Annotated in this window: 51 protein-coding genes and 1 tRNA gene (1 of these 52 running past the window's edge); 37 read left to right on the top strand and 15 right to left on the bottom strand. The window is 37.5% G+C overall.

The window, feature by feature from the left end:
* Positions 1-1,377 carry the 5' portion of a hypothetical protein gene (locus tag AAA923_RS10975; protein WP_338217086.1) on the bottom strand. 27 nt of this gene lie to the left of the window's left edge, so 1,377 of the gene's 1,404 nt are visible here — the first part of the coding sequence; its start codon is at positions 1,375-1,377; its stop codon lies beyond the left edge, outside the window.
* Positions 1,378-2,111: 734 nt separating this feature from the next.
* Between AAA923_RS10975 and rbsD the strand changes: the two genes are divergently transcribed.
* Positions 2,112-2,507, top strand: a complete 396-nt coding sequence (gene rbsD, locus AAA923_RS10970) for a D-ribose pyranase (RefSeq protein WP_338217084.1) — start codon at positions 2,112-2,114, stop codon at positions 2,505-2,507.
* 12 nt (positions 2,508-2,519) lie between these two features.
* Positions 2,520-3,428 (top strand): ribokinase, encoded by a 909-nt coding sequence (gene rbsK / locus AAA923_RS10965; RefSeq protein WP_338217082.1) that lies wholly within the window; start codon positions 2,520-2,522, stop codon positions 3,426-3,428.
* On the opposite strand, the gene AAA923_RS10960 is transcribed toward rbsK, so the two are convergent.
* A complete protein-coding gene (locus AAA923_RS10960; protein ID WP_255312415.1) occupies positions 3,425-3,559 on the bottom strand; it encodes a hypothetical protein in 135 nt (44 codons plus the stop codon). The two genes, rbsK and AAA923_RS10960, sit on opposite strands and share 4 nt — an antisense overlap.
* A gap of 54 nt (positions 3,560-3,613) precedes the next feature.
* On the opposite strand from AAA923_RS10960, the gene AAA923_RS10955 reads away from it, so the two are divergent.
* From AAA923_RS10955 to AAA923_RS10875, 17 genes are all read left to right on the top strand, one after another.
* Positions 3,614-3,814 carry a cold-shock protein gene (locus AAA923_RS10955; RefSeq protein WP_041500642.1) on the top strand — a complete coding sequence of 67 codons (201 nt, stop codon included), beginning with the start codon at positions 3,614-3,616 and terminating at the stop codon, positions 3,812-3,814.
* A 417-nt stretch (positions 3,815-4,231) separates the two neighbouring features.
* Positions 4,232-4,954: an MFS transporter gene (locus AAA923_RS10950; protein ID WP_338217078.1), complete on the top strand. Its 723-nt coding sequence runs from the start codon at positions 4,232-4,234 to the stop codon at positions 4,952-4,954.
* Complete coding sequence (locus AAA923_RS10945) at positions 4,927-5,430, top strand: MFS transporter (RefSeq protein WP_338217076.1); 504 nt, start codon at positions 4,927-4,929, stop codon at positions 5,428-5,430. Before AAA923_RS10950 ends, AAA923_RS10945 begins: the two co-directional genes overlap by 28 nt.
* Positions 5,431-5,660: 230 nt before the next feature.
* The gene (locus tag AAA923_RS10940) at positions 5,661-6,308 is read left to right on the top strand and encodes a glycoside hydrolase family 73 protein (protein WP_435890176.1); all 648 of its coding nucleotides are present in this window, start codon (positions 5,661-5,663) and stop codon (positions 6,306-6,308) included.
* A 54-nt stretch (positions 6,309-6,362) separates the two neighbouring features.
* The gene (locus tag AAA923_RS10935) at positions 6,363-6,944 is read left to right on the top strand and encodes a xanthine phosphoribosyltransferase (protein WP_041500638.1); all 582 of its coding nucleotides are present in this window, start codon (positions 6,363-6,365) and stop codon (positions 6,942-6,944) included.
* A gap of 19 nt (positions 6,945-6,963) precedes the next feature.
* Positions 6,964-8,094 (top strand): ATP-grasp domain-containing protein, encoded by a 1,131-nt coding sequence (locus AAA923_RS10930; protein WP_338217074.1) that lies wholly within the window; start codon positions 6,964-6,966, stop codon positions 8,092-8,094.
* 3 nt (positions 8,095-8,097) lie between these two features.
* Positions 8,098-9,393, top strand: a complete 1,296-nt coding sequence (purB, locus tag AAA923_RS10925) for an adenylosuccinate lyase (RefSeq protein WP_338217072.1) — start codon at positions 8,098-8,100, stop codon at positions 9,391-9,393.
* Positions 9,394-10,187: 794 nt separating this feature from the next.
* Entirely contained in the window at positions 10,188-12,416 is a 2,229-nt protein-coding gene (gene pcrA / locus AAA923_RS10920) for a DNA helicase PcrA (RefSeq protein ID WP_338217104.1), read from the top strand.
* Between the two features lie 15 nt (positions 12,417-12,431).
* Complete coding sequence (gene ligA / locus AAA923_RS10915) at positions 12,432-14,450, top strand: NAD-dependent DNA ligase LigA (protein WP_338217070.1); 2,019 nt, start codon at positions 12,432-12,434, stop codon at positions 14,448-14,450.
* A 10-nt stretch (positions 14,451-14,460) separates the two neighbouring features.
* Positions 14,461-15,594 carry a CamS family sex pheromone protein gene (locus tag AAA923_RS10910; RefSeq protein ID WP_338217068.1) on the top strand — a complete coding sequence of 378 codons (1,134 nt, stop codon included), beginning with the start codon at positions 14,461-14,463 and terminating at the stop codon, positions 15,592-15,594.
* A gap of 13 nt (positions 15,595-15,607) precedes the next feature.
* Positions 15,608-15,907 (top strand): Asp-tRNA(Asn)/Glu-tRNA(Gln) amidotransferase subunit GatC, encoded by a 300-nt coding sequence (gene gatC, locus AAA923_RS10905; protein ID WP_041500630.1) that lies wholly within the window; start codon positions 15,608-15,610, stop codon positions 15,905-15,907.
* Positions 15,907-17,364 carry an Asp-tRNA(Asn)/Glu-tRNA(Gln) amidotransferase subunit GatA gene (gene gatA / locus AAA923_RS10900; protein WP_338217065.1) on the top strand — a complete coding sequence of 486 codons (1,458 nt, stop codon included), beginning with the start codon at positions 15,907-15,909 and terminating at the stop codon, positions 17,362-17,364. The genes gatC and gatA overlap by 1 nt, the downstream gene beginning before the upstream one ends.
* On the top strand, positions 17,364-18,794 hold the full coding sequence (gene gatB, locus AAA923_RS10895) for an Asp-tRNA(Asn)/Glu-tRNA(Gln) amidotransferase subunit GatB (protein WP_338217063.1): 1,431 nt from the start codon (positions 17,364-17,366) through the stop codon (positions 18,792-18,794). The genes gatA and gatB overlap by 1 nt, the downstream gene beginning before the upstream one ends.
* A 12-nt stretch (positions 18,795-18,806) precedes the next feature.
* Positions 18,807-19,835 carry a diacylglycerol kinase gene (locus tag AAA923_RS10890; protein WP_338217062.1) on the top strand — a complete coding sequence of 343 codons (1,029 nt, stop codon included), beginning with the start codon at positions 18,807-18,809 and terminating at the stop codon, positions 19,833-19,835.
* 59 nt (positions 19,836-19,894) lie between these two features.
* Complete coding sequence (gene rlmD, locus AAA923_RS10885) at positions 19,895-21,253, top strand: 23S rRNA (uracil(1939)-C(5))-methyltransferase RlmD (RefSeq protein WP_338217060.1); 1,359 nt, start codon at positions 19,895-19,897, stop codon at positions 21,251-21,253.
* Between the two features lie 559 nt (positions 21,254-21,812).
* Positions 21,813-22,004: a hypothetical protein gene (locus AAA923_RS10880; protein WP_041500621.1), complete on the top strand. Its 192-nt coding sequence runs from the start codon at positions 21,813-21,815 to the stop codon at positions 22,002-22,004.
* A 90-nt stretch (positions 22,005-22,094) separates the two neighbouring features.
* Positions 22,095-22,307 carry a helix-turn-helix domain-containing protein gene (locus AAA923_RS10875; protein WP_338217057.1) on the top strand — a complete coding sequence of 71 codons (213 nt, stop codon included), beginning with the start codon at positions 22,095-22,097 and terminating at the stop codon, positions 22,305-22,307.
* 98 nt (positions 22,308-22,405) lie between these two features.
* On the opposite strand, the gene AAA923_RS10870 is transcribed toward AAA923_RS10875, so the two are convergent.
* From AAA923_RS10870 to AAA923_RS10850, 5 genes are read right to left on the bottom strand one after another with little or no spacing between them, the layout of a single operon-like run.
* Entirely contained in the window at positions 22,406-23,152 is a 747-nt protein-coding gene (locus AAA923_RS10870) for a response regulator transcription factor (protein ID WP_338217056.1), read from the bottom strand.
* On the bottom strand, positions 23,153-24,499 hold the full coding sequence (locus AAA923_RS10865) for a sensor histidine kinase (protein WP_338217055.1): 1,347 nt from the start codon (positions 24,497-24,499) through the stop codon (positions 23,153-23,155).
* A 40-nt stretch (positions 24,500-24,539) separates the two neighbouring features.
* Complete coding sequence (locus AAA923_RS10860) at positions 24,540-25,430, bottom strand: alpha/beta hydrolase (protein ID WP_435890177.1); 891 nt, start codon at positions 25,428-25,430, stop codon at positions 24,540-24,542.
* A 5-nt stretch (positions 25,431-25,435) separates the two neighbouring features.
* Positions 25,436-26,788: a PTS transporter subunit EIIC gene (locus AAA923_RS10855; RefSeq protein WP_338217051.1), complete on the bottom strand. Its 1,353-nt coding sequence runs from the start codon at positions 26,786-26,788 to the stop codon at positions 25,436-25,438.
* Positions 26,789-26,833: 45 nt separating this feature from the next.
* Positions 26,834-28,174, bottom strand: coding sequence for an APC family permease (locus AAA923_RS10850; RefSeq protein WP_338217049.1), 1,341 nt, complete (start codon positions 28,172-28,174; stop codon positions 26,834-26,836).
* A 124-nt stretch (positions 28,175-28,298) separates the two neighbouring features.
* On the opposite strand from AAA923_RS10850, the gene AAA923_RS10845 reads away from it, so the two are divergent.
* The 5 genes from AAA923_RS10845 (at position 28,299) to AAA923_RS10825 (ending at position 31,629) form a co-directional block, all read left to right on the top strand.
* Complete coding sequence (locus tag AAA923_RS10845) at positions 28,299-29,294, top strand: Gfo/Idh/MocA family protein (protein WP_338217047.1); 996 nt, start codon at positions 28,299-28,301, stop codon at positions 29,292-29,294.
* Between the two features lies 1 nt (position 29,295).
* Complete coding sequence (locus AAA923_RS10840; RefSeq protein ID WP_338217045.1) at positions 29,296-30,522, top strand: DEAD/DEAH box helicase; 1,227 nt, start codon at positions 29,296-29,298, stop codon at positions 30,520-30,522.
* 47 nt (positions 30,523-30,569) lie between these two features.
* Positions 30,570-30,643 (top strand) — tRNA-Arg (locus AAA923_RS10835).
* Between the two features lie 293 nt (positions 30,644-30,936).
* Positions 30,937-31,071 (top strand): hypothetical protein, encoded by a 135-nt coding sequence (locus tag AAA923_RS10830; RefSeq protein WP_338217044.1) that lies wholly within the window; start codon positions 30,937-30,939, stop codon positions 31,069-31,071.
* 51 nt (positions 31,072-31,122) lie between these two features.
* Positions 31,123-31,629, top strand: coding sequence for an acyl-CoA thioesterase (locus AAA923_RS10825; RefSeq protein ID WP_338217043.1), 507 nt, complete (start codon positions 31,123-31,125; stop codon positions 31,627-31,629).
* 217 nt (positions 31,630-31,846) lie between these two features.
* Here AAA923_RS10825 and AAA923_RS10820 read toward each other — a convergent pair whose 3' ends face one another.
* Positions 31,847-32,278 carry a MarR family transcriptional regulator gene (locus AAA923_RS10820; RefSeq protein ID WP_338217042.1) on the bottom strand — a complete coding sequence of 144 codons (432 nt, stop codon included), beginning with the start codon at positions 32,276-32,278 and terminating at the stop codon, positions 31,847-31,849.
* 158 nt (positions 32,279-32,436) lie between these two features.
* On the opposite strand from AAA923_RS10820, the gene AAA923_RS10815 reads away from it, so the two are divergent.
* From AAA923_RS10815 to AAA923_RS10800, 4 genes are all read left to right on the top strand, one after another.
* Positions 32,437-32,886 carry a DUF3290 domain-containing protein gene (locus AAA923_RS10815; protein WP_338217040.1) on the top strand — a complete coding sequence of 150 codons (450 nt, stop codon included), beginning with the start codon at positions 32,437-32,439 and terminating at the stop codon, positions 32,884-32,886.
* A gap of 8 nt (positions 32,887-32,894) precedes the next feature.
* Positions 32,895-33,524, top strand: a complete 630-nt coding sequence (locus tag AAA923_RS10810; RefSeq protein ID WP_338217102.1) for a DUF421 domain-containing protein — start codon at positions 32,895-32,897, stop codon at positions 33,522-33,524.
* Positions 33,525-33,783: 259 nt separating this feature from the next.
* Complete coding sequence (locus AAA923_RS10805; RefSeq protein WP_338217038.1) at positions 33,784-35,244, top strand: multicopper oxidase family protein; 1,461 nt, start codon at positions 33,784-33,786, stop codon at positions 35,242-35,244.
* A 378-nt stretch (positions 35,245-35,622) separates the two neighbouring features.
* Positions 35,623-36,276 (top strand): YczE/YyaS/YitT family protein, encoded by a 654-nt coding sequence (locus tag AAA923_RS10800; RefSeq protein WP_338217036.1) that lies wholly within the window; start codon positions 35,623-35,625, stop codon positions 36,274-36,276.
* Positions 36,277-36,577: 301 nt separating this feature from the next.
* Here AAA923_RS10800 and AAA923_RS10795 read toward each other — a convergent pair whose 3' ends face one another.
* Complete coding sequence (locus AAA923_RS10795; protein ID WP_338217034.1) at positions 36,578-37,783, bottom strand: GGDEF domain-containing protein; 1,206 nt, start codon at positions 37,781-37,783, stop codon at positions 36,578-36,580.
* Positions 37,784-38,061: 278 nt separating this feature from the next.
* On the opposite strand from AAA923_RS10795, the gene AAA923_RS10790 reads away from it, so the two are divergent.
* On the top strand, positions 38,062-39,405 hold the full coding sequence (locus AAA923_RS10790) for an FAD-dependent oxidoreductase (protein WP_338217032.1): 1,344 nt from the start codon (positions 38,062-38,064) through the stop codon (positions 39,403-39,405).
* Positions 39,406-40,090: 685 nt separating this feature from the next.
* Here AAA923_RS10790 and AAA923_RS10785 read toward each other — a convergent pair.
* Both AAA923_RS10785 and AAA923_RS10780 read right to left on the bottom strand, forming a co-directional pair.
* Complete coding sequence (locus tag AAA923_RS10785; protein ID WP_338217030.1) at positions 40,091-40,774, bottom strand: EAL domain-containing protein; 684 nt, start codon at positions 40,772-40,774, stop codon at positions 40,091-40,093.
* 68 nt (positions 40,775-40,842) lie between these two features.
* Positions 40,843-41,277, bottom strand: coding sequence for a GNAT family N-acetyltransferase (locus AAA923_RS10780; protein WP_338217028.1), 435 nt, complete (start codon positions 41,275-41,277; stop codon positions 40,843-40,845).
* Positions 41,278-41,479: 202 nt separating this feature from the next.
* On the opposite strand from AAA923_RS10780, the gene AAA923_RS10775 reads away from it, so the two are divergent.
* Positions 41,480-42,826, top strand: coding sequence for an FAD-dependent oxidoreductase (locus tag AAA923_RS10775; protein ID WP_338217027.1), 1,347 nt, complete (start codon positions 41,480-41,482; stop codon positions 42,824-42,826).
* A gap of 1,264 nt (positions 42,827-44,090) precedes the next feature.
* Here AAA923_RS10775 and fba read toward each other — a convergent pair.
* On the bottom strand, positions 44,091-44,960 hold the full coding sequence (gene fba, locus AAA923_RS10770) for a class II fructose-1,6-bisphosphate aldolase (protein WP_338217026.1): 870 nt from the start codon (positions 44,958-44,960) through the stop codon (positions 44,091-44,093).
* Between the two features lie 1,007 nt (positions 44,961-45,967).
* Here fba and wecB point away from each other — a divergent pair.
* Positions 45,968-47,110 (top strand): non-hydrolyzing UDP-N-acetylglucosamine 2-epimerase, encoded by a 1,143-nt coding sequence (wecB, locus tag AAA923_RS10765; protein WP_338217024.1) that lies wholly within the window; start codon positions 45,968-45,970, stop codon positions 47,108-47,110.
* Between the two features lie 380 nt (positions 47,111-47,490).
* Here wecB and AAA923_RS10760 read toward each other — a convergent pair whose 3' ends face one another.
* Positions 47,491-47,949, bottom strand: a complete 459-nt coding sequence (locus AAA923_RS10760) for a GtrA family protein (RefSeq protein WP_338217022.1) — start codon at positions 47,947-47,949, stop codon at positions 47,491-47,493.
* 2 nt (positions 47,950-47,951) lie between these two features.
* Positions 47,952-48,407, bottom strand: a complete 456-nt coding sequence (locus AAA923_RS10755) for a flavodoxin (RefSeq protein ID WP_338217020.1) — start codon at positions 48,405-48,407, stop codon at positions 47,952-47,954.
* A gap of 729 nt (positions 48,408-49,136) precedes the next feature.
* Here AAA923_RS10755 and map point away from each other — a divergent pair.
* Genes map through galU form a run of 3 tightly spaced genes read left to right on the top strand, consistent with a single transcriptional unit; the run spans position 49,137 to position 51,814 of the window.
* Positions 49,137-49,931, top strand: coding sequence for a type I methionyl aminopeptidase (gene map, locus AAA923_RS10750; protein ID WP_041500392.1), 795 nt, complete (start codon positions 49,137-49,139; stop codon positions 49,929-49,931).
* A 15-nt stretch (positions 49,932-49,946) separates the two neighbouring features.
* Positions 49,947-50,906, top strand: coding sequence for a YihY/virulence factor BrkB family protein (locus AAA923_RS10745; RefSeq protein ID WP_338217018.1), 960 nt, complete (start codon positions 49,947-49,949; stop codon positions 50,904-50,906).
* Complete coding sequence (galU, locus tag AAA923_RS10740) at positions 50,906-51,814, top strand: UTP--glucose-1-phosphate uridylyltransferase GalU (RefSeq protein ID WP_338217016.1); 909 nt, start codon at positions 50,906-50,908, stop codon at positions 51,812-51,814. Before AAA923_RS10745 ends, galU begins: the two co-directional genes overlap by 1 nt.
* Positions 51,815-52,453: 639 nt before the next feature.
* On the opposite strand, the gene AAA923_RS10735 is transcribed toward galU, so the two are convergent.
* On the bottom strand, positions 52,454-52,738 hold the full coding sequence (locus AAA923_RS10735) for a hypothetical protein (RefSeq protein WP_338217014.1): 285 nt from the start codon (positions 52,736-52,738) through the stop codon (positions 52,454-52,456).
* A 93-nt stretch (positions 52,739-52,831) separates the two neighbouring features.
* On the opposite strand from AAA923_RS10735, the gene AAA923_RS10730 reads away from it, so the two are divergent.
* From AAA923_RS10730 to AAA923_RS10720, 3 genes are read left to right on the top strand one after another with little or no spacing between them, the layout of a single operon-like run.
* On the top strand, positions 52,832-53,986 hold the full coding sequence (locus AAA923_RS10730; RefSeq protein WP_338217013.1) for a thiolase family protein: 1,155 nt from the start codon (positions 52,832-52,834) through the stop codon (positions 53,984-53,986).
* Positions 53,983-55,224, top strand: coding sequence for a hydroxymethylglutaryl-CoA reductase, degradative (locus AAA923_RS10725; RefSeq protein WP_338217012.1), 1,242 nt, complete (start codon positions 53,983-53,985; stop codon positions 55,222-55,224). Before AAA923_RS10730 ends, AAA923_RS10725 begins: the two co-directional genes overlap by 4 nt.
* Positions 55,224-56,378: a hydroxymethylglutaryl-CoA synthase gene (locus AAA923_RS10720; RefSeq protein WP_338217010.1), complete on the top strand. Its 1,155-nt coding sequence runs from the start codon at positions 55,224-55,226 to the stop codon at positions 56,376-56,378. Before AAA923_RS10725 ends, AAA923_RS10720 begins: the two co-directional genes overlap by 1 nt.
* Positions 56,379-57,671 lie beyond the last annotated feature (1,293 nt).

Below are 57,671 nucleotides of genomic sequence, written 5' to 3'. Positions count from 1 at the left end.
TTTAACTTTTTTAAGAATTTGTTGGTCAAAGGCTCTCATGTAGTCATCATGAGTTTTGAATTTCTTACCCTTGAGTTTTCTTTCAGCATCGGTCCAGTCGTAATAGTTGATTGGTACCATGTTACGATCCTTGTTCTTAACGTAAAGTTCAGAGAAGTTAGCATCGTTTTGAATTTGTGCGGTCAACCAGATATGATTAGTATCTTTATATTGTAGGAAATATTGAGAATTACGTTGAACATTATTTTGATACATCGAATATTGAACTTGCATATTAAAAGTATTGCCATAGTTATGTGACATTGCATCAGTCTTGATACCAAGTCCAACGGCAATAACCATGAAGACTGGTAGGACAAATTTTTCGTAACCATCTAGCAGCATGTCGAAGTTGATGATGAAGATAGTGGCAAAAAACATGTAGGTTGCAAACATACATCTGGAACCGAATGGTGAAACGACGATGAATGGAGCAACAACAACGAAACCTGATAATAATAGTGAGAAGTTAGCAATTTTTTGCTTGGTATTTCTAACGCGTAATGTGTATAATACTACGGCCACTGTGAAAATCAAAACAGCCACAATCAACATGATCAAGTGTTTTGTTGAGAATTGTGTGAGCATGTAGTGAACCATCGTGTCAGAATTACTTGATCCTTTAAGTGAGCGATATGAGTCAGTCCCAAACAGGATTTTGATGTAGGCACCGTTGATAAACATTAGGAAAGCACCGATAAAATTACCAACTAAAATGAAGTTCAAAACTTTCTTAAATTCATTGCCAAAGTGTTTTCTTAAGAATAACCAAACGAGAATACTGTTAAAGACGTTCAAAATTGTTACATGTTCGGCAAAAAATTGAGCAAAGATAGCGGCAAAAAATATCAAGTAAGTACTAGTGCGATAATAATGAACATTTTTATTATCATAATTTTTTAAAACTAAGTAAAGCATGAATAATGGAAATACTAATGAAGGAACGTAGTTAGCAAATCCAGCGTGCCAACCTAAAATTTGTTTAAAGATAGCATTGGGAGTCAATAGGATGAAAATGGTTGCTAGGGATGCGGAGACCAAACCAATCGACTTGGGAGCTTTGATCTGTTCACGAATCTGTTGAATCAAGTAGACAATTGCTGTCATAAAAGTTCCGTATCCAAGAAAAGCAATTGGCTTGAATTTGGTCATCGTAATAACAAGCAAGTCACCAAGGTAGCGGCCGTCATATTTTAGGAAGATGCCTTGAGGGAAGTAATTACTACCGAAGTAAGTTCCCCAGTGCAGGTCATCACCTAACAGTGGCATCCACATGCCGACTAGGCCGAAGATGATAAATATAATGAAATAAAAACTAAGTTTTGCTGTACGTGTCATTTTTTGTCCTCTTTTAGGTATTGAAAAGTTGACCGTCTCCAGAGATGAGAATATTAACTCGCTATGCGGACCGGCTCGAGCCAAAAGGCGGTCTCGAACCTCGGTTTGAAGCCTTACCAAAGACCGGTAAGTCTCCAAACTCGCCCGGTTGTGTAAGAGCTAAAGCTCTAACACAACATCCACAGCGTGTTAATATTCTCATCTCTTCCGACTAATTTGCTTTCTAAATCAGTATAAACAATTTATGGATATTTTGATTAAATAAATTGTAATAATAATAAATACATTAATATTCGGATCTGAATTGGATTCTTCAATAAATAGTCTATTAACAGTCAACTTTTGGGTGGCTTAATAAAAATTTAGTTTAATTGAAACCATAAATTAGTCGTAGGTTGCTCAGTGATTTTTTGCCTGCTGTGGAGGTGGAGTTAGGACTTTAGTCCTTACTCCACAGGGCGACTTTGGAGACTTGCGGTTTGTGCAAGGCTTCAAAGCGAGGGGCGAGACCTTGGCTCGACCCGGTCCTCATAGCAGGCGAAAATCTCTGGCACCCTCCGGCGGCAAAAAAGTAAAAAATATGTATCTTTGTTTAAGGATATAATGAAGTTGCCAAGCAATCAATGAAAATATGTACTTGCTACTAGTATTACGAAATTGCTAAAATATATACTGATATAATTGTGCATGGTAGTATTATTGATGCAAACGATTACGGAAAAGGTGAAAAATTCATGAAAAAAACGAGAGTTATTAACTCAAATATATCACGGGTGATTGCCCAAATGGGACACTTCGATACAATCGGAATTGGCGATGCTGGGATGCCTGTTCCTGACGATACCGAAAAAATCGACTTAGCTGTTGAAGCAGGTTTGCCAAGTTTTATTCAAGTTTTGGATAATGTTTTGAGCGAGTTAGAAGTTCAAAAGGTCTACTTAGCTGAAGAAATTAAGGTCCAAAACCCTGAACAATTAGTTGCTGTTAAGAAATTAGTTGGCGATACACCAATTGAATTTATTCCCCATGAAGAAATGAAAAAAGATTTGAGTGATACTAAAGCATTCATTAGAACAGGTGAGGAAACACCATATTCAAATATTTTACTTGAAAGTGGAGTTGTCTTTTAGAGGAGCTTTAATATGAAAAAAATTGTCGTACTAGGTTCAATCAATGTAGATATTATTTTAAATATTGCTCGTTTACCTTTACCAGGTGAAACTATGGCAATGCATGACCGCTCAACTGCTGGTGGTGGTAAGGGTGCTAATCAAGCAATCGCAGCCGTTCGTGCCGGTGCAGAAACTTCTTTCATCGCAAAAATTGGTCAGGATCATTCAGCTGATTTTATGTTGGATACTTTCAAATTTGACGGTTTGAACATTGATCACGTTACACAAGATGACAAGGCCGGTACTGGTCAAGCCTATATTTTACTTGATGATAATGGTCAAAACAGCATTTTAATTTACGGTGGTGCTAATCAAACTATTACAACTGAAGATATCAGAAACGCTAAAGATGCGATTGCTGACGCTGACTGTTTGATTACTGAATTTGAAACACCACTTGAAGCATCAACTGAAGCATTTAAGATAGCTAAGGAAAATAATGTCCTAACTATTTTGAATCCCGCTCCAGCCAAGACTTATATTCCCGATGAATTATTGAAACTTACTGATATCATCGTTCCTAACGAAACAGAAGCCGAAGCAATCACCGGAGTCAAAGTCACAGATCAACCTTCAATGGTCGAAGCTGCAAACAAAATGCATACTATGGGTGTAAAAAATGTTATAATAACTGTTGGTGCTAATGGAGCGTTCTATTCAGTCAATGGAAAGAATGGCTTTGTTAATGCTTACAAAGTTAACACGGTTGATACTACAGCCGCTGGTGATACATTTATCGGTTATTTAGCTTCAAAGCTAAATCAAGATTTAGACAATATCGAAGAGGCAATGAAATTTGCTAGTAAAGCATCTTCCATTACGGTTCAAACGCAAGGTGCTCAGAATTCGATCCCACATTTAAAAGATGTTGAAATTTAAGTATTTGTAAAAGAAACTTTACGTTTAGCGGATTGAAATAATTGGTCAAGCATGTTAATATAGTAGTTGTATTTTTGAATGGTGAATGGTTCGAATGGTTTGAATGTTTCGTATTTTAGACTTTCTTCCATGATGTACCACGAAATAATGCACAAAAAATATTTTCTTATCAGGAGGAAAAGTTCATGGAAAACGGAACAGTTAAATGGTTTAACGCAGAAAAAGGTTATGGTTTTATTACTCGCGAAGATGGTAGTGATGTATTCGTACATTTCTCAGCTATCCAAGGCGACGGTTACAAGACTCTTGAAGAAGGCCAAGCAGTTACATTTGATATCGAAGATTCAGATCGTGGCCCACAAGCTTCAAACGTTAACAAAGCTTAATTAAAACTAAATTTTATAAAAGCTAACTCGCAGAGTTGGCTTTTTTTTTGCACCTTTTTTTCGAATTTACATTAACTTTACAAGAAATTTACTTTACTGGTTTATTGTATTTGTTGTGGCCGTCTCCGGTCGCCAGTGATTTTCATACGCTATGGGGACCGGTGCGAGCCAAGGTCTCGCGCCTCGATTTGAAGCCTTGCAAGTTCAGCAAGTCTCCAAATTCGCCCCGTGGAGTAAGGACTAAAGTCCTAACTCCACCTTCACAGCGTGTGAAATCACTTGCAACCGGAGACTAGTTTTTGGGGCGGATGGTTTTATATAACTTTTATTTCAGGTAAATTTAAGTATTTGGATAGAATAAAATGTTATTGGAATTTTATTTTATTCAAATACTTAAATAATTTCAGGAGTTACGCTATGCAAGAAAATTGGCGCAAGAATTTTAGGATTTTATGGTTTGGTAGTTTGATCACCGATATGGGCAATGCGATGACGTTGCCTTTTATTGTTTTGTTTATTGATACTCTAGGTCATTTCAATAAAGCCGAATTAAATTTACTTGGAGCTGCTGCCTTTTCATTAACATATTTGAGTAAGGCTATCGTTTCGCCATTTTGGGGGCGTTTGGCTGATTTAAAGGGTCGAAAGTTGATGTGTTTGCGCGCTTCAGGTGTCATGACTCTGACAATTCTGATGATTGGATTTTCGCCAAATGTTTGGTTTCTATTATTTTTTCGAGTCCTTCAAGGGGCCTTCTCCGGATATATCAATAATGCTAATGCTTTGATGTCAGTGTCAGCTCCTAAGAAAATCCAGGGTCGGGTAATGAGCAAATTAGTGACTGGTAGTATTACAGGAACACTGTTGGGTCCGTTAGTCGGAGGATTCTTAGCTACTTGGTTAGGATATCGAGGAGCTTTCTTTGTGACTAGTTTTTTGATGGCCATTGTTTTTCTAACTACTTTGCTTGGCGTTAAGGAAGAATTTACACCGATTACGAAAAATGAACTGCAGCCAGCACTTCCTTTGATGAAGAAAATCGGTTGGCCGTTCTTTATTGCCTTGTTTGGGTCGCTCTTAGCCGTTCAAGCAACAACCAATGCAATTCACCGATGCTCAGCTTACTTGTCCGAGAATTGAATTCTAGTGGGCAAAACGTGGTAATAATGACCGGAGTAGTTTCCGCAGCCCCCGGATTCGCCACAATTTTAATGGCAGGGGTCATTGGAATTCTGATAGATCGGCTTGGTGCCTTACGAAGTATGATAATATTTCTTATTTCCGCAATTGTATGTTTAGCCTTAACAAGTTTGGTTCAAAATATTTGGCAATTGATAATTTTGAGATTCATTTTAGGAATTTCCGATGCAGCATTAGTTCCATCAATACAAGTTTTAACTGTACAAAATGTACCGAAGCCAATTTTCGGACGAGTTTTCAGTTATAATCAATCGGCACAGTCGTTTGGCAACGTTTTGGGACCAATGATTGCTGCGTGGATTGCAATCGGTTTTGGCTACAAAAGTATTTTCCTTTTCTCTGCATTTTTGGAGTTGATGGCTTTAGGAACGTGGTTGTATTACTCGAAACAAAGGCAATTTGAATGCAATAATTGAAAACCTTGGTAATTGTTAAAATTCCATTTCAAATCACAAAAACTTCAAGTATATCGGCTATAATTGGAGATATTAACTAAAGTTTTGCCGTTTTATTTACGTGGATAAGAATATTTACCTGCTATGTGGACCGGTCCGAGCCAAAGAGCGGTCTCGAATCGTTCCGCACAGCAGGTGAAATACTTCTCTGCTCTGGAGACGGCAGATTAAACTTACAAAGGATAGATCAATTGCCACAAAAGAGGAGATACAAATCACGTCGGACTAGTTATCGACGCAAAAGTAACAAGAATAATCGGACAACTATTATCTTAATAGCGATTGTCGCAGTGTTTGTCATCAGCTTCTTTGGCTATCGCAGATATGCCCAGTATCAGAGTGAGACAAAGGTTGAAATGGTTCAACAAGACCACAGTCAATTCATTAAAAAAGTTTCGCCTTATGCAGTTGAATTGGGCAAGCAATATGGCGTTTTACCTAGTATCACGATTGCTCAAGCAATTTTGGAAAGCAACTGGGGTACTAGTTCACTCGCTAGTCAGTACAACAATTACTTTGGTATCAAGGGTGAAGACCCTGCCAATACGAAAGTTTTACAGACGAAAGAATACACCAATGGTCAGTGGATAACTATCAACGGACGTTTTCGCGTTTATTCGGATTTTCGTGAATCGATGAAGGACCATACAAAATTGCTAGTCAATGGTACGACCTGGAACTCGCAACAATACAGGCAAGTTATCCAATCGAAGAATTATATTGATGCGGCGGTAGCTTTACAAACTGACGGATATGCGACAGATCCTGGTTATACGAACAAAATTATTCGGGTTATTCAGAAATATAATCTGAAAAAATACGATGAGGGTATCAAGTAAAAATCAAAGTATGATAGACTCTAATTATTCTATGTAAATGTAGGGAGAACGGTAATGAAGGAATTAGAAGAAAGAATCAGAACGGATGGCCGAGTTTTAGGCAAGGACGTGCTTAAAGTCGATAGTTTTTTAAACCATCAAGTTGACCCAATGCTAATGGAGAGAATGGGTGAGGAATTCTACAAACACTTTAAAGATTCAGGTATCAACAAGATTTTGACAGTTGAATCTTCAGGTATTGCACCAGCTGTAATGACTGGTTTACAGTTCCAAGTACCAGTTGTGTTTGCTAGAAAGCACAAATCTGTAACATTGAGTGATGATCTTTATACATCAGAGGTTTACTCATTCACAAAGAAGACTTCTAATCACATCAGTATCGCCAAAAAATATTTATCCAGTGATGACAAAGTTTTGATCATTGATGATTTCTTAGCTAATGGACAAGCTGTTAACGGCTTGAATACGATTATTGAGGATGCTGGCGCAACTTTGGCTGGTATTGGAATCGTAATTGAAAAGTCCTTCCAAAAGGGTAGACAAATGATTGATAAATCAGGTATTCCAATCTGCTCACTAGCTAAAATCAAAGCTTTTGAAAATGGACAAGTAGTTTTCGATGAAGAAGAAGACTAGTAATTAAGAAGGTGGAATTATGACTTTTATTGCGCCCGGTAAGACATTAGGCATAATTGGTGGCGGTAGTGAAACATATATTTTTGAATTGGAAGCTAAGAGAATGGGCTTTAGAACCATGCTTTTAACCGATGAAGAAAAGGATATTGCGACACAGGCTGCTGACAGCTTTTTAGTCGGTCAGTTGGAAAACATCGAGAATCTAAGTGAATTGGGCCATAGAAGTGACCTTCTTTTGTATATGGACGAGAATTTTGACAGCAGTTTGTTAAAGGAATTGGCCAAGAGTTTTAACGTTGCTCAAGGTGCTGACCTGTTAACAATTGCTCAAGATCGTTATATCGAAAGAACCTTCTTGAATGATTTAAATATTAATGTGCCACCATTTTTTTCAATCGTAACGGTAGATGATATCAAACGAGCAGTCGAAGAAATTGGTTTCCCATGTATTTTAAAGCCGATTCAAAAGAACCAAACGATTTTGAAACGTCATATTCTTTATAACGATAACGATGTGGAACGTGTGAAGAAGTTACTTCAGGATGGGACTTATATTCTTGAAGCGTGGATTGAGACTAAGACTGAGTATTCAATTATGATCAGCAAGAGTAAGGATCAAAAAATCCATACTTTTCCAATGATCAAAGAGATTTATGATGGTACGCATCTAATGAGTTCTTTTATCTTTAAAAAGAATGATCCAGATGTGGAAGCAGAAATGCAGCGAGTTGCCTTGATGGTAGCTGAAAATATTAACTACGTGGGAATTTTTGGCATAGGTTTCATCCTATCTCAATCCGGGGTCTTGTACGTCAAACGAATCTTTCCAGGAATCAATTATTCAGCTAACGTTTATCAAGAGGCAACAGGTATTTCACAATTTGAATTACATATCAGAGCTATTTGTGACTGGCCAATTCCCGAGATTTTTCCAATGGTCAACGCGGCTACCTTGAAAATCATTGAAGGTAACTTGCCACAGAGTTTGGATTTACTCCAGGAAAAGGCCCAGTGGAAATTTAATTATTACACCGGATTTAAAGCTAAGGATCAAGCCGACCGGGATGTCGGTTATATTTCAATTTTCTCAGACGATGTCGAAGAATTAAAAAATGATATCCTAACAACTAATATTTGGAGAGTAGAATAATTCATGATTGATAGATATGTAACTGAACAGATGAAACCAATTTGGACAGACCAAAACAGATTTCAAGCTTGGCTCGAAGTAGAAATTGCGGCCGTTGAAGGATGGAGCAAAGAAGGAGAAATCCCTGCTGAAGATGCTAAGTTAATTGCTCAAAACGCTAAGTTTGATGTTTCGGAGATTGCTGAAATCGAAAAAGAAACTAAACATGACGTGGTTGCTTTCACAAGAGATGTTTCCAGATACTTGGGACCAGAAAAGAAGTGGGTCCACTTTGGATTAACATCAACTGATGTCGTTGATACAGCCTATGGATACTTGATGAAACAGGCTAATGATATTATTCGTGAAGATTTGAATGAATTTCTCAAAGTAGTCGGTGAGAAAGCTTTGAAGTACAAAGATACTGTTATGATCGGTAGAACTCACGGTGTTCACGCTGAACCTACAACTTTCGGACTAGTTTTAGCTAACTGGTATTCTGAAATTAAACGTGACATTGAACGTTTCGACCATGCTGCTAAGGGTGTTGAAGCTGGTAAAATCAGTGGTGCTGTTGGTAGTTATGCCAATGTTCCAACTGATGTGGAAAAATTTGTTTGTGATAAACTAGGCATCCGTGCCCAAGAAATTTCAACACAAGTTCTACCACGTGACTTACATGCCGAATACATTCAAACGATGGCATTGATTGCGACATCAATTGAACGTTTCGCACTCGAAGTTCGTCACTTACAAAGAACTGAAGTCCGTGAAGCTGAGGAGTTCTTCGCTGCTGGACAAAAAGGTTCATCAGCAATGCCTCACAAACGTAACCCAATCGGTTCAGAAAACGTAACCGGTTTGGCTCGTGTGATTAGAGGACATGCATTTACAGCCTTAGAAGACGTGCCATTGTGGCATGAACGAGACATTTCACACAGTTCTGCTGAAAGAATTATCATTCCAGATACAACTGAATTGTTGGATTACATCTTACGCAGATTTACTAAGATCACAAAAGATCTAACCGTATTCCCTGACAAGATGATTGAAGACATGAATTTGACACACGGATTGATTTTCTCACAACGTGTCTTGTTGAAGTTAGTTGAAGCTGGCTATTCACGTGAACAAGCTTATGACATCGTGCAACCATTTACTGCCAAAGCTTGGGATGAAAAGAAAGACTTCAGAACAATGCTTGAAAATGATACTAGAGTAACCGATAAGCTATCAGACAAAGATTTAGACGATGCATTCGATTATCACTGGCATTTACGTCACGTTGACGAAATATTTAAGCGTGTTGGTTTAGAGTAGGTTTTTGCACTGCCGCCGGAGGTTTCAAGGGAGTTGAGTCTGCTGTGAGGACCGGCTCGAGCCAAAGTGCGGTCTCGACCCTCGATTTTGAGCCTCGCATAGACCGCGAGTCTCAAAAGTCGTCCTAGTGTTGTAAGAACGGAAAAATTCCGTCCTAACAACACTTCTCACTGCTGACTCACTCCCTCGAACCCTCCGGCTAGGGTATTGGTTTGGCTTTGATTGGTATCCTGGTCGATTGGTAGTGTGCTTTTAATAATGATAATAAGAAAATCTCAACTGAATTTTTTCGGTTGAGATTTTTTAAGTGGGCAAAGATATTTAATTTTTTAAAATATTCAGAGTAATTGGATTTTGTTTCGTATTGTTTATTAAAGGCGTAAATTTAATTATTCGGTTATGAAGATGTATTGAAGAAAGTAACTGCCAAAGAATAATAGACTCAGAGTTAACTAAAACCCTAGACGGAGGTTGCCAATGATTTCACCAGCTATGGAAGTGGCGTTGTGGCTTTAGCCATTACACCACAGGGCGACTTTGGAGACTTGCCGAACTTGCAAGGCTTCAAAGCGAGATGCGAGACCTTGGCCCGCACCGGTCCTCATAGCAGGCGAAAATCATTGGCAACCGGAGTCGGCATATTAAAGTTAAATAAATATGGAAACATATGTTCAACTTTAGCGAGTTGTCTTTCGCTCTATGCAGAAAAATTTGCTACAATATAAACAGCTATTTTAGTTACAACTAAAACTTTTTACACAAAGATTTGAGGGATTTTAAAATTGGACGATACGATGCTAAAAGGTCTTAACCCTGAGCAACAAGACGCGGTTAAGGCAACAGAAGGACCACTTTTGATCATGGCCGGTGCCGGTTCAGGTAAAACAAGAGTTTTAACTCACCGTGTGGCTTACTTGATTGAAGAAAAAAATATCATGCCTTGGCATGTCTTAGCGATTACCTTTACTAATAAGGCTGCTAAGGAAATGAAGGAAAGAATCGGCAAGTTACTAAATGAGTCAGCAAATGATGTCTGGGTCTCAACTTTCCACTCTCTTTGTGTAAGAATTTTAAGAAGAGATTTCGATAAGATGGGTAAGCCTAAGACGTTCACAATTGCAGATCCTGGTGAGCAACGAACATTGATGAAGCAAATTTTGACAAAGATGAACTTGGATCCTAAGCGTTACGATCCGCGTGCTATTTTAGGTACAATCAGTAATGCTAAGAACGAATTGCAGACCCCAGCTGAATATGCCAAAGTTGCTGCTTCACCTTATGAACAAACAGTTGCCAGCGTTTATGACGTTTATGCCAAAGAAATGGAACGTAACAACTCGCTTGATTTTGACGATTTAATCATGCAAACCAGTGAATTGTTCGACCAGTGTCCTGACGTTTTGGAAAAGTATCAAGAAAAATTCCAATATATTCACGTTGATGAATATCAGGATACTAACGAGGCTCAATATAAGCTTGTTAAACAATTAGGTGCCAAGTACCGCAACGTCTGTGTTGTTGGTGATGCTGACCAGAGTATTTATGGTTGGCGTGGTGCTAATATTCAAAATATTATGAATTTTGAAAAAGATTATCCCGAAGCAACAACGATTAAATTGGAACAGAATTATCGTTCAACTAAGACAATTTTGAAGGCTGCCAATGAAGTTATCAACAACAATGGTAACCGCAAACCTAAGGATTTGTGGACTGATAATCAAGAAGGCGACAAGATTAAGTTTTATCGTGGTCAAAATGAATCAGACGAAGCTTTGTACGTCGTTGACCAAGTAAAAAATTTATTGCAAGAAGGCTTTAAATACGGTGACTTTGCGGTGCTTTATCGGACAAATGCTCAATCACGTACATTTGAAGAGAAACTCATGCAAGCCAATATGCCATACAAGATTATTGGTGGTCATAAGTTCTACGATCGTAAGGAAATTAGGGATATTTTAGCTTACTTGCGTTTGATTGCTAACCATGATGACTCAATGAGTTTTCAACGTGTTATCAACAGTCCCAAGCGTGGTATCGGTCCTGGTACGATTGAAAAGTTGCAAGCTTATGCGGATGAACACAGTTGGTCATTGCTAGAAGCTGCTGAAAACATTGAGCTTTCACCATTGGCTGCCCGTCCTCGTAAGACTATCGGTGGTTTTGCCAAAGTTATTGATAACTTAACTAAGTTGGCTGAAGACCAGTCAATGACAATTTTGATGGACCACTTGTTGGAAGATTCAGGTTATGTTGAAGATTTGAAACAACAAAATAACTTGGAATCACAAGCACGTGTGGAAAATATCGAAGAACTTTTGACTGTTACTACTCAATTTGACCAAGCATATGAACCAGACCCAGATGTTGACGAAACGCGTTTGACAACTTTCTTAACTGAATTGTCATTGGTCAGTGATCAAGATCAAATTGAAGAAGAACAACAAGAAATTACTTTGATGACATTGCACGCTGCTAAAGGTTTGGAATTCCCAGTTGTCTTCCTAGTTGGTATGGAAGAAGGAATTTTCCCACTCGGTCGTTCATTGCTCAAAGAAGATGACCTTGAAGAAGAGCGTCGTTTAGCATATGTTGGTATCACTCGTGCTGAAAAGCGCCTTTACTTAACAAATGCCGTTAGCCGAATGCTTTATGGTCGTCTCCAAAACAATGCTACTTCGCGTTTCGTTGAAGAAATTAAAGATGATGCCATTGAACGTGTTAACAGCAATGCTGGTAATATTGGTCGTCCAAGTGGCCGTAATTCATCATATAAGGACCGTCGACGTGTGGCTGCTACTACTGCAACTTTCCAATCACCAACTTTGAAAGCTAAAGGTGCGTCTGGTGCGGAGAAATTGCACTGGAATGTTGGTGATAAAGTTGAACATAAGAAGTGGGGCCAAGGTACAGTTGTCAAAGTTAATGGCGATGGTAATAACGCTGAATTAGACGTGGCTTTCAAGAGTGAAGGTATCAAACGTCTCTTAGCCGAATATGCCCCAATTAAAAAAGTTACTGATTAATCAAGAGGTGAAATCATGGCAGATTTAACAAAAGAACAAGCTAATCAAGAGTTAGCGAAGATTCGTCCTCAATTGAATGAATGGCGTGATGCTTACTATACTAAGGATGCACCCGTCGTTGAAGATAATGTTTATGACAAACTTTACAATCAATTATTAGCGCTAGAGCAGCAATATCCTGATTTGGTAACTTCAGATTCACCTTCGCAACAAGTTGGTGATGTCACATTACCAGATTTCAACAAAGTAACCCACGATATTCCAATGCTGTCGATGGGGGACGTTTTTTCTGAGGCTGAATTAGCTGAATTTAACGACCGAATTGAAAAAAATGTTGGACATGAGGTCGATTATAATGTTGAATTAAAAATTGATGGTTTATCACTGTCACTTATTTATGAAAATGGTATCTTAGTACAAGGCTCAACCCGTGGAAACGGAACGATTGGTGAAAATGTGACGGAGAATGTTAAGACTATCAAAGATATTCCCCAGAAACTCAGTCGTCCGTTGTCGTTTGAAGTCCGTGGCGAATGTTTCATGTCCAAGAAAGAATTTTTACGTTTGAATCAAGAACGTGAAAATGAAGGACAACAAGTTTTTGCCAATCCTAGAAATGCGGCTGCCGGTAGTTTACGTCAGTTGGATCCCAAGGTGACTGCTTCCAGAAAACTGGATACATTCATGTATACGATTGTTACTTTTGACGATTTGAACGTTTCAACACAACATGAAGCTTTGGAAACTTTGAAAGAATTAGGCTTTAATGTTAACCCAACAGCTGAAGTTACAACTGGTTTGAAGGGTGTTCAAGAATTCATCGAACGTTATGGTGAAATTCGTGATGACCTTGATTACGGTATTGATGGAGTTGTTCTCAAAGTTGATGATTTAGCCATTCAACGAGACCTTGGTAATACTGTCAAAGTACCTCGTTGGGAAATTGCCTATAAGTTTCCACCTGAACAAGCTGAGTCAGTGGTTCACGATATTGAATGGACGATTGGTCGCACGGGCGTCTTAACGCCGACAGCTGTGATGGATCCAGTGCAATTAGCAGGGACAACGGTATCTCGAGCAACTTTGCATAACGAAGATATGATTCGTCAAAAGGATATTCGCATTGGTGATACCGTACTCTTGCATAAAGCAGGCGATATCATTCCGGAAGTTTCTCAAGTTGTTTTGAGCAAACGTCCCAAGGATTCAGTGCCAGCTGAAATTCCAACGCATTGTCCATACTGTGATTCTGAGTTGATTCACTTAGAAGATGAAGTGGCTTTACGCTGCATTAATCCTAAGTGTCCTGCTCAAGTTAAAGAACAGTTGACTCACTTTGCTTCAAGAAATGCGATGAATATCGATGGCTTAGGTCCCAAGATTATTGAGCAACTATATACGAAGAAATTAGTGCAAGATGTCGCTGATATTTATAAATTGACGGCTGAGGATTTGGAAACTTTGGATGGATTCAAAGAAAAGTCTATCAACAACTTATTAACAGCAATTGATAACTCAAAGAGTAATTCTGTTGAAAGATTGCTGTTTGGTTTAGGAATTCGTCACGTCGGTGCTAAAGCTGGTCGAATTTTGGCTGAGAATTTTGGTAGCTTAGATAATTTGATGTCCGCTTCCAGAGAAGAAATCCTTGAAGTAAATACTATGGGTGAGATAATTGCTGATAGTATTGCAACTTATTTTGCAAATGATGATGTTAAAAAGCTTATTAATGAACTAAAATCAGTAAATATTAATATGAATTTTATCGGTAGTTCAAATTCTAATGAAACAAATAGTCATTTTACTGATAAAATAATTGTTATAACCGGAACATTACAAAATTATAAACGTTCACAATTGTCCGAGACGCTTGAAAATCTCGGTGCTAAAGTTACGGGTTCGGTTACGAAAAAGACTGACATCTTGATTGCCGGTGAAAAAGCTGGTAGTAAACTAACTAAAGCACAACAATTGGGAACACAGATTATTGATGAAGCAACATTGTCTGAATATTTAGATGATGCCAAAGAGTAGGAGAACAGTTTTGAAAAAATTCTTAAAAACTACATCGCTATTGCTGATGTGCTCGTTATTGTTGGCTGCCTGTGGGAATTTACAAGATTCCAGTTTGTCATCAGGTGGTGGCGATTCTTCCAAGAGTTCAGTTCAGACAACAACATCGTCTGATTCAAGCAGCTACGATGTTTTATTAAGTGATGGAAAATATAAAACTAGTCCTATTTCTGGACTTACTGCGGCTGACAATAGTAATCAGTTCAACAGTAGAAGTTTCGAAAGTGGACTTATGAGCTTGTCGAAGAAACAATTTTCAACGAATTCATATGTTTTCCAAGAGGGCCAAGTTTTGAGTGCAAGTACTGTCAATGATTGGTTAGCACGTAAATCTAGCAAGAATGAGTCAGGTTTGAATCCTGAATCTAACGGTTCAACTGATCCTGACAAACGTACTCCAATGTATTTCCAACAAATGCTTGAAGAAGATTATCTTCAAAAGCAAGATGGAAAATATAAATTGGCTGGGATGTCGATTGGTATTGCAATGAATAAGATCGATTACTATCAAAAGAAGCAATACGGTGCCACTTTCAAGTCAACGATTTCTACTGAAGAGCAAAAGGCTCAAGGTGAAAGAATTGCCAAAGAAGTTGTCCAACGCTTGCGTAAAGATAGTAAAGTCGGTAATATTCCAATTGTTGTTGGTTTATATTCAGTTGCTCCAGCAGATACTTTAGTTGGGGGAACTTATTTCCAATATTCATTGAGTAAGAGCGATGGTTTAGGTAATTGGAGTGATCTAGGTTATAAGAATCAAATGTTGCCAACTGTTAACGGCGATAGTGCTATCAGCAGTAGTGACTCCGATGCGTTTGCCAACTTTAAGCAACATATTCAAAATTACTTCCCTAATCTTTCGGGAGTTACTGCCCAAGCTCACTACGATGGAACAAGCCTCAAAGCAATGGATATTACAATCAATACTCAATTTGATGGGCTAGCTCAAGTAACTAGTTTTACTCAGTTCGTTCAGACAAGTGCCCAAAAGTATTTGCCATCAGGAGCTAACTTAGACATCAATATTCAAACAGTTGATGAACAACAAGCCGTTGTCACACGTACAAACGGTAAGTTCTATTCACACGTTTATAATGCAGATTAAAAAGGAGAAACAAATGATTTCAAAAGATGAAATTTTACACGTTGCCACTTTGGCTAATTTAAAATTCCAAGATAATGAAGTTGACAGTTTTGTTGACCAACTAGATAAAATTGTTGGTATGGAAAGCAAATTATCATCAGTTGATACAACTGGTGTTGAACCAACTTACAATATGGCTGACACCAACTCTGTCTTCCGTGAAGATAAAGGTATCCATACTGAAACTAGAGAACAAATGCTTGAAAATGTTCCCGAAGTTGAAGATAACCTTATCAAAGTTCCAACGATTGTTGACAAGGAGGACGCTGAATAGTGGATATCAAGAAAGAAACAATTGCTTCTTTGCACGAGAAGTTAGTTAACAAAGATGTAACTGCCGAAGCTCTTACAAACCAAGCTTTAGACAATATCAAAGGTGATGCTGAAAAGCTAAATACTTTCATTACTGTCAATGACAAGGCAACTGAGGATGCTAAGAAAATTGACGCTGAAGGTGTAGACGGCTTATTAGCTGGTATTCCAGTTGGTATCAAGGATAATATCGTTACAAACGGCATTAAGACTACTGCCGCAAGTAAAATTCTTTACAATTTCATGCCTGTTTACAGTGCGACTGTTATGGACAAGTTAGCTGCTGCTGGCGCTATTAACGTTGGTAAGACTAACTTGGACGAATTTGCCATGGGTTCATCTACTGAAACTTCATACTATGGAACTTCAGTTAATCCTTGGGACTTCAGTCGCGTTCCTGGTGGTTCTTCAGGTGGTTCTGCTGCTGCCGTTGCCGCTGGTGAAGTTGTTGCTGCTCTAGGTACAGATACTGGTGGTTCAATCAGACAACCTGCTGCCTTCAATGGTATCTTTGGTATCAAACCAACTTACGGTCGTGTTTCTCGTTGGGGCGTTATTGCCTTTGCATCAAGTCTTGATCAAGTCGGTGTTATGTCAAAACGTGTCGAAGATTCAGCAACTGTTCTTTCAGTTATTGCTGGTCATGATGACAAAGATTCAACTAGTTCAGAAAAAGAAGTTCCAGATTACCGTGCTAACTTGAACAAAGATATGCATGGCGTTAAGATTGCCGTTCCTAAGGAATTCTGGCATGAAGGAACTCATCCTGACGTGCTTGATAACGTTAATAAAGCTCTTGATGCTTATAAGAAGATGGGTGCTACAGTCGAGGAAGTTAGTCTTCCAACATTGGAACATGCCGTTGAAGTTTATTATGTCCTAGCATCTAGTGAAGCCTCATCTAACCTTCAAAGATATGATGGTGTTAGATATGGTTACCGTGCTAAAGATGTTAAGAATATCAAAGACTTGTTCGTTAACTCTCGTTCAGAAGGTTTCGGTGATGAAGTTAAACGTCGTATCATGCTAGGTACTTTTGCTCTATCAGCTGGTGCTTATGATGCATACTTCAAGAAGGCTGCTGAAGTTAGAACAATCTTTATCAATGAAATGAATGATGTTCTAAAAGATTATGATTTAATTATGGGACCTTCAACAACAACACCAGCTTTCAAGATTGGTGAAAAAGTTGATGATCCATTGGCAATGTACATGAATGATATTTTGACAATTCCTGCTAACTTAGCTGGTTTGCCTGCTGCTTCAGTTCCTGCCGGTTTAGCTGACGGAATGCCAGTTGGTCTACAAATCATCGGTAAGCCATTTGCTGAACAAGATGTCTTCAATGCTGCTTATGCTTTACAAGAAGAAAATAAATTCTATGAACAAATACCAACTGCACTCAAGGGGGAAGACTAATGAATTTTGAAACAACTATCGGACTAGAAGTCCACGTTGAATTAAAGACTAAGTCCAAGATGTATAGTCCTTCACCAGTTGCTTATGGTGCTGAATCTAATATCAATACCAACGTTATTGACTTTGGTTTTCCAGGAACATTGCCAACTGTAAATAAAAATGCTTATCGTCTCGGTGTTATGGTCGGACTAGCTTTGAACGCTAATATCGAAAATCACACTCACTTTGATCGTAAGAACTACTTCTATCCAGATAATCCAAAAGCTTACCAAATTACTCAACAAGACAAACCATTGGGTCACGATGGCTACATCGAAATTGAAGTTGATGGCGAAAAGAAGAAAATCGGTATCGAAGAACTTCACGTCGAAGAAGATGCTGGTAAAAATACCCACGGTAACAACGGCTATTCATATGTCGATTTGAACCGTCAAGGTACACCTTTGATTGAAATTGTTTCAAAGCCTGACATGAAGTCTCCTGAAGAAGCTTATCAATATCTTGAAAATCTTCGTAAGATTATTCAATTTACTGGTGCTTCTGATGTTAAGATGGAAGAAGGTTCAATGCGTGTTGATACTAATATCTCAATCCGCCCAGTTGGATCAGATACATATGGTACCAAAGTCGAATTGAAGAACTTGAACTCATTCAACCACGTTAGATTAGGTCTAGCTTATGAAGAGAAACGTCAAGCTGCTATCCTTAAACAAGGTGGCACAATTGGTCAAGAAACAAGACGTTTTGATGAAAAATCTGGCGAAACATTCTTAATGCGTGTTAAGTCTGGTGCTGACGATTATCGTTACTTCCCAGAACCAGATCTACCAGATTATGAAATTTCACCAGAATGGATTGCTGAAATCAAAGCTAACTTGCCAGAAACAGCTGCTGCAAGACGTAACCACTACATCAATGAATTAGGAATTCCTGAGTATGATGCCGGCGTTTTGACAGATACTAAGGAAATGTCTGACTTCTTTGATGAAGCAGTGAGCTATGACGCTAATCCAAAACTAGTTTCTAACTGGTTGATGGGTGAAGTTAATGCTTACTTGAACGATAAGAAAATTGGTTTGCTTGATACTAAGTTGACACCTGAACATCTTGCTAAGATGATCAATTTGATTTCAAACGGAACGATTTCTTCTAAGATTGCTAAGAAGGTCTTCCAAGAAACTATCAGTAACGGAACAGAACCTGAGGAATGGGTTAAGTCTAAGGGACTTGTCCAAGAATCTGATCCAGCTGTTTTGAAGCCAATGATCTTAGAAATTCTAGATAATAATCAACAATCAATCGATGACTTTAAGAATGGTAAAGATCGTGCTGTTGGTTTCTTAGTTGGTCAAATCATGAAACAAACTCATGGTCAAGCTAATCCTAAGGTTGTTAATAAGATTTTGATGGCAGAGCTAAACAGTCGTTAGTGAGGGAAAGATATGCGAGCTAGACTTATATATAATCCAACTTCAGGTCACGAGACCATGAACAGTAATGTTGGAGACATTTTGAATATTATTGAAAAAGCTGGTTATGAGGCTAGTGCTTATCGAACGACACCGAAAAAAAACTCAGCTAAAGACGAAGCCAGACGTGTAGCAAAAGAGGGGTTTGACCTAGTTGTTGCTGCTGGTGGCGATGGAACAATCAATGAAGTTGTTAACGGGATTGCCGATTTAGACCACCGTCCTGAAGTGGCAATTATTCCGGCCGGAACAACGAATGATTATGCTCGTGCTTTGAAGATTCCACGTGATGATGTCGTCGAGGCTGCCAAAGTGATTTTGAAAGGTCAAAAATTACCAGTTGATATTGGACAAGCTGGTAAGAGTTACTTTATCAATATCGCTGGTGGTGGTTCAATGACCGAATTGACTTATGAAGTTCCTTCAGCTTATAAGTCAATCTTGGGTTACTTGGCCTACTTGGTAAAAGGTGCAGAATTGTTGCCTCGTATCAGTCCCATTGACATGCACATCGAATATGACGACGGTGTTTTTGACGGGAAAGCAACAATGTTTCTAATCGGATTGACTAATTCAATCGGAGGAATGGAACAAATTGCTCCTAACTCAGTCATTGGTGATGGAACCTTCTCATTGATTATCGTTAAAGAAACTAACTTGCGTGATTTAGTTCATTTGATTGCTCTAGTTCTAAACGGTGGTCGTCATGTTTATAATCCAAAAGTTATTTACACGAAGACTAAAAAAATCAGTGTTAAGGCTAACGATGAAAATCGTGTCATGGTCAACTTGGATGGTGAATATGGTGGGGATGCTCCGATGGAATTTACTAACTTGCATAACCATCTAAATATTTACGCCAACGTTGATTCGATTCCGCTCAAAGCAATGGATACTTCAAGTCTCAGTGAAAAAGATGCTGGCGAGAAGATTATCGAAGAAGAAAAGAACCTCGATTCAGATAAATCAGATAACGATAAAGAAAAAGAAACAGATAAATAAATAAGAATTAGGAAGTGTATCGATTTTGGACACTTCTTTTTTCTATGTATAGGTGAAAAATGGAAAAACCAAATTTGAAAAAGAACCAAGAAATAGAATTAGACATCCTTGATCTCTCATATGAGGGTAAAGGTGTTGCTAAAGTCGATGACTTCACATTGTTCGTTGACAATGCGTTGCCAGGTGAAAAAGTTAAGGCTGTTATCACACGTGTGAATAAGAACTTTGGCTTTGCTAAGACACTCGATGTTTTAGTTGAATCTCCTGACCGTGTTCACGATATCGACGCCGTCTACGCTCAAACAGGAATTGCTCCTTTGAGCCACTTGAAGTATGATAAGCAACTTGAATTCAAACACAACCAAGTCGTAACTGACTTTGATAAGATTGGCTTGAAAGATATTACTGTTAACGATACTTTGGGTATGGAATCACCATTCAATTACCGTAACAAGGCACAAGTACCAGTTCGCCAAATTAACGGCAAGTTGACTACTGGTTTCTATCGTCGTCGTTCACACGATTTAGTACCAATGGAAAACTTTTTGATTCAGGATCCTAAGATTGATGCTGAAATCATTCGTGTTCGTGATATTTTACGTAAATATAACGTTCGTGGTTTTGATGAACAAAAACAAAAGGGTCAAATCAAGACAATCATGGTCCGTCGTGCTTACTTTACAGGTGAAATGATGGTCGTTCTTGTTTCTAGAACACCTGATATTTCTCACTATAAGGACATTACTAAGGAAATCTTGAGCAATCCTGAGATTAAGTCAGTCTTCTTGAACATCAATTCTAAGAATACTAACGTTATTCTTGGTCAAAAGATGACATTGCTTGGTGGTAAAAAGTATATTGATGATGAAATTTTGGGACACAAGTACCGTATTTCACCAAAATCTTTCTATCAAGTTAACCCTGTTCAAACTCAAAACCTTTACAAACTTGCAATTGATAAGGCTGAATTGACAGGTAAGGAAAATGTTGTCGATGCTTATTCAGGAATTGGTACAATTGGACTTTCATTAGCTAACAAGGCTAAGCACGTTACTGGTATCGAAATTATCGAAGATGCCGTAAAAGATGCTGACCAAAATGCTAAATTGAACAATATTACTAATACTGACTTCATCGTTGGTAAGACTGAAGATGTCTTGAATGACTGGGCTAAGAACGAAGTCTCAGTTGACGTATTGATGGTTGATCCTCCACGTAAAGGTTTGGCTAATTCATTGATTGATTCATTGAAGAACATCAAACCAAAGCGCATCGTTTATATCAGTTGTAATCCTGCTACTTTGGCACGTGATTTGGAACTATTGAGCGATACATACGAAATTGGCGATGTAACTCCTGTTGATATGTTCCCAATGACTAACCATATTGAATGTGTTACTCAACTTACTTTGAAATAGTTTTATGACTGCCGTCGGAGTGGGACAGTGATTCCGCCGCGGTGGACCGGTGCGAGCCTTGGTCTCGCGCCTCGATTTTAAGCCTTGCAGGTTCGGCAAGGCTTAAAATACGTCAGTTGTGTAAGAGCTGAAGCTCTAACACAACTCTCACCGCAGGCTCCATCACTGTCCCACTCCGACTAATGTATTTCTTGGTTGGTAATAATATTAAAATAAATAGCATTCTTATCATCAGTTTACCTGTTGGGAAGAATGCTTTTTTTTCGCTCTCAGTTTTTCTAGGAATATTAATTACTTTATTATTGAGGATTTGAATAATAGTAATTGTATGACTGATAGACTAATATTGAATTGAATATTAAACTAGCCGGAGGTTTCGAGGATGAAACCCGCAGTGGGTGTGGTATTAGGGCGAGTGAATTTCTCGTTCTTACACCACAGGACGCTTTTGAGACGTGGTTTTCGGCTCAAAAACGAGGATCGAGACCGTACTTTGTCTCGAACCGGTCCACACAGCAGGATTCATCCTCGAAACTGGAGGCGACAGAGGACAAACACTATGAAATTAATTTTTGGAATCGGTGCTATTTTAATTGGTATTTGGCAAGTTTATGTTTCAAAACAATATTTTAATAATCTCAAGAAACAATCTAGTCCACTGATTTTTGCCTTAATTGCTACGATCGCTAGTTTGGCTTTTGCGGCTGTTTTGTTGGTTTATGGTGTTCAAACTTTGATTTCTTTACGTTAATCGGGAAAAACGATACGTTTAAAGATACTTTATGTTTTGGTTATTATTTCTGAAATATAATATTGTTAGTAGTAAGAATTGAGGGATACCATGGAGCATGAAAAAGTTTTCTTAGGTGATAACCTGAGAAGTTGTCGAAAAAATTGTAATTTATCAGAACGCGAAGTTTCTAAGATGTTGCATGTTGATATTACGACGATTTCAAAATATGAACACAACACTAGAACTCCCGATATCTATATGATGATGCGATTCGCTGACGTTTATGAAGTCAGTTTGGACAAATTAGTTGGAAGAAAATAAACGGATACTTAACCTTTAAAGGTTAGGTATTTTTTTGAATATAATCCTAAAAAGGACTCATCAAATGTTTGTATGCATTTGGTGAGTCCTTTATTTAATTAGTCTTTGTTGGAAAGCAGTTTGGTTAATTCTTTATTCTTTCTAAACGAGACTTCACAGGTTGATCCGTCGGTGAATGACAGTGTTCTTGAGTGGCTGTCATATGTCGTCGCGTTTTCTAAGTTGACTAAATAACTGCGGTTGCAACGGAATAGGTTGGGGTAGTCGGTTTCGAAAGTATTTAGTGAGCCGTTGAATTCGGCCAGTTGATTTTTGGTGATGATAAATATTCGACCAGGGACGTCTTTTTGCGTGTAGAGCATGATAATGTCGTCCATCATGATTGAAAAATAACGGCTGCCAATCTTGTAATCTAAGAGATTTTTTGACGAATGGCTATATTTCTGAAGATTGTTTTTTGCCATTTCAATATCGTCAGTGATTCGATGTTTGATTTCATCTAGGCCTTTATTTTTCAAAATGTAATCCATCGGAGCAATCTTGCGTTCCAGTGTGGTTAGAGATAATTCGTCGTGGGTCGTGATGAAAACAATTTGAGCCATTGGAGCATCTCTACGAACTCTTTCCGCAATATTTAAGCCGGCCATTTTGTCATCGTTAATTTCCATATCTAAAAAATAGAGACCTTGTTCTTGAGGCGTGTAATCTTGGTAAAATTTCTCGACTGAATCGGAGATTGATTTTAATTCAAGATTGGCATCATTGATCAAAATACCATTTCTAATAAATTCAGCGTATTTCTGGCATTGAATGGAGTTATCTTCGAGTAAATAAACTGGGAACACTTAATCACCCCCTACAATAATTAATGTCATCAACAGATGGCTATGGATAATTTTAGTTTCTAAGTATAGATTATCAGTTTCCGAGATCAAACGGCGCGTATTTGATAAACCAAATCCAGGATGGTTAGTTTTAGTCGTATAACCTGTCTGGAATAGGTCTTTGAAATTTAAATTTCCCTTGATGGGATTGTCGATAGTTATTTCAGTAACATTGTCAGCTTGAGTAATGGCACAGGTGACATCTTTTTCGGAGATTGTTTGAACGTATTCAAAAGCATTATCCAAAAGAATGCCTAGAATTCTGACGATAATTAAAATTTCTGTTGTGAAATGATAATGGTCCTGATTCAATTCTATTTGAAAATTAATATTCTGACTTCTTGCTAGGAAAAACTTTTGAATTAATATTCCGCGAATCGCGTCACTGTCGATAGCTTGGACTTGGGCGATATTTCCACTGTCAGTTGGCAATAACTTGGCTTGAGATTGCACGATATCTTGATAATATTGTTTCAATTCAGAAGAGTCACTTTGATCGACAAAGGTTTTCATCGATAACATAATATTTTGAAAGTCATGCTTGAACTTGCGTATATCGGTATATTGCTGGCGGACACTGATTAGATAATCGTTCAATTGCTTGTTATAAATGACTTTAGCTTGGGCTTGGCGCTGAATGGCGATAGTTTTAACAAAGAAAATTAATTGGCGATATGTCAAAGTAATGATTACTGTGAAAACTACTAGAATAATGGCCTGTATTGTCGCTGTAACGGATTGTAAGTCACTGACTAGTAGAATTACGATGAAGGCCACAAAGACGCTGAAAGACATCGTAAAGACCCTTCTACCAAGATGATACTGTTCGACTTGAATCCATAACTTTACAACGGCAGGTCGATAGTGATTGACTAATAATAGAAAAAAGATGATGTAAATTGCGTTTATTACCAAGGAAACGAGGATAAAATTCTGTTGGAATTCCTCTAAAATTTGTAATTTCCACTCATTGAGGGCAACAAAAAAGATAATTCTAGACGTATAGGTTCCTAGACTGAACAAGACGGTTTCCACATTAGCCGCCATAACTAGTGAAATCGACTTTTGCATATCTAACGTCTTGAATTTATTCCAAGCCAAATTGCACAACAAGATAAAGCAGACGAATAATAAAATAAAAATATCGTCGACAAATAATCCGATATAACCAAATATTAAAGAAACAGCTACATCGGATATTAAATGTCCTATATTAAATGAATTTAAAAAGTAGCGGTGCATTTGTAAAATTGCAAATAGCACGAAGAAATTCGCTACAAAACTTAGTTGCCAATCTATATATACCATACGCTAATTGTATTTAAAAATTTGACGTAATACAAGCTAATTATGGTTGAGGATTAGGGACTTTCTTATTAGTTTGACTGTTGCCGGAGTTATTTATACCATTTCCAACAATGTACTGATGGAAGATGTCGATAAATTGAGTATTGGCAATCATATCCGAATGCTGAGCTTTGTCACCAGTGAGGGTGATCAATGTATAACGTTTGATGTGACCTTCGTAAATATATTTACCAGCATCGACACTGCCGAGTGGGACAATTCCATCATCCGTGTACAGTTGTGTACCAGCGACTGAATAGTAAGTTAGATCAGTTGGAATCTTGCTACGATCTTTAACTAAATCGTTCAACATCTGTGTTCGATTGGAGGTATTCTTTTCTTCAAAGTTATAGGGCGTACCAACGGTTAACATTTGATTGACTGTAATTGTGGAGTCATCAAAGTAATGTTCCAAGAAGTAAGTCCAAATCAAACCACCATTTGAGTGTCCAAAGGCATTGAAATTATTGAAACGATAACGAGCTTTGAGTTTATTAAAAGCTAGATTGAACCAAGCAGCCTGTTTTTTGATATTGGCATAGCCGTCTTTATTATTTTCAAAACCCACGACAATAAAGGGACGTGTGTCATTGGGGCGAATGCTGCCGGTATAGGTGATAGTGTCATTTGTATGGACAGTCATTTTGAGCAAACTGTGATGTTCGCCGTATTGTCGATTAACTGTTTTGACCAAATCATCAAAACGATTGGCCGTCGCACTGCTACCGGGAATCATAATGACAGGTGACATTGGTGAGTTGTAACGTCCAGCTAAAGTCGTAACGTTGCTCTTGGTCCATAGATATGATGGTATGCCAAGCAGAATCAAGATAATTCCTAAACTTAACAGATATTTGAAGTTTTTATTCTGTCTTAAATTACGTAATTGCATCCGCATTAGACTTCACCTTCTTCAATACCGGGATTGTCTAATAGTTTGACCTTAGCGGCCATTTTAACGAAAGGCATGTAGATGTATACCGAAATAATTATCGCTAGGATAGAGAATCCTAGCGCCTGCCAGCTACCATTGGTACCGATGAAGGCAATCAGAGGTCCTGGGGTTCCAATTGGGACAGGGTAAACACTTGGTGGCATCAGATGTAACGTGATAGCGAGTGCTGCCATCAACATATTAGCCAAGGGGGCTAATAGAAATGGAATGAGAAAGATAACGTTGAATAATACAGGCATACCCGTCATAACGCCGCTACTCATATTGAAAACACTTGGTATCATTGCCCAACGAGCCACAGTTTGAAAATCTTTATCCTTGGAAATAATTAGAATAGCGATGATCAGACCAAGGATTGAACCAGTCCCGCCGTATGTTGCGAAAGCATGATATAACGTTGAACTAGTAAATGGATTAGGAGCGTTCCAAGCGGTGTGTTTTTGAAGAGCATAATTCAAATTGATGGTTGATAAGACGTCCATTTTTTCAACACCGAGGGCAGAGTAAGTACCTGACCAACCGAAGAATGACATGATTAATGTATAGATAGAAAAAATCAAGGTTTTAGCCAACTGTGTCCAATTATTTTTGGAAGTGTATTCCGTGGAAAGGGCATTGATAAAGTTGCCTGGTGCTTCTGAATAATAAGTTACATTGATTAGAGTACTGAAAATCATTGCAATAATTAATGAAACAATAATTGGTTTCAAGGAAATGAAAGTTCTTTCCAAAATACTGGTAGCTTGTTTTCCACTTTCAAAATTAGGGGCGGGACGACTGAGTTTCTTGAAAAGCCATCCGATAAGCATACCGGCAATAATAGCAAATAAGAGCCCACGCATACCCAACATATCAGGATGGAATGAGAAAGGCTGCACCTTTGAATAAGCGTAATCCATAATCAAAAGGGAACTGATACCCGTGAGACCGGCTAATTGATCGTCACGGTGATAATATTTAGCCGTATATTTGGCCGCACCAAAGATAGCGATAACTGACACCCAACCGAGTGACATGTTGTACAGTCCGTTAGCGATATTTTCAATTAAACGATAAAAGAAGTCGTTCCCAAATGTTGGGAAAACATCAGTTAGAAAGCCTTCTTTACCGATGACAACTGTTTGAATAATTTTTATAAAACTTCCGAATAAAGCAAAAGGAAAGATTAATAATAAAGTTCGTTGAATAATTCGATAAATTAATAACTTCTGAATCTTTAAAGTCCCTCGAACCAACCATTCCTCAAACTTACTGTTGAATTGAACTTTCATGAAAACACCTGCTATTCGTTTCAAATAATATCCCACGCAAATTATAACCTTGAAAAAAAAAAGCCGCCATCAAAGCGACCTTTTTTTATGAAAATAATGAATATAATAAATTGGAAGACCGAGTAATGTGATTCCGATACCCATAAATGCCAGTCCAGGTTGGCGTATCAAGGTTGAAATGATGATATATCCGCCACCGAGTAGGGCAATAATTGGTGGAAGTGGATAAAAGCTAATCTTGTAAGGACGTTCCAATTCGGGCTCATTGCGACGTAAAATGAATACACCGATGAACATCATCATTGAAAAAATCCACATAACGAAAACTAGCATATCGGTTAGGTAATCGAAGCTACCCATAAAAATCATAATAATGGCGATAATTGTTTGAACGATTCCGGCATTAGCGGGAACACGAGTTTTATTAGTCAATTTACCGAAGAATTTTGAGAAAACAATTTCGTCGTCGGTACCAAGCACATAGCTGACACGTGAACCAGTCATTGTATAGCCATTAACGGATCCAAAGACGGAAATTAAAATACCGATTGTAACAATCTTTCCACCAATATCACCGAAAATTTTAATAGCAGCTTCGGAAGCGGCGTTTTGATTGCCTGGGATCAAATGGAATGGTAATGATTTGATGAAAACAAAACTGATCAAGACGTAAATTAAAGTGATAAAGAATAGTCCTACAATAATTGATTTAGCTAAGTCTTTCTCAGGTTTCTTCATCTCACCAGCCAAATTACCAACGTTCATCCAGCCATCAAAAGCAAACATTGTGGCTAATAGTCCTCCACCCATTGATGACCAAAAGTCGGGATGACTTCCAGATGTCACAGGGAAGAGTGATACGGGATGTGTTGCTGGTGTGAAAATTCCCACAACGATAATTAAAACAATTGGAATCAATTTAGCGATTAGAGCAATTGATTGAATTCTTCCACCAACTTTGGCACCTAAAAGATTGACGGCAAATAAAAAGACTGCCAAGGTGATAGCGATGGGAATTTGCCAAACGTGTGGGATGTTGCAAAGGTTCAACACTTGTGTAGCAAAGATTATGGATAGTGCGGAAATTCCAGCGGGATAATAAATGACTGACTGTGCCCAAGCTAGTAAGAAAGCAGGGACTTTTCCGTAAATATATTCAATGTATTTGTAAATTCCACCGGCAACGGGTAGTGCTGAAGCTAATTCAGCCACGGTTAAACCAGCATTGATGGTAATAAAACCAGCCAGTAGCCAGACGAAAATAGTCAAACTAGCTGATCCAGTAGCGGCTGTAACACTGGAGATTTTGAAGAATACTCCACCCCCGATTACAAGGCCCATTACTGTTGATAGCGCTGGAAAGAATCCTAAATCTCTTTTCAGGCTAAATTTGTCTGTTTCATTATTCATTGAAAAAAAGTACTCCCCTCAAAAGGTATAAAACAAAATTATATACCATATTATTAAATTTCGAGTATTTTTTTGTTGGTAATTACGCTTACATATCAGTAAAATTAAATACAGAGGTGATTTTATGATTAGTTTAGGAATAATAGGAACAAACTGGATCACAGAACAATTTATTAAAGCAACGGATGAAACCAAAACTTTTGCTTTAACAAACGTTTACTCACGTACAGAAGCGAAAGCTGAAAGCCTTATTGAAGATTTGAAGAAGAAAGATATTGATATTAGTACAGATTTAACTGCTTTCTTTAAGAAAGATTTCGATACAGTCTACATTGCTTCACCAAATGGATTACATTTTGCTCAAGCTAAACAGGCTTTGGAAAATGGTAAGAATGTTATCGTTGAAAAGCCTAGTACTTCAACAATCAAAGAGTTTAGTTTATTGGACGATTTGGCTCACAAAAATGGTCTCTATTTATTTGAGGCAGCTAGACATATTCATGAACCAATCTTTAAGAAGATTGAGGAAATTGTTGATAAGAATCGGGAAAAATTAAGTGGTGCTAGTTTTTCTTATATGAAATACTCGAGCCGTTATGACGCCTACTTAGCAGGCAAGAATCCTAATATTTTCACAACTAAGTTCTCTGGTGGGGCTTTATATGACTTAGGAGTTTATACGGTTTATGACGCCGTTGTATTATTCGGTCAACCAGAAAAAGTTGATTACGATGCTGAATTTCTAGCATCCGGAGTCGATGGCAGTGGTGCTTTAACTTTGAAATATCCTAACTTTGATGTCAATATTATTATCGGTAAGACAAAGAATTCTTACATGTCATCCGAAATTTATTTTGGCCGCGACACCTTATTGTTAGATAATGGTGGGGATATCAGTCATTTAGATTGGGCCGACGATAATAAGAATATTACTGATGTACCAGCTTTGAAGGCTGAAAATCCAATGGATTCTGAGGCTAGTGAGTTTGCTAGAATAATGACCGAAAAGGATCAAGCAACTTATGATAAACTATTAAAATACGCCAGAACGGTAAATAGAATTCTAGAGCAAGCAAGAACAAGTGCCGGTATTGTTTTTGATGCAGATGAGGAAAAATAAATTGGAAATACCAAAATTATATCAAGACTACTTTAAAGCAAATCAATTTGAAACATTAACTAAGATTCAAGAGGCTGTCTACATGCCTTTCAAAGAAGGTAAAGATTTAGTAGCTATGGCACCAACAGGTTCAGGTAAGACATTAGGTTTCGTGATGCCAATGCTAGAAACCTTGGTTCCTAAAGACGGACTCCAAGTTTTGATCTTGGAACCTTCACAAGAATTAGCCATGCAAGTTCGTGATGTTATTCAACCACTTGCTAAGTTAATTGACTGTAAAGTTCAAGCTTTGACAGGTGGTGCTAATCCCACACGTCAATTGAAGAAATTGAAAGAAAAGCCTGAAATTATTGTTGCTACATTAGGACGATTGAACGAATTAGTTGAATCTCGTAAAGTTAAATTAGGTAAAATCAATACAGTTATCGTCGATGAAGCCGATGAAATGTTGAACGAATCAAAACTTGAGAGTGTTCGTAGTACAATTTCACAAATGCCAGCTGATGTTCAAATGACTTTCTTCTCAGCTACTGGCAACGATATTTTCCAAGACATGCACAAGTGGTTTGGAAAAGATTTCTTAGTAATCGATCAACGAAATGATACTAGTTATACAGCCGGTATCAAACATTATTTTGTGGATGCCAATAATGAATTTATTAAGAACGCAATCTTAAGAGAATTAGCTCATAACAAGAAATTCTTGGGTATCGTCTTCTTCAGTAATTCACGTTCACTTCACAAGGCTATCAGTGACATGAACCACAATAAGACTAACTTTGTAGCATTGGACAGCAAGATGTCTTCTCAACAACGTAAAACGGCGCTACAACTATTCTCAACTAAGAAAGTTAACTTGATGTTAACAACTGATGTAGCGGCTCGTGGTATGGATATTGATGATATTAATATGATTGTTAATTACATGATGCCTCGTGATGACAGTGAATATATTCACCGTTCAGGTCGTACAGGTAGAATGGGTAAGAGCGGTAACGTAATTACTTTTGGTAACAGCCATGATATGAGAAACTTGCAAGATATGGTCGAAGCTAACATTACTAAGGCTTATGTTGACCACGAAGGTAAGCTTTCAAAGAAACCTGTTTTTGACAAGACTAAGCGTCATAACGCTACGAAACCACAAGAAAAGACAAGCAAACCTAAGAAACGTTTACGTGATCAAAAGAATAAAGGTAAGCGTAATTTCCATAAGAAACAAGATTAATTTAGTATCTGCACACTTTTTGAGTTAGAATAAGAAGTGTGTTTTATGGTCCCTTGGCCCAGTTGGATAGAGCAACTGCCTCCTAAGCAGTAGGTCCCCGGTTCGATTCCGGGAGGGATCAGTTATCAGACGATAAATTAAAAATAAGCCGTAATCAATTGTTGATTATGGTTTATTTTTTCAAATATTAATTGGATGGCCGTCTACAGAGCTGAGACCATTTACCTGCTATACGGACCGGTCCGAGCCGAAGGGCGGTCTCGGACCTCGATTTTGAGTTTCGCAAAGTACGCGAATCTCAAAACTCGCCCGGTGGTGTAATGGCTAAAGCCATAACGCCACACCCACAGCAGGTAAATATTCTCAGTTCTTCCGACTAATGGAATTTCCACTATAAAAATAGAATCTGATTTAATGAAAAAGCCATCAATCCATTCTGAGTCAGATACTTATAATTTAGAAAACATTTTGGCTAAGAAAGAAATTGAATCTGGACAGTTGAAAAAATTTAAGTCTATTGACGAATTATGGAATGATTTAAACGATTAGGCATTTTTTTTAAAATAGAATTTATATTAGTAAAATAAAGGCGGTCAAATAATGGAAACAATCAAATGTAGTCAAACACTTTCAATCAGTAATCATCGGGTATTTTCATCTGATTTGAATGAACATAATACAGTTTTTGGTGGCAGAACGTTAATGACCATCGATGATAATTCATCCATAGCGGCGTCACGTGTAGCCAGAATTGAGACGGTTACTGCTTCTATTGATCAAGTAAACTTCATATTGCCATTTGGACTACAAGATTCAATGTGTACCGAATCTTACGTTTCAGGTGTCGGAAGTCGTTCTATCGAAGTTTTCACTAAGATTATCGGTGAACATTTGAAGACTGGTAAAAGATTTTTGGGATTGACATGTTTTTCAACCTTCGTTGTAACGGATAAAAGTGTTGTTTTACCGGGAATTGTTCCAGATAATGATGAAGCAGAATATGTTTGTAGCGGATATCATGAAAGACAGGCTGAAAGATTGACTAAGTTAATGAAACAAGAGAAGTTTAATCAGAATATTAGTTTGAAGTTTCCTTGGCAAGATTAAGAGAGGGCGGAGGGCGACCGCTTAGATTCCGAGCATTCTCCTAGCTTCACGAATTACGCACCGTTTTTGTGCGTGATTTGTGAGGCGTGGAGAAGCACAGGAATCTGTCGCCCGTAGCCCGTTTTAGAGCCACTGCCTATATTTATAAGAGAAACCAAAAGAGAGCCAGTAATCACAAAAAGTGTGTTTACTAGCTCTCTTTTTTTTTAAAATTAGTTTAATCTTCAGCTTGAGTATTGGTATTTAAAATCATGTCTCTCAAAGCCAAAAAGTCAGAATTACTGAAAAATTCATTTAAAACATCATTAACGACAATAGATGCTTCTTTAAAATGTTTGATACCAGAGTTGGTAATCTTCAAACAGACTTCCTTTTGATTATCGTCACTGTGATAGCGCACGATAGGCTTGCAATCCTTATTCTCTAGTCGAACCGCCATACGTGAGACAGCAGCGGAACTGAGTTCCAATGAATTTTTAATTTCTAACAGACTTGCTTTGGAATCGTATTGATCATAGAGATAATGGAGAAAACTAAATTCGACAGGTGATAAATCGTATTTAATCAGAGCTTTTTCCAACTTGATTTGAATGTCATTTTCGAAGTGCTTCATATTTAACCAAGTGCAGAGATTGGAATTATTATCCAAAATAATCACTCCTTATAAAAATTTTTAACTTTCATGTATTATGAAACTTATCTGTTGCGTTCGCAAGCAAAGAAGACTAGGAATGTTCAAACTCATATGCGTTATAGAGAATGCTTTTTTGCTATACTGGACGTAGAAAAATAGACGAGGGGATTTATATGAATTTTTATTCTTATCAATATTTAATTGACCATAATAATGAGCCTAATTTCTTATTTATTATAGGAATTATAGTTTTGGCTGCGGCCATCTTTATTACAAGTCTTTTGTATTTTAGAAATCGTTCGAATAATAAATATCGAGATCTGCTGATAATTTTTGCCTTAGGAATAATTTTATTTATTGGTATAAATTACAATAATTATGAGCAACAACTCGACGTTAACAACAAGACTAATCAAACTTTGGAGCTGATGCGTTCGGTTGCTAAGGACAAGAAGCTATCAACGAAGAATCTTTATTCGAATAGTTCCAGTCTGAATGAAGGCATGTTGATTAAGTCGGGCGACAATATTTATCGGGTCAGTTTCGAAAACAATCAGAGTAGTTATACGCTGACGAAAGCTAGTATTATCAGCTCCCAAAGGATTCAACTAATTAACAAGTAGGTGAAAAAATAGTTCTGTCGTATGGAGATTTAACTTTAAAATTTATTATCGGATTCCTTTTCATGGTTTTGCAGATAAATCTATTTGGTCGAGGAAATATTGCCCCAACCAGTGCGATTGATCAGCTTCAAAACTACGTTCTTGGTGGAATTGTCGGTGGTATGATTTATAACTCCAGTATCACAATTCTACAATTTTCACTCGTTTTACTAATTTGGACAATGGTAGTGTTTGTTGCTAAGTTTCTGACTAATCACAATAATTTGTTCAAAAAGGTGATTGAAGGAACACCACAGTTAATTATCAAAAATGGAAAAATTGACGTTAATCTAGCGTTACGTAACGGTCTATCGGCCAATGATTTGTCGTTTAAACTGCGACAAGCTGGGGTTATGGATGTTAGAAATGTTAAACGTGCGGTCTTCGAACGTAACGGTCATTTGACTTTAGTTATGAAAAATGAGGACAGTATTAAATATCCAATTATCTTGGATGGCAAGATTGATGCCGACGAATTAAGCAGTATTCACAAAGATGATGAGTGGCTCGAAGATGAATTAAAAAAGCGTAATTTAGATGTAGCAGAAGTTTATATGGCTAATTATATTGATAACCAGTTAATTATTTATGAATACTAAATATTCCGTAATCGCATACAATTGGGCTTAACTGTATTAAAATGGAGTCGTATCAAAAATTTGGTGGTGATAACATGGCAGGTGGATCTAAAGTATTCTCTGTTCTCATGCTAATTTTTTATGCAATTTTATTGTATTTTGTCTTCGCTGATAAAAATATGATTGCGATGTATATGATGGCTATTGGCATGTTTGTAGAGGCTTTAGTAAATTGTATTTTCACGTTTCGATCAAAAACTAAATAGGGTGGCGATTATAAATGTCAGAATCACAAGTTTACACGGATTATTTTTTTGATGAACCAGTATTTGATTTGCACGATGGTGGGTATGTTCCACTAGAAAAGGCCGATGTACCAGATAAGCCTTTGAATATTCCTGCTGCTTTGAAACCTGATAAGGTGGATGGCAACGATGTCTATTACACAATTACTGCACAGGAGGGTGAAACTCAAATTTTGCCTGGTGCTAAAACTAAGACTTGGGGCTACAATGCCTCATTGCTTGGTACTACGATTGTTTTAAAGCAGGGTGTTCACTATCATGTACATCTAGTAAATAAATTGCCAGAAGTTACTACTTTCCACTGGCATGGACTAAATGTTACCGGACCAATTGTTGATGGTGGCCCACATGCTCCAGTTTATCCAGGTGGCAGTCGTGATATTGACTTTACCTTGGATCAACCAGCTCAAACTGATTGGATTCACCCACATCCATGTCCAAATACAGCTCGCCAGGTTTGGAACGGTTTGGCTGCAGCGGTCGTTGTGACTGATGATGAAGAAGCTAAATTACCTTTCCCAAGAAATTATGGTGTTGATGATATTCCCGTTATTTTACAAGATAGAAGTTACCACGATAATCAACTAGATTACAAAGCTGATTATGATATGGATGGTACTTTGGGTAAATATGCGCTTGTTAACGGCACAATTAATGGTGTCTTCAACGTTACAACTCAAAGAGTTCGTCTGAGAATTTTGAATGGTGCCAACCGTCGTGAGTGGAGATTACATTTTGACGATGAGCATGAATTTACTCAAATTGCTTCAGATGGTGGTACAATGCCTGAACCAGTTAGAATGACTAAATTGATGTTAACTTGTGCTGAACGTGCTGAAGTTATTCTTGATTTTGGCGATAAGAAGCCTGGCGATGTAGTGACATTGATGACTGACGATATGCCAATTATGAAGTTTAAGATTGGTGATTATAAACGTGAAGATGTTGAATTGCCAGAACACCTTACAACTATTGATGCACCAAAGGTTACTCCAGAACTACCCGTTACACGCACCGTTATGTCAGGTATGGATGATAAAGTTCGTCTTGATGGCAAACTCTTTGATATGCAACGAATCGACCGGAAACAAAAGATTGGCGATACAGTACTTTGGGACGTTGTTAATACTAATGATATGAACGGCGGTATGATTCACCCATTCCACATGCATGGTTGCCAATTCCTAGTTCTCAGTCGAAATGGCAAAGCTCCATATCCTAATGAACATGGTTGGAAAGATACCGTTGGTGTCAATGCTGGTGAAACTGTCAGAATTGCCGTTCAATTCACTAAGTTTGGCGTTTACATGTATCACTGTCATATTCTTGAACATGAAGATACTGGTATGATGGCTCAAATTGAAGCTTATGATCCTAATGAAAAGCACGAATATCACTTGATCAGTATGGACGAAATGCAACATCCAACTAAATAGTCTTTGGTATTAAAGGACTGCCGCCTCCGGGTGACTGAGATTTCAGCCTGCTGTGGGACCGGCTCGAGCCAGAGTGCGGTCTCGAGCCTCGATTTTGAGCCGAAGTTCACGTCTCAAAATTCGTCCTATATTGTAACGGCAATGCCGTTACAATACATCTCACTGCTGGCTGAATCTCAGTCACCCGGAGGCTAGGGTGTTCTTTAATAGCTTGATATTTTTTGATATTGATTTCCATAGTATTGATATATAAATTTAAATAAAATTCAAAAACCAACCTCATTATTATTTTGAGATTGGTTTTTTTAGTTGTAATCGAAGAAAGTATGCCATAATGCTGTATATAAGCTTTTTATCTGAGGGAAAAGAGATTTTATTGTGAAACAAGGGAATTTTAAAAAACGTTTGGGTTATCTGACATTCGCTATTGTCCTAGATGCCTTTGCCAATTCATTGATGATTAACAGTAATATGGGGAGTGCTGTTTGGACGGCTTCTGCGGTCAATATTTCGCATCTTTTACATTCGACTTATGGTACTACGTTATTCGTTTACGCGGTTATTGTTACCGTTGTGAATCAATTTTTGTTAGGGAAGTTTGACGGCCATATTTTCTTATCAAATTTACTATTTTCACTGCCTTTTAGTTATTTAGTTGGATTCTTTTCAATGATACTTGATCCATTCCAATTAAATGCTTTACCAATCATTTTAAGGCTGTCTGTGGACGTTTTGGGACTGATTGGTGTCTCGGTCGGGACTTCCATTTATCAACGCTGTAATTTGATTCAACATCCAAATGACGAGTTAGCATATTTACTACGATTTAAATATTTACATGGTTCAGCTGGTTGGGGTCAATTATTCAGTTACACACCTCCAGTGATCATCATGATTATTTGTTATTTTACAACTGGAAATATTTTGTCAGTCGGAATCGGAACGGTATTGGCAATGTTTTTCCAAGGAATTGTAATCGGATACTCTGATAAGATTGTGTTACCATCGTTAAAGCACCATTACTCATTTTAAGATTTGGTAACAGACTGGTTAAAAGTTTGTAAATATTAATAAATTTATACTCAAAAGAGTTAAAATTATTCATTTATTCACTTGCGATAGAAGTCGGTATGGTTTAGTATGACTAGTAGGGACTACCAGATTCAAAAACAACTGATTCCTTCCCGACGGTGAGATTAATTTCTCACTATTTTTTTGGGAAAAAAAACAAAAAACGGCACTAGTAATCGAATTTGATTGCTAGTGCCGTTTGCTTTATTGATGTTAGAAATATATTTAAAAAAATCTTAGATTCAATTATATCAGTCGGAGATTATTCTTCAGCTAAATCATCGAATTTATATGTAACGCCTTCAACGGTAAGACGGTTACGACCGGAGTTCTTCGATGCATAAAGAAATTGATCAACTCGGTTGAATAAATCGTCAAAATCATTATCAGTTTGCTTTAGTTCAGAAACTCCAAAGGAGATAGTGATATCCAATCTCTGGCTCTTGAGAACTAGCGGTGTATTGACTAATGTATTACGTAAATCAGATATGATTGGAATACAATCAGCTGGCTTTTTACCACGGAAAATGATGATAAATTCCTCACCACCAAAACGGAATAATTGTCCTTTAGTATCAGTGAGAAACATTTCTCGTTCCATCGTATGAGCGACGTGCTTTAAAACCTCATCACCGGTTGAGTGACCATATTCGTCATTGAATGCTTTGAAATGGTCGATATCAAACATTGTGACTGTTAACGGAACATCTTCTCGAGAATAGGTATCAAAAATTTCTTCGGAAGTTTTATCAAGGTTAGCACGATTTCTGACACCAGTTAGTTCATCATAGTTTACTTGAACTTGTAAATCGTTGTATGTCAACATTGTATCTTGTAGCTTACGAGCACAGAAACGAATAATCGTCATGTAAATTAAGAAAACAATCAACATGTTGATAATTTCGAAGGCAGGGAAATTGTGATCGGTCCAAATTAGAACCCACCAGGATAACCCGAATAATGTTTGCATACCAACGTATTTCCACTCATTGTTCTGTAACTTTTCTGTTTGATTGTAAATGAAGATAATAATTGCAATTAAAAGCAGGTAGGAACCAAGGAATAATGGTAAATCTTTATTGTCCAAACGAGTAAAAATCTTTGCTTGGTAGTAAAGTAGTGGCATAAACAGATTAATCAACAAAGTGATTTTGTTACGGATCAGATACATACAGTAAAGCAAAATAGTTAGTTGAGCATTGGCATAGAGCCAACCGTTATTGATTGTGCCACTGTTTAAAATGAAGAAAATCTTTTCTAGCATGATCATACTAGAGGCTAAAATAACACCTTCAATAATGTGAGTTGCGATTTTTTGATATAGTGGTGAAGATTTACTGATGCGTCTTTCCAGCGAATAAGCGACAATAGTGATAATAGTAATCAAGCCAATCGTCACTAGGGTGATAATTGCTGAATTTATGTTTAGATAATTATCAATAATTTTTTCTAAAGTATTGTCTGGCAAATTTAAACCTCAATTGCTTTTTTATTTTGAATATTTAGATTTATATATATCAATTTCCATTATAACTGAAATAGTAATTTTATAGAATTTAGATAAAATCAATATAAACGAAATACTGAAAATTAATTATAATTTTTTAACCCATATATAAACACTATACACTTATTTATTTATAAAAATATAGGGGTTATAATGGATATATTAGTGAAGTTTTTTTAATTTATTGCTAAAAAGTCATATTATGATTTAAACAAATTATGAATTATGGGGTAAGTTTTATGAAAGTTATCGTTGTAGGTTGTACACAAGCTGGTACAGCAGCAGTTGAACAAATTTTACAAGAACATCCAGATACAGAAATCACAATTTATGAACGTGATGACAATATTTCGTTCTTATCATGTGGTATTGCACTTTATTTAGGAAAGAAAGTAAAGCATCTTGAAGATATGTTTTATGCTTCTCCTAAAGATCTGGAAAAACTGGGTGCTAAAGTACACATGAAGTATGATGTTTTGAAAATTGATTCGAAGAACAAAACTGTTATGTGTGAAAACATGAAGACACATGAAATTGTTAATGACAGTTATGACAAATTAATTATGACAACGGGATCAACCGTAGCAGTCCCACCAATCATGGGGATTTCTGATACTCGTATTTTGATGTGTAAGAGTTATGCACAAGCACAAGCCATTTATGAAACAGCTCAAAAGCACAAGCATATTACTATCGTTGGTGGTGGTTATATTGGTGTTGAATTGGCTGAAAGTTATGCTAATACTGAACACGTTGTAACTTTGATTCAGTCACATGACCAAGTTTTGAATAATTACATTGATCAAGATATGTCACAGAATGTAATTGACCTCTTAAAGGATCATGGTGTTCACGTTTATTTGAACGAAAGAGTAACTGGATTTGATCGTGATGACGATGACAATGTTTTGATTGAAACTAGTGAAAAAGATCACCATGCCGACTTAGTTATCGTCTGCACCGGCTTTGTTGCTAATACAGAATTACTACGTGGTCAGGTTGATATGGATCGTCACGGAGCAATCATTATTAATGATTATACTCAAACATCAAATCCTGATATTTACGCTGCTGGGGATGCTTGTACAGTTAATTTCAACCCAACTGGTAAACCAGCTTACATGCCTTTGGCAACAAATGCAATCCGTCAAGGCGCTTTAGCCGGTATAAATATTTTTGGCGATATTCAAAAGTATATGGGAACTCAAGCAACTTCAGCCATGGAATTGTTTGGTCACACAATTGCTTCAACTGGTTTGACATTGAGACATGCTTTGGACAATGACATCAACGCTGATGCCGTAATTTATCACGATTACTATCGTCCAAATTATATGCCAAGTACAGAAATGTTGACGATTAAATTGGTTTACAATAAGGACAATCATTTGATCCTTGGTGCTCAACTATTCAGTAAGCACGAAGTAGCCCAATCAGCTAATACTATTTCTGTTTGCATCCAAAATAAAAACACGATTGATGATTTGGCATTTATGGATATGTTATTCCAACCAAACTATGATAATCCGTTCAATTATTTGAATTTAGTTGCACAACAGGCTGTTGCTAAAGAACGTAAATAAATTAAATATAAGCTCTGAATGAAGATTTCCTTAATCTTTGTTCGGAGTTTTTTTATATATGCCGCCGGAGATTTCCAGAGATGGCAGCCTGCTGTGGGGACCGGTCCGAGCCGAAGTGCGGTCTCGGACCTCGATTTTGAGCCTTGCAAAGGCGGCAAGTCTCAAAAGTCGTCCTAGTGCTGTAAGAACGAGAAGTTCGCTCGTCCTAACAACACTTCCCACTGCTGGCTCCATCTCTGGAAATCTCCGGCTAGTGTATTTTTTTCGTTAGGTTGACTTGTTTCGCGGCTAATAAATAATTTAATTATTCTTTAGATAGATTGGACTGTAATAATAATATTAACTTCGTATATTAGAGCTGATGATTTATTTATTAGAGTTATTAAACAGTTGTGCAGTTATATGGAAGAATTATTAAATCGTCTTAAGCTATGTAGCTTACTCTCAATTCAAATCAGCCACAAAAAAGAGAAAGAGCCAAAAGATGCCAGAGAATTCACCCGCAGTGCAAGTAATATAAGGAAGTGAGTCCTTATATTACAGGATGATTTTGAGACTTCGGCTCAAAATCGAGGCGCGAGACCTTGGCTCGCACCGGTCCCACAGCAGGTGAAATTCTCTGGCATCTTTCGGCGGCAGTGAACGGTCAAACAAAAAAATTGCAGATATATTTATCTGCAATCACTTAAAACTTATTATCGTCTGGTTTTAATTTAAGTAGGCGAGGCTTGCCATAGAAGTAACCTTGTCTGAGGTCAATCTTCAATGAATCAGCTAATGCATCGTCGTTGTCATCTTCAATACCTTCCAAAATAAAGCGAAGGTTATTTTTATTGCTGAAATCACGCCAAAAGATTACTTTCTTTTCGATATCTGGATCACGCAATTTTTCACCAAAGTTTTGGATGGCAAACTTAATTTCTGAAGCTAATGGAACTAGTTCTTGAATATTATCCAATTGGTTAACACCGGTACCACAGTCATCGAGACTGAAGTCCATTCCATAATTGATAAACTCTTGGATTAGTGGAACTAGTTCAGAATTTGGCCAGTCTTGGTCTGGTGTATCTTCGGTTAACTCTACTACCAAACGTAATGGTCGCAAAATACTTTGGGCTTCGATAATGGCATCGCGGACTTCTTTATCCATTAATTGGTTACGGTTGATATTAACTGAAACTGAACCAATTTTTAGTGACAACAATTTGGTTGTTGCAATCAAAAGCGAAGCCATCGTATGTGAAGGCACGTCGGAAAAGTTAGCGGGTGGTCGCCAACCTTCGGCAGTCTTTTTTTTCATTAATAATTCATAGCCGATTAGCGAGTTATTAACTTTATCTAGTTGGGGCTGAATAAAAAATCTATACATGCTCAACCTCCTTTACAACATTCCCTATATATTTCTAAGCGGTTATTTCAACACTAATTGTAATACTACTACAACTTAAGTTTCATGTCATGATGAAGAATCCCGACTTCGGTATATTGTTCACCAACAACTTCAAAACCTAGTTTTTTATAAAAGTTTTGAGCATGATCTTGTGCCCCTAAAATTGCATAAGAATAATTGTGCTCACGTGCATATTTAATAATAATTTCGATTAATTCTGAACCGAGATGCTGCTGACGGAAGTCCTTTAGAACGGCGACACGTTGGATATGGACACCATTATCTTCGGTAGGAGAGAAGCGAGCAGTAGCGACGGCTTGATTATCGAGATAAATATTAAAATAAGTACATTTATTTTCTGAATCATCAATTTCTAAATTTTGTGGTACATGCTGTTCGTTGACAAAGACGGATTTTCTAATTTTTAGACTATCTTGGTAAATGTCGGAATCAGCGCCACGGATGTGTTTAATTTCCTTCATAGCAATCTCCATTTTTGAAAAAGTCAATACAAATTAATTGTATTACAAAAGGTAAAATATAAATGTCCGATTTTTGATATAAAAATTTACAATTTCTTGGAATTGAAATAAATCCTGATTGATATAATTTAGGTATGTGTTGTGGTATGCTGTAAAGAATGAAAGCTAGTATAAAATGGTACTTAAGAGGAGGAACCGACTGGTGAAAGTTATTGTTGTCGGATGTACACATGCTGGAACAGCTGCAGTTGAACAGATATTAAAAAAGCATCCCGAAACTGAAGTAACTGTCTATGAACGTGAAGATAATATTGCGTTCCTATCATGTGGAATCGCGTTGTATTTAGGAAGAATCGTCAACCATCTTGAGGACATGTTTTATGCTGACCCTACCACGCTTGAAGGCTATGGTGCTAAAGTTCATATGAAGCATAATGTTTTAAAAATAGATTCAAAGAACAAAAAGGTCATCGTTCAAAACTTGGAAACTCAAGAAATTGTTGAAGATACTTACGATAAATTAATTATGACAACTGGTTCAGAGGTTGGTATTCCACCAATTGGCGGGATGGACAATCCACGAGTTCTCTTGTGCAAGAGTTACGATCAGGCTAAGAAAATCTACGAATCAGCTTTAAATTACCCTAGCATTGCGATTGTTGGTGCTGGGTATGTTGGCGTTGAATTAGCAGAAAGCTACGCCAACACAGTTCATGAAGTAACTTTGATTCAATCACGTGAACAAATTTTGAACAATTATGTCGATGATGGTTTGTCAGAAACTATCATTGAAAAATTAAAAGAGCATGATGTAAATGTTCGTTTGGGCGAACGTGTTGCTGAAATTGAAGATGGCGAGCAATTAACGATCACAACTAAGGCAGGTCATTCTTATAAAGCTGACTTAGTCATCGTCTGTACCGGTTTCTTTGCCAATACCGACTTATTACGTGGACAAGTTCAAATGGACGGCTACGGTGCTATTATCGTCAATGATTATATGCAAACTTCAGACCCTGATATTTATGGTGCCGGTGACTCATGTGTCGTCAAATTTAATCCAACTGGTGAATTGAAATATATTCCGCTAGCTACCCAAGCTGTTCGTCAAGGAACCCTAGCAGGTATCAATATTTTTGGAGATATCCGTAAATACATGGGAACTCAAGCAACAACCGGAATGGAAATTTTTGGTTATACCTTAGCTGAGACAGGCTTAACTTTGAAGAAAGCCTTAGCTAATGGAATGAATGCGGATTGTGTAGTTTACCACGATTACTATCGTCCAAGTTATATGCCAACGACTGATATGCTGACGATTTATCTTATCTATGATAAAGATACGAGAAAAGTACTTGGTGCACAGCTATTCAGTAAGCATGAAATAGCTCAATCAGCTAATGCCATTTCAATCTGTATTCAAAATGAAAATACAATCGACGATTTAGCCTTTGTTGATATGTTGTTCCAACCAAATTACGATAATCCTTTCAATTATCTAAATTTAGTTGCCCAACAAGCAATTGCTAAAGAAGACGACGAAAATTAAATATAAATAATATTAGATCATCGAGAAATTGGTGGTCTATTTTTTTTGCTCTTGAAATGTGCCGCCTCCGGTTGTCAGTAATACAGTTACGCTATGGGGACCGGTCCGAGCCAAAGGACGGTCTCGAACCTCGATTTGAAGCCTCGCACAACCCGCGAGTCTCCAAACTCGCCCCGTGGTGTAATGGCTAAAGCCATAACGCCACCTCCACAGCGTACTGTATTACTGACAACCGGAGGCTAGTGGGTTTTAGAATATTTTGTTTATTAATAGGGCGGCATCATATTTTAATTCTTTGCCATTGGATTGATTAAACTTTTTAATAGAATAAATATTATAAAAAATATTTTGGTTATATTTTTTAGGAGCAAGAGCTGGGGGAGTTCAGAGATTGAGACAGCTGTGCAAGTGGAGTTAGGGATTTATCCCTTACTCCACCGACGTATTTTGAAATTCGCGTACTTTGCGAAGTTCAAAATCGAGATTCGAGACCTTGGCTTGAATCGGTCGCATAGCAGGCTCAAATCTCTGAACTCCACCAGCGGCAGTGAACAGAGAGAAAAAACCATAACAAAAAGACCAGCAGGCGGGGAACCCACTGATCTATTTTATATGGTTGATTTTGGATAGAGGCATGAAATTAATTATTCGTCATTGAATGATGGGGGTATTCAATGAATCGGGGAGATTATTATGGTTTGTTGTATTTTGGGCAAACTTAAGAAATGAGTTTTTTCTCCTCTATCGCATTGTAATTGGGAGTTACAAAAAATCAACTAAGTATCTAGAATAAGCATCTAGTCATAGAATTATATAAAATAAATCTTTTCTATACGGGAGGCAGATAGGCTTTGATAACTTATTCCAGATGTTAACAAAGTTGCTATTTTAGCCCCTCCTTTCTCTATGTTAGCGCTTTCTTTATTGGTACAAGCATAGTATAGCAACTTTTTGTAAATTTCACAATATAAATAATTGTGAAAATTTTATTTTTTTGAAGTAAAAAACTATATAGGTCAGGAGTTGTAAGGGGATAGGGCGAGGTAGAATTAATTTTTATTTATTTGAAAATATTTCACAATCAAAAAATCGATTTTCTAAAATTAGCTATAGACGAATTGTACTATTAGTATGGAGCACGAGTTAAGTATCCCAAGACGTTCGACTAATTAGTTGAAAGTAGAAGTATTTAAATATATTTAGGATATAAAAAGAGCACAAAAAAGACAGGAACCAAAGTTCCTGTCTTTTATTAATCAAATTATTACTTGATTGAAGGTGTACCGAACCATTCGATACGTTCCTTAGTTGTTTCAGTAATAGCTTTTGTACCAGCAGCAAGTAACTTACGAGGATCGTAACCCTTAGCAGCGATATCTTGGTCTTTGCCGGCTTCGATATATTCACGAGTTGCCTTAGCAAATGACAATTGTAATTCAGTATTAACGTTAACCTTTGAAATACCCATTGAGATAGCCTTAACGATTTGTTCCTTAGGGATACCTGAACCACCATGAAGAACAAGTGGTGTTGAGATTTCAGCAGCTAATTCTTGTAGACGGTCAAAGCTCAAACCTTTCCAGTTGTCAGGGTAAACACCATGGATGTTACCAATACCAACAGCAAGGTAGTCAACGCCAGTAGCAGCAAGTGTCTTAGCTTCTTCAACATCAGCTAATTCACCAAGACCAGTAATACCATCTTCAGTACCACCGATTGAACCAACTTCAGCTTCAACAGACATACCCTTAGCGTGAGCTAATTTAACGATTTCCTTTGTCTTTTCAAGGTTTTCGTCGAAAGGTAAGTCGTGGCCATCGAACATAACTGAGTTGTAACCAACTTCGATACATTCCTTAGCAGCTTCGTAGTTACCGTGATCCAAGTGCATTACAACTGGAACTGTAATACCCATTGATTTGATTGTGTCTTGTACAAGGTGTAGACATAGTTCGTAACCACCCATATACTTAGCAGCACCCATTGATGTTTGAACCAAGATAGGTGTATTTGTTTCTTGGGCAGCAGCTAAAATGCCACGAGTCCATTCCAAGTCGTTGATGTTAAATGCACCAACAGCATATTTGCCTTTACGGGCGTTGTTGAAAATTTCGTTACCGTTTGTTAAAACCATCGATAATCCTCCAAAAATTTCATTCATTTATTTGAATACATTAGTAATTTTAACTCAAAGTGAATAAAATTAATACATCTTTTAACAAAACTATTTCAGTAAGCGCTTTATCTAAAATGAAAATACATGTAAAAGGCTAATAGGTATAGGATTATTAAAATTATTAGAATATACCACCAATTTTTTTGGTACCGGGATTTAATCACAGTGTTGTAAATTGACATGACCGCGAAGAAAGCTACAAGCGTGGTTAGGATGCTTAGAATAACTAAAAGAGTTAGATTTATCATAATGGTTAATTATAAACATAAGTTTTCATAAAATAGTAGAAAATGTTTTTTGGGGTTGGGTGCCGCCAGAGGTTGTGAGGGATGGAGTCTGCTGTGAGACCGGCTCGAGCCAGAGTGCGGTCTCGACCCTCGATTTTGAACTTCGCAAAGTACGCGAATTTCAAAATACGTCCAGTGATGTTAGAGCTTTAGCTCTAACATCACTTTCACTGCGGATTCCATCCCTCACAACCTCTGGCTAATGTATTTTTTGCTGATTTGATATTACTCAATGTATATATTGTTTTGTTGATTTAATGTCATACTTTGTAGATCAAAAATTTTCAGTGTATTGTTTGAGTGAATTAATGAGGGAACTTTTAATAATTAACAAGTTATGTGGTTATTGATTATTTTAAGTATCGATAATGTTTATAAATTCGTATTCAAAGATTTAGTTAAAAGTAATGAAGCTGACTCCAAAAAAGAGTCGGAAGGGATGAGAAATATTTACCAGCTGTGGGTGTGGCGTTATTGCTTTAGCAATTACACCACCGGGCGAGTTTGGAGCCTTACCGAACTTTGGTAAGGCTTCAAACCGAGGTCCGAGACCGTACTGTGGCTCGGACCGGTCCGCATAGCAGGTAAATATTTTCTCATCCCTGGAGACGGACAACACTACCTATATTAATAACCCCAACTTTGATATACTGGAACTAATTTATTGAGGTGATAATTTTGGATAAAATTAAAGTTATGACTGTTTTTGGTACAAGACCAGAAGCAATTAAAATGGCACCGCTAGTTTTGAAATTGAAGCAAAATAGTGACCGTTTTGAGACTGTTACTGTAGTGACAGCCCAACATCGTGAGATGCTTGATTCTGTTTTGGAAATTTTTAATATTAAGCCAGATTACGATTTAAATATCATGAAGGAACGCCAAACTCTTAGTGGTATCACTGGTTTGGTTCTTAAAGAATTAGATAGCATTATTGAGAAAGAAAAACCTGATATCGTGCTAGTTCACGGTGACACAACAACGACATTTAGTGCTGCATTGTCAGCTTTCTACCATCAAACAGCTATTGGACACGTTGAAGCTGGTTTGAGAACTTGGAATAAGTACTCACCATGGCCAGAAGAAATGAACCGTCAAATGACTGATGATTTAACTGATATTTACTTCGCACCAACAACTGAAAGTAAAGCTAATTTGTTGAAGGAAAATCACAAGGAAGACCACATTTTCGTAACTGGTAATACAGCTATCGATGCCTTGAGAAGTACCGTTCACAAAGATTATCATCACGACGTTATGGACGTTATCGATCCAGATAAAAAGATGATTTTAATCACAATGCACCGTCGTGAAAACCAAGGTGAACCAATGAAACAAGTTTTCCGTGCTATGAAGAAAGTTGTGGAAAAACATGACGATATTGAACTAGTTTACCCAGTTCATTTGAATCCAGTTGTGCAAAAGACAGCCAAAGATATCTTAGGCGACGTTGACCGAGTACATTTGATCGAACCTTTAGATGTAGTAGATTTCCATAATCTAGCATCAAGAAGTTACTTCATCATGACCGATTCTGGTGGTGTTCAAGAAGAAGCTCCATCATTAGGCAAGCCAGTATTGGTATTGCGTGATACAACTGAACGTCCAGAAGGTGTTACAGCCGGAACATTGAAACTAGTCGGAACAGATGCCGAAGTAGTCGAAAGAGAAATGACACGCTTAATTGAAGATAAAGCCGAATATGACCGCATGGCAAATGCCAAGAATCCATATGGTGACGGAAAAGCATCAGATAGAATTCTTGACTCATTAAGCTACTACTTTAAACAAACAACAGACCGCCCTGGAGAATTTGAATAAATTAAAATTTTTATATTAAAGACAAAACATCGGTAAAATAGTGCTTTGTCTTTTTTATTATTATTTGAAACCATTCAACCAATAAAGAATTAACATCAGAGTTGAAAGCAATTGTAACATTTTTGATAGTGATTTATTTAGATAATTAGTTTATTAAAAATCAAATAGTTGGAAGAGCTGAGAGTATTCATCAGCAGCGAAAGTGGCGTCATTGCTTTAGCAATTACACCACCGGGCGTGTTGGAGACTTGCGTTCTTTGCAAGGCTTCAACCGAGGTTCAAGACCGTTCTTTGGCTCGGGCCGTTCCGCGCAGCAGATGAATACTCTCAGCTCTGGAAACGGAATATTTCAATAGAACAAAGAAAGAAGCCGAAATGAATTAAAACTCATTTCGACTTCTTTTTGATTTTAAATTTTTAAATCTCTCAATCAACTGACGATTATTGTAATTGAAAATCAGTTTGGAAGAGAAGTAATTGAACAGTCCAACAATCAATTGATCGATGGCTTTAATAATTAAGTTGTTCCAAGGGAAGATTAGAACAGCCACAACCATAAACACGTCATCAAAGATCAATGAGAAAATTCGTGAAACTAAGAAAATAATGCCTTCATGAAATAGCTTTTTAAAACCTTCCATTTCGGATTTGAAAACATAGAGCTTGGTAACGAAAAATGAAAAGAAATTGGAAATGAACCAAGCAACCGTGTTAGCAATCCACAAGGGAATGTGGAAATAATTGTGTGAGAGGTCAAAGATTCCGATGTTGATGATCGATGCTAAGAACCCGAAGAAACAATACACCCAAAAATTACGATATTTTTTAATAAAATCCATTTTTATAGATCCATTTCTTGTGCCTTTTTATAAATTTCTTCCGCAAAGTTATCGAGATGATCAATGTCATCTTGCTCGGGGTCCAGTTCAACTCTAACGGGTTCAGCACCTTTAGTTGCGCCAACTTTGTCAAAAACTTTGGCAAATTCATCAACAGCTCGGCAAAAATCTTCATAGAAGGTATCGCCAGAGCCACAGACCCCATAGACTTTTTCATTAAGATTCAAGTCCTGCATATCATCGTAAAAATCTAAAGCTTCATCGGGTACGATTCCTTGGTCGTAAGTATAACTAGCAATCACACAAATATCGGCATCCTCAAAATCAGCGGCGTCAGTCTGAGAAACTTCACTCATATCAACGTCGCAACCAAGTGCCTCAAATTTTTCTGTTAAAACGTATGCGATATCTTCGTCATTACCAGTAATGCTGGCAAAGACAATTTTTACTTTTGTCATATTATATTAACGCCTCATTTATAAATGCATATCTTGAGTAATTATAGCAAAAATCAATAATCGAAAGGTTAAAAGTTTGAAAAAAGTTTGGATATGCCGCCTTCGGGTGTGAGGGATTGAAGCCTGCTGTGGGACCGGCTCGAGCCGAAGGGCGGTCTCGACCCTCGATTTTGAACTTCGCAAAGTACGCGAATTTCAAAATACGTCCTGTGGTGTAAGGCCGGAAGATCGCCGACCTAACACCACTATCACTGCGGGATTCATCCCTCACACCCGAAGGCTAGTTTTTTTGTTGGCTGCAGTAGAATTGGTTGGTAGTGAATCTATTGTAGGATTGCGATAATTTAGAATTTCTTACGACCGATATTTGATTCTTGAAATACTAATCAAAAAATATTTATATCTTCTTATAAGTGAAACTTTTTTGAACGTACCCAACTAATCCATCTAAAAAAAATGAGCCTCTTGGTTCCAATGATGGAGAACAGCTGTGCCAGTGGAGTTAGGACTTCAGTCCTTACTCTACCGACGTATTTTGAGATTTGCGAACCGTGCAAAGCTCAAAATCGAGGCTCGAGACCGCACTTTGGCTCGCACCGGTCGCATAGCGTTCGGAATCACTGGAACCAAGAGGCGGCATACCTCAATATATCCCAGAACAAGGCATTTCAAAAACAACTACAATGTTATAATGAGATTAACATTTTTTTTGAAGGGACATGTTATAAAGTGATTACATTAAAATCTGCAAGAGAAATTGAAGGAATGAGAAAGTCCGGAGAATTGCTTGCCAATACACATATCGGTTTGCGTGACATTATCAAACCAGGAATTTCATCAATGGAAATTGAAAATTTTGCCAACGACTATATCGTTTCACATGGTGGTCGCCCATCAGAAAAAGGCTTTGAAGGCTACAAATACGCTACTTGTGTCTGTGTCAATGATGAAGTAGCCCATGGTATTCCTCGCAAGAACTTGATTTTGAAGAGTGGGGACGTCCTAAAGGTTGATATGACAGTCAACTTGGATGGTTACGAAAGTGATTCATGTTGGACATATGCCGTTGGAGAACTTTCAGCTGAAGATCAAAAGTTAATGGACGTTACTAAAAAAGCCCTTTACTTAGGTATTGACCAAGCTGTTGTCGGTAATCGTTTAGGTGATATCGGTTACGCTATTCAACATTATGTTGAAGATGAAAATCACATGGGTGATGTGCGTGATTTGATTGGACATGGTATCCAGCCAACAATGCACGAAGCTCCAAATGTGCCTCATTATGGTGAGCCCGGCCAAGGTTTAAGATTACGTGAAGGTATGACGATTACAATTGAACCAATGGTTAATTTAGGTACATGGGAAATCAAAGATAAGTTTGTCAAAGCTGACGGTTGGGAATACTTTGTTTCCGCTGATGGTACTGATTCCGCTCAATATGAACATACAATTGCGATTACCAAAGACGGTCCTAAAATTCTAACATCACAAGATCCTGAATATGATGCTAAATATCTACTTTAATAATTGGTGTGAATAATGGAAGAAAATACACAGCAGGTACCATTATTTAAGCAACCGATATCTAAGCATGAAAAATTTATCGGCTTCGTAAAGTATGTTACACAAGCAGTGAGCGATTCAAATGTACCCATGGCTTCGAAAGCAATTACGTATTATATCCTGTTGTCACTGTTTCCAGCTGTCATTGTAATTGGAAATTTGATTCCACTATTACACTTAGATAAACCGACAGTCATCAGTTATATTGAATTTATTCTGCCTGATGATTTGCATCACTATTTGTTACCGACAATTATTAAGGTCTTATCTAGTTCCAATAGAGGTATCTTGTCAGTTGGTATTCTAGTGTCTCTTTGGGCAATCTCTCGTGGATTAAATATTGCACAAATAACGATGAATGAAGCATACGGCTTGGATGTAAACAGTCTGTTTGTGGAAAAAACTTTTTTAAACTATATCATTCGTCGTGGTCTAGCATTTGTCACAACCTTGATGTTAATCGTCATTGCTGTGGCAGCTATTATAACGTTTACATTTGGTCAACTTTTTTTGAACTGGTTGATTCCCTTGCTACGAGTGAATTCCCGCTGGATAGATGAATTTACCCGTTGGAAATGGCCCTTTGCAATTGTTATAATGTTTTTGATCATGTTTGCTTTATTTTATTTTTTACCTAATATCCATTTGAAACTTTATTACATTTTAACCGGGACTTTTATCGCCAGCGTCGGTATCTTAGGTCTGTCACAATTGTTTTCATATTATTTGAAATATTTTGGGGCGGCTTGGGACAACTATGGTGCTATTGGTGCGATTATTGTGTTTTTGCTTTGGGTGAATATGTCAGTGACAATCTTTTTATTTGGAAATGCTATTAATGTTGCTTTTGCCGAGTCCTTCGGCGGTCCATATTTAAGGATAAGTACTGGTAGATTAACTAGTTATTTGCAGTCGCATGAAAAGGAGAATAATTAATGAAAGTTAGAAAAGCAATTATACCAGCAGCAGGATTGGGAACAAGATTTTTGCCAGCTACAAAGGCTTTAGCAAAGGAAATGTTACCTATCGTTGACAAGCCAACAATTCAATTTATCGTTGAGGAAGCCAAAGCTTCTGGTATTGAAGATATTTTGATCATTACTGGTAAGAATAAACGTTCAATCGAGGATCATTTCGACTCTGTACCAGAATTGGAACAAAACCTTGAATCGAAGAATAAAACTGAATTATTAAAAGTTGTTCAAGCTACAACTGACTTGGGCGTTAACTTGTACTACAGTCGTCAAGCACATCCAAATGGTTTAGGAGACGCAGTCTCACAAGCTAGATCATTTATCGGTGACGAACCATTTATCGTTATGCTTGGTGATGATTTGATGAAAGACAAGGTTCCTTTGACAAAACAATTGATTGACGATTATGAGAAGACTCATGCTTCAACAATCGCTGTTATGAAGGTTCCTGAAAAAGACGTTTCTAAGTACGGTGTAATTGACCCAGAAGGCGAAAATGCTCCTGGATTGTACAACGTTAAGAAATTCGTTGAAAAGCCAAAAGTTGAAGATGCCCCAAGTAATTTAGCCATTATTGGACGTTACTTGTTAACACCAGAAATTTTCGACCTACTAGCAACTCAAAAACCAGGTGCTGGTAACGAAATTCAATTAACAGATGCTATCGATCGCATGAACAAGACACAAAGAGTCTTTGCCCATGAATTTAAGGGACAAAGATTTGATGTTGGTAACAAGTTTGGTTATGTGAAGACAAACATCGAATATGGATTGACTCACCCAGAAGTTAAGGATGAATTGAAGCCATACATTCTTGATCTTGCTAAGAAACTTCAAGCTGAAGATAAGAGCAAAAAGACTACTAAATAGTCTGCCGCCTGCGGGCGCAAATAAAAGTCTACCTGCTGTGGGACCGGTTCGAGCCAAGGTCTCGAACCTCGATTTTGAGCTTCGAGAAAGCCACTCGAAGCTCAAAATACGTCCTTGGTAATATAATGGCAAAATCTTGCCATTATATTACCAATTTCACAGCTGGTAGACTTTTTTTGCGCCGTCTCCAGAGATGAGAGTATTCATCTGCTGCGCGGCACGGTCCGAGCCAGAGAGCGGTCTCGAACCTCGGTTGAAGCCTTACCAAAAACCGGTAAGTCTCCAACACGTCCGGTGGTGTAATTGCTAAAGCAATAACGCCACTTTCGCGGCTGATGAATACTCTCATCTCTTCCAACTAATTTATTTATTTTATAGATTAAGTATCAAATAGGGATGAATCAATCCAATATTTTGGATTTGTGGAAATACACTTGAGTATATTAAAAATTCCAAACATAAAAAATACCCTAGCATCCGGTGACAAGTGGTTTGCCAGCAGTGACAGTGGTGTTAGGACGACAAAGTCGTTCTTACAGTACAGACGTATTTTGAGATTTGCGATCTATGCAAAGCTCAAAATCGAGCCCCGAGACCTTGGCAGCAGGCAAAACCACTTGTCACCGGATGAGGCAGGAACTAACCCAACAACAAACTATCCTTAGATACTCTGAAACCAAACAATTGTTTTTGTCCAGATTCATCCTTATAAAAAACAGGCATTTCGTAATATTCTTTTTTATTGAGCAGAATTAAAAACTCCCAATTTTTTAAACCATGCATTTTGGTAGATGTCTTGAGGATTATTTCATCATCTATGACTTCAAGGTCAACAACAGGTAATCGTTTATCGTCGGTTTCGACGAATATACGGTTATTTTTTTTGAAATCATTTAGTAATAAGATTAAATCAATAGTACGCATAAGAATTTTCCATCACTTTTATTTGTTTTTATTGGTTAATTAAATTATCATTAAGGCTTAAGGATATTCTACCAAGTTTGAAGGGAAAAGATTATGGATCCGATTGTAATTATAGATGCAAAAAGAACTGCTATTGGCAAATTCCGCGGACAATTTGCTGATATGACGGCGGTTGAGTTGGGTAGTCAACTTGTTAAAAAACTACTTAGCCAAAATAAAGTTAACCCAAAGATGGTTGATCAATTTATTTTTGGAAATGTTTATCAAACTGGTATGGGTCAAAATACAGCTCGCCAAATCGAGTTAAATGTAGACGGACGTGTCGACGCAACGGCCATGACCGTCAATCAAGTTTGTGGTTCCGGAATGAAGGCTATTTACGAGGGTGTTTCGGCTATCACGATGGGTAACGCTGAGATTGTTGTTGCCGGTGGTGTAGAAAGTATGTCAAATGCACCATTTTACGCACCAAGAACAGGCAAGATGGAAGTTAGCCCTAAGTTGTCAGATAGTTTGTTCAACGATGGTTTGAATGATGCTTTCAATCATTTACCAATGGGTATCACAGCCGAAAATGTAGCTCGTAAATATCATGTAACACGTGAACAACAAGATAAATTTGCTTTTGATTCACATCAAAAAGCACATAAGGCTCAAGCAAAATTAGCCAAAGAAATTATTCCGATTGAAGTTAATGGTGAAGAAATCACCACTGACCAATCAATTCGTCCAACTACTACCTTGGAACAAATGGGTAAATTACGGACTGTTTTTGATAAAAAAGGAACAGTTACAGCAGGTAATTCATCACCAATCAATGATGGTGCCGCTGCCGTAATTTTGATGCGTGAAAGTCGCGCTAAAGAATTAGGTCTCAATTATGTAGCTGAAATTACTGGTTACACTGAAATTGGAATTGACCCTGATTATATGGGATATGCACCATATTATGCTATCAACAAGTTCTTTGATCGTTATAAGACAACCGTTGATGACTATGATTTATTCGAGGTTAACGAAGCTTTTGCTTCTCAAGCGGTTGCTGTTAGTCGTGACCTCAAGTTACCTGAGGATCACTTGAATATTTATGGTGGAGCGATTGCTTTAGGACATCCGCTTGGTGCTACAGGAACTCGTATGATTGCTACTTTGATTAATTCATTGCAACAAGAGGGCAAGAAAACCGGTTTAGCATCGCTCTGTATCGGTGGCGGTATGGCGATGGCTATGGGAATTAAATTACTATGAAAATCTACGAAATGACTGATGAGCAACGGATTAAATATTTGCTCGATGGTGGCTATATTGATGAAACTCAAGCTACATTATTACGTGAACGTCAGACTATCTCGACTGATTTAGCTGACAGTCTCAGTGAAAATCAGATTGGTAGTTTTAGTTTGCCATATGGTTTTGCGACTGATTTTTTGATTGATGGAACTGAATATTTGGTGCCAATGGTGATTGAAGAACCTTCAGTCATTGCAGCGGCTTCGAATGCAGCCAAACGTATCAAAAACAGTGGCGGTTTCAAAACTTTTCCAACGTCTAGAATTGTTTATGGGCAAGTTGTTTTGGAAAATGTGACGGAAGCTGACATAGCAAAATTACATCAACATGATTCAGAAATTTTTGAATTTGCTCAACAAGCTCACCCAAGTTTAATTAAACGTGGCGGTGGAGTCGTTTCTTTGAAATTCAATCATTATGAACATTTTGAAGAAGTTGAACTAGGAATCGATACTGTTGATGCCATGGGAGCTAATATGGTCAACTCGATTTTGGAAAAGACCGCACATAAGATTACCTCAATGATTTCTGGGGATGTTTTGTGCAGCATTTTATCCAACAGTGGAGTAGGTCAGGTTATTACAGTAGAAGCAAAAGTTGATTATGAGCAATTAGCTACTAAAACGATGTCTGGCGAGGAAGTTGCTGGTCGGATAGTCAAACTATCAACCTTTGCCAAAGAGTCGGTTAAACGGGCTATTACTCACAATAAAGGCATTATGAATGGTGTCGACGCTGTATTATTGGCAACGGGAAATGATTTTCGTGCTCAAGAAGCAGCTGCACATAGTTTTGCGTTTGAATCTGGGCAATACCAACCATTTAGTGAGTGGCATATTGCTGATAATAAATTAGTTGGAACGTTAAAAATGCCTATTGAATTGGGTAGTGTTGGTGGTGCTATCAAGGCTTTACCAATGGCGCAATTGAGTTTGGCAATTATGAAGATTCAAAATAGTAAACAATTGCAGTCAGTTGTGGGTGCAGTTGGTCTTGCTAATAATTTGTCAGCGTTACGAGCTTTGGTCACGACTGGTATTCAAGCGGGACACATGGGATTGCAAAGTAAATCTCTCGCGGTGTCAGCCGGTGCAGTCGGTCCAGAAATCGATCAAGTAGCTGATGAATTGAATCAGACTAAAGATTATACATTGCAGAATGCAGAGAATATTTTATTGGAGTTGAGGAAAAAATAATGGATGTAGGTATTGATAAAATAGGCTTTTATGTACCAAAAGATTATATTGATATTGTTGAATTAGCTAAAGCTAGGGATGTTGATCCTAATAAATTTACCATTGGTATTGGTCAAGATAAGCAAGCTGTTCCACAACCTTATCAAGATGCAGTTACACTGGCAGCTAGTTCAGCCGACAATATTTTGACAGCTGATGATAAAAAAGATATTGGTCTATTGATTGTTGGAACTGAAAGCAGTGTTGATGAATCTAAGTCTACAGCAGCTTTCTTAATGGACTTGTTGGATTTGCCAGAAGATATTCGTTCATTTGAAATTAAACAAGCTTGTTTCGGCGCTACAGCCGGTTTGCAAGCAGCATATGATTTTGTCAGTCTCAATCCAGGTAAGACAGCTTTAGTTATTGCCAGCGATATTGCTCGTTATGGTATCAAGACTCCAGGTGAAGTTACTCAAGGTGCGGGTTCAGTAGCTATGTTGATTAGTGAGAATCCTCGTGTTTTGAAGCTTGATCACAAGTCAGTTTATATGACACGTAACGTCGGTGACTTCTGGCGTCCAACTTTTTCAAAGACAGCATTTGCCCGTGGAAAGTTCTCAAATGGGGTTTATGTCGATTTCTTCACAACACTTTGGAATAAGTTCCAAGCTAAATATGACGTTACTGCCGATGATTTTTCGACAATGTTGTTCCATATTCCTTATACAAAGATGGGAACTAAAGCCTTGCGCACATTGGAAAGCAAGTTGCCAGATGAGAAATATGCTGAATTGACAGAACATTATCAAGCCAGTGTTAAATTCAGTCGTGAAGTGGGTAATCTTTACACAGGCTCACTTTATCTAGGACTTTTGTCATATCTAGTCAATGCCGCTAAAGCTAACGAGAAGATGTTATTCTTCAGTTATGGTTCAGGTGCCGTTGGTGAAATTTACAGTGGTGAAATTCAACCAGGTTTTGAAAAAGTTATCGATAAAGATGCTATTTTGGCAATGCTTGATAATCGTCAAAAGATGAGTATTTCTGACTATGAAGAAATGTATGAAGTCGAATATCAGGATGGCACAATCGTTGATCCATCAGGCGTTGATGCTAAGTTTTACTTGAGTGAAATTAAAGAAAATGAAAGACTTTATAAAAAGAATAATTAGTCGTTGTAATCGCTTACATAGAATGTTATATTATAGACGTGGTAAGGATGGAATGTCAGGAACTGTAGCCCTAAAAGATTTTGATTGAGAAAGTTTTATCGTTTCTAGGAGATGGTAGGATTAGTAGAAAGCAAAGTAAAATTAAGGTAGTACAGTTCAACGGCATTTTAGGAACTAGTGATAAAAGTTAATATAAAATCGACCTAATTAATGTTAGTCGCACAAAGCTCATTACGTAATTCGCTAGGATCCTTTAGTTGAACAATTCATATAGTAAGATATGTTTTAAGTAGTAAGATTCATTGTAAAGTTTAGATTCATTTTAACGTTGATGAAACTGCAGCAAATTTCATCTTACCACTTATATCTAACTAGGGACTCTCCAAGAGTAGAGTCCTTTTTTAGTGTCTCCGTCTCCAGAAATGAGAATATTTACCTGCTATGCGGACCGGGCCGAGCCATGGTCTCGTCCCTCGGTTTGAAGCCTTACCACGGTTCGGTAAGTCTCCAAACTCGCCCGGTGGTGTAATGGCTAAAGCCATAACGCCACACCCACAGCGGGTAAAGTATTCTCAGTCCTTCCGACTCATTTATTAATGTATGAAAATTAACTTATAATTTGAATATCCATATATAGATTCTTCATTAGTAAGAATTGATCCTATGAATATTTCGATTATGTAATGTACTAAAATAACAGTAATTAGAGCTGTCACACTGTCTATTATTTTAGTGTAAGTTTAGTAACACAAAAATGTTGTAAACGCTTACGGATAATGCTATATTATAGATGTGGTAAAGATGAAATGTCAGGAACTGTAGCCCTAAAAATAGTTTGATTAAGAAAGTTTTATCGTTTTAGAGAATGGTAGGATTAGTAAGAAACAAAGGAAAGTTAGAGTCTGTACAGTTCAACGACATTTTTGGAACTAGTGCCAAAAGTTAACATAAGATCGACCTAAAAAGTAGTCGCGCAAACTCAATACATGCTGCGCTAGGATCCATTAGTTGAACGAAGTAATACATATTTATAGTAAGATATGTCTCTCAGTAGTAAGATTCATTTAAAGTTTAGATTCATTTTAACGTTGATGAAACTGCAGTAAATTTCATCTTACCACTCATATCTAACTAGGAGCTCCCGGTGTTTGGGGGCTCTTTTTTAGGGTTCTTTGTCAAATCGTATTGATGAATGATTTTGAGCCTAAAGCACCTCTTAATTGAGGTGCTTTTTCTATGCACAAATCAGTCTTATTCTTTTAAGCAAGTGGTCAAGATTTCTGAACCCATAGC

Source organism: Companilactobacillus muriivasis (genome assembly GCF_036246245.1).
Classification (GTDB): Bacteria; Bacillota; Bacilli; order Lactobacillales; family Lactobacillaceae; genus Companilactobacillus; species Companilactobacillus muriivasis.
This window is presented reverse-complemented; position numbering and strand designations above follow the sequence as displayed.

What these genes read in the sequence shown, in the direction of transcription:
- AAA923_RS10875 (WP_338217057.1), top strand. Translation starts at nt 22,095, where the DNA reads ATGGAGCATGAAAAAGTTTTCTTAGGTGATAACCTGAGAAGTTGTCGA.
- gatC (WP_041500630.1), top strand. Translation starts at nt 15,608, where the DNA reads ATGATTTCAAAAGATGAAATTTTACACGTTGCCACTTTGGCTAATTTA.
- AAA923_RS10945 (WP_338217076.1), top strand. Translation starts at nt 4,927, where the DNA reads ATGCTCAGCTTACTTGTCCGAGAATTGAATTCTAGTGGGCAAAACGTG.
- purB (WP_338217072.1), top strand. Translation starts at nt 8,098, where the DNA reads ATGATTGATAGATATGTAACTGAACAGATGAAACCAATTTGGACAGAC.
- rlmD (WP_338217060.1), top strand. Translation starts at nt 19,895, where the DNA reads ATGGAAAAACCAAATTTGAAAAAGAACCAAGAAATAGAATTAGACATC.
- AAA923_RS10745 (WP_338217018.1), top strand. Translation starts at nt 49,947, where the DNA reads ATGGAAGAAAATACACAGCAGGTACCATTATTTAAGCAACCGATATCT.
- fba (WP_338217026.1), bottom strand. Translation starts at nt 44,960, where the DNA reads ATGGTTTTAACAAACGGTAACGAAATTTTCAACAACGCCCGTAAAGGC.
- AAA923_RS10755 (WP_338217020.1), bottom strand. Translation starts at nt 48,407, where the DNA reads ATGACAAAAGTAAAAATTGTCTTTGCCAGCATTACTGGTAATGACGAA.
- AAA923_RS10725 (WP_338217012.1), top strand. Translation starts at nt 53,983, where the DNA reads ATGAAAATCTACGAAATGACTGATGAGCAACGGATTAAATATTTGCTC.
- AAA923_RS10780 (WP_338217028.1), bottom strand. Translation starts at nt 41,277, where the DNA reads ATGAAGGAAATTAAACACATCCGTGGCGCTGATTCCGACATTTACCAA.
- galU (WP_338217016.1), top strand. Translation starts at nt 50,906, where the DNA reads ATGAAAGTTAGAAAAGCAATTATACCAGCAGCAGGATTGGGAACAAGA.
- AAA923_RS10720 (WP_338217010.1), top strand. Translation starts at nt 55,224, where the DNA reads ATGGATGTAGGTATTGATAAAATAGGCTTTTATGTACCAAAAGATTAT.
- AAA923_RS10935 (WP_041500638.1), top strand. Translation starts at nt 6,363, where the DNA reads ATGAAGGAATTAGAAGAAAGAATCAGAACGGATGGCCGAGTTTTAGGC.
- AAA923_RS10930 (WP_338217074.1), top strand. Translation starts at nt 6,964, where the DNA reads ATGACTTTTATTGCGCCCGGTAAGACATTAGGCATAATTGGTGGCGGT.
- gatB (WP_338217063.1), top strand. Translation starts at nt 17,364, where the DNA reads ATGAATTTTGAAACAACTATCGGACTAGAAGTCCACGTTGAATTAAAG.
- pcrA (WP_338217104.1), top strand. Translation starts at nt 10,188, where the DNA reads ATGCTAAAAGGTCTTAACCCTGAGCAACAAGACGCGGTTAAGGCAACA.
- AAA923_RS10790 (WP_338217032.1), top strand. Translation starts at nt 38,062, where the DNA reads ATGAAAGTTATCGTTGTAGGTTGTACACAAGCTGGTACAGCAGCAGTT.
- AAA923_RS10830 (WP_338217044.1), top strand. Translation starts at nt 30,937, where the DNA reads ATGAAAAAGCCATCAATCCATTCTGAGTCAGATACTTATAATTTAGAA.
- AAA923_RS10890 (WP_338217062.1), top strand. Translation starts at nt 18,807, where the DNA reads ATGCGAGCTAGACTTATATATAATCCAACTTCAGGTCACGAGACCATG.
- rbsK (WP_338217082.1), top strand. Translation starts at nt 2,520, where the DNA reads ATGAAAAAAATTGTCGTACTAGGTTCAATCAATGTAGATATTATTTTA.
- AAA923_RS10730 (WP_338217013.1), top strand. Translation starts at nt 52,832, where the DNA reads ATGGATCCGATTGTAATTATAGATGCAAAAAGAACTGCTATTGGCAAA.
- AAA923_RS10950 (WP_338217078.1), top strand. Translation starts at nt 4,232, where the DNA reads ATGCAAGAAAATTGGCGCAAGAATTTTAGGATTTTATGGTTTGGTAGT.
- AAA923_RS10845 (WP_338217047.1), top strand. Translation starts at nt 28,299, where the DNA reads ATGATTAGTTTAGGAATAATAGGAACAAACTGGATCACAGAACAATTT.
- AAA923_RS10960 (WP_255312415.1), bottom strand. Translation starts at nt 3,559, where the DNA reads ATGGAAGAAAGTCTAAAATACGAAACATTCAAACCATTCGAACCATTC.
- AAA923_RS10735 (WP_338217014.1), bottom strand. Translation starts at nt 52,738, where the DNA reads ATGCGTACTATTGATTTAATCTTATTACTAAATGATTTCAAAAAAAAT.
- AAA923_RS10825 (WP_338217043.1), top strand. Translation starts at nt 31,123, where the DNA reads ATGGAAACAATCAAATGTAGTCAAACACTTTCAATCAGTAATCATCGG.
- AAA923_RS10785 (WP_338217030.1), bottom strand. Translation starts at nt 40,774, where the DNA reads ATGTATAGATTTTTTATTCAGCCCCAACTAGATAAAGTTAATAACTCG.
- AAA923_RS10955 (WP_041500642.1), top strand. Translation starts at nt 3,614, where the DNA reads ATGGAAAACGGAACAGTTAAATGGTTTAACGCAGAAAAAGGTTATGGT.
- rbsD (WP_338217084.1), top strand. Translation starts at nt 2,112, where the DNA reads ATGAAAAAAACGAGAGTTATTAACTCAAATATATCACGGGTGATTGCC.
- AAA923_RS10760 (WP_338217022.1), bottom strand. Translation starts at nt 47,949, where the DNA reads ATGGATTTTATTAAAAAATATCGTAATTTTTGGGTGTATTGTTTCTTC.
- AAA923_RS10880 (WP_041500621.1), top strand. Translation starts at nt 21,813, where the DNA reads ATGAAATTAATTTTTGGAATCGGTGCTATTTTAATTGGTATTTGGCAA.
- AAA923_RS10805 (WP_338217038.1), top strand. Translation starts at nt 33,784, where the DNA reads ATGTCAGAATCACAAGTTTACACGGATTATTTTTTTGATGAACCAGTA.
- AAA923_RS10860 (WP_435890177.1), bottom strand. Translation starts at nt 25,430, where the DNA reads ATGCAATTACGTAATTTAAGACAGAATAAAAACTTCAAATATCTGTTA.
- AAA923_RS10850 (WP_338217049.1), bottom strand. Translation starts at nt 28,174, where the DNA reads ATGAATAATGAAACAGACAAATTTAGCCTGAAAAGAGATTTAGGATTC.
- AAA923_RS10865 (WP_338217055.1), bottom strand. Translation starts at nt 24,499, where the DNA reads ATGGTATATATAGATTGGCAACTAAGTTTTGTAGCGAATTTCTTCGTG.
- ligA (WP_338217070.1), top strand. Translation starts at nt 12,432, where the DNA reads ATGGCAGATTTAACAAAAGAACAAGCTAATCAAGAGTTAGCGAAGATT.
- AAA923_RS10815 (WP_338217040.1), top strand. Translation starts at nt 32,437, where the DNA reads ATGAATTTTTATTCTTATCAATATTTAATTGACCATAATAATGAGCCT.